Source organism: Paraburkholderia bannensis, from assembly GCF_014200455.1.
Classification (GTDB): Bacteria; Pseudomonadota; Gammaproteobacteria; order Burkholderiales; family Burkholderiaceae; genus Paraburkholderia; species Paraburkholderia bannensis_A.
The window spans coordinates 508,530-566,200 of record NZ_JACHBW010000001.1 but is presented as its reverse complement, the minus strand read 5'-3'; the positions used below and the strand labels follow the sequence as shown (position 1 = coordinate 566,200).

At 65.1% G+C, this 57,671-nt stretch carries 48 protein-coding genes and 1 tRNA gene; 29 read left to right on the top strand and 20 right to left on the bottom strand.

What is annotated here, in order from left to right:
* Positions 1-566 precede the first annotated feature (566 nt).
* On the top strand, positions 567-1,493 hold the full coding sequence (locus F4827_RS02635; protein ID WP_183719981.1) for a CopD family protein: 927 nt from the start codon (positions 567-569) through the stop codon (positions 1,491-1,493).
* Between the two features lie 42 nt (positions 1,494-1,535).
* Here F4827_RS02635 and F4827_RS02630 read toward each other — a convergent pair whose 3' ends face one another.
* Both F4827_RS02630 and dgoD read right to left on the bottom strand, forming a co-directional pair.
* Positions 1,536-1,835 (bottom strand): hypothetical protein, encoded by a 300-nt coding sequence (locus F4827_RS02630; protein WP_183719984.1) that lies wholly within the window; start codon positions 1,833-1,835, stop codon positions 1,536-1,538.
* A 299-nt stretch (positions 1,836-2,134) separates the two neighbouring features.
* Positions 2,135-3,283: a galactonate dehydratase gene (gene dgoD, locus F4827_RS02625; RefSeq protein WP_183719987.1), complete on the bottom strand. Its 1,149-nt coding sequence runs from the start codon at positions 3,281-3,283 to the stop codon at positions 2,135-2,137.
* A gap of 121 nt (positions 3,284-3,404) precedes the next feature.
* Here dgoD and F4827_RS02620 point away from each other — a divergent pair, with 121 nt between their 5' ends.
* Positions 3,405-4,100, top strand: a complete 696-nt coding sequence (locus F4827_RS02620) for an FCD domain-containing protein (protein ID WP_311672138.1) — start codon at positions 3,405-3,407, stop codon at positions 4,098-4,100.
* A 144-nt stretch (positions 4,101-4,244) separates the two neighbouring features.
* The gene (locus F4827_RS02615; protein WP_183719993.1) at positions 4,245-5,258 is read left to right on the top strand and encodes a sensor domain-containing diguanylate cyclase; all 1,014 of its coding nucleotides are present in this window, start codon (positions 4,245-4,247) and stop codon (positions 5,256-5,258) included.
* Between the two features lie 102 nt (positions 5,259-5,360).
* On the opposite strand, the gene F4827_RS02610 is transcribed toward F4827_RS02615, so the two are convergent.
* The 4 genes from F4827_RS02610 to F4827_RS02595 form a co-directional block, all read right to left on the bottom strand.
* Positions 5,361-5,437 (bottom strand) — tRNA-Met (locus tag F4827_RS02610).
* Between the two features lie 104 nt (positions 5,438-5,541).
* Entirely contained in the window at positions 5,542-7,200 is a 1,659-nt protein-coding gene (locus tag F4827_RS02605; protein ID WP_183719996.1) for an MFS transporter, read from the bottom strand.
* A gap of 284 nt (positions 7,201-7,484) precedes the next feature.
* Positions 7,485-9,029 (bottom strand): sensor histidine kinase, encoded by a 1,545-nt coding sequence (locus F4827_RS02600; RefSeq protein WP_183719999.1) that lies wholly within the window; start codon positions 9,027-9,029, stop codon positions 7,485-7,487.
* Positions 9,030-9,041: 12 nt separating this feature from the next.
* Positions 9,042-9,818, bottom strand: a complete 777-nt coding sequence (locus F4827_RS02595; protein WP_183720002.1) for a response regulator transcription factor — start codon at positions 9,816-9,818, stop codon at positions 9,042-9,044.
* Between the two features lie 283 nt (positions 9,819-10,101).
* On the opposite strand from F4827_RS02595, the gene recA reads away from it, so the two are divergent.
* From recA to F4827_RS02555, 8 genes are all read left to right on the top strand, one after another.
* Complete coding sequence (recA, locus tag F4827_RS02590; protein WP_183720005.1) at positions 10,102-11,178, top strand: recombinase RecA; 1,077 nt, start codon at positions 10,102-10,104, stop codon at positions 11,176-11,178.
* A gap of 39 nt (positions 11,179-11,217) precedes the next feature.
* A complete protein-coding gene (recX, locus tag F4827_RS02585) occupies positions 11,218-12,051 on the top strand; it encodes a recombination regulator RecX (protein WP_183720008.1) in 834 nt (277 codons plus the stop codon).
* A gap of 126 nt (positions 12,052-12,177) precedes the next feature.
* Positions 12,178-12,870, top strand: a complete 693-nt coding sequence (locus tag F4827_RS02580) for a DUF2889 domain-containing protein (RefSeq protein ID WP_183720011.1) — start codon at positions 12,178-12,180, stop codon at positions 12,868-12,870.
* A gap of 51 nt (positions 12,871-12,921) precedes the next feature.
* Positions 12,922-14,088, top strand: coding sequence for an ADP-forming succinate--CoA ligase subunit beta (gene sucC, locus F4827_RS02575; protein ID WP_183720013.1), 1,167 nt, complete (start codon positions 12,922-12,924; stop codon positions 14,086-14,088).
* A gap of 93 nt (positions 14,089-14,181) precedes the next feature.
* On the top strand, positions 14,182-15,063 hold the full coding sequence (sucD, locus tag F4827_RS02570) for a succinate--CoA ligase subunit alpha (RefSeq protein ID WP_027817870.1): 882 nt from the start codon (positions 14,182-14,184) through the stop codon (positions 15,061-15,063).
* Positions 15,064-15,244: 181 nt separating this feature from the next.
* The gene (locus F4827_RS02565; RefSeq protein WP_183720016.1) at positions 15,245-15,955 is read left to right on the top strand and encodes a TerC family protein; all 711 of its coding nucleotides are present in this window, start codon (positions 15,245-15,247) and stop codon (positions 15,953-15,955) included.
* Between the two features lie 270 nt (positions 15,956-16,225).
* Complete coding sequence (locus F4827_RS02560; protein WP_183721302.1) at positions 16,226-16,771, top strand: pilin; 546 nt, start codon at positions 16,226-16,228, stop codon at positions 16,769-16,771.
* Positions 16,772-16,923: 152 nt separating this feature from the next.
* The gene (locus F4827_RS02555; RefSeq protein ID WP_183720019.1) at positions 16,924-18,738 is read left to right on the top strand and encodes a PglL family O-oligosaccharyltransferase; all 1,815 of its coding nucleotides are present in this window, start codon (positions 16,924-16,926) and stop codon (positions 18,736-18,738) included.
* Between the two features lie 74 nt (positions 18,739-18,812).
* On the opposite strand, the gene moaC is transcribed toward F4827_RS02555, so the two are convergent.
* The gene (gene moaC, locus F4827_RS02550; RefSeq protein WP_183720022.1) at positions 18,813-19,289 is read right to left on the bottom strand and encodes a cyclic pyranopterin monophosphate synthase MoaC; all 477 of its coding nucleotides are present in this window, start codon (positions 19,287-19,289) and stop codon (positions 18,813-18,815) included.
* A gap of 166 nt (positions 19,290-19,455) precedes the next feature.
* Here moaC and F4827_RS02545 point away from each other — a divergent pair, with 166 nt between their 5' ends.
* Entirely contained in the window at positions 19,456-21,309 is a 1,854-nt protein-coding gene (locus F4827_RS02545; protein ID WP_183720025.1) for a M48 family metalloprotease, read from the top strand.
* On the opposite strand, the gene F4827_RS02540 is transcribed toward F4827_RS02545, so the two are convergent.
* The 6 genes from F4827_RS02540 to F4827_RS02515 form a co-directional block, all read right to left on the bottom strand.
* Positions 21,310-21,918, bottom strand: coding sequence for a DUF2946 family protein (locus F4827_RS02540; protein WP_183720028.1), 609 nt, complete (start codon positions 21,916-21,918; stop codon positions 21,310-21,312).
* Complete coding sequence (locus F4827_RS02535) at positions 21,911-22,972, bottom strand: hydrolase (protein WP_183720031.1); 1,062 nt, start codon at positions 22,970-22,972, stop codon at positions 21,911-21,913. The genes F4827_RS02540 and F4827_RS02535 overlap by 8 nt, the downstream gene beginning before the upstream one ends.
* Positions 22,973-23,071: 99 nt before the next feature.
* Positions 23,072-23,518, bottom strand: a complete 447-nt coding sequence (locus F4827_RS02530; RefSeq protein WP_167065107.1) for a nuclear transport factor 2 family protein — start codon at positions 23,516-23,518, stop codon at positions 23,072-23,074.
* A 245-nt stretch (positions 23,519-23,763) separates the two neighbouring features.
* The gene (waaF, locus tag F4827_RS02525; protein ID WP_183720035.1) at positions 23,764-24,789 is read right to left on the bottom strand and encodes a lipopolysaccharide heptosyltransferase II; all 1,026 of its coding nucleotides are present in this window, start codon (positions 24,787-24,789) and stop codon (positions 23,764-23,766) included.
* Positions 24,790-25,081: 292 nt separating this feature from the next.
* Complete coding sequence (locus tag F4827_RS02520) at positions 25,082-25,276, bottom strand: zinc-finger domain-containing protein (RefSeq protein ID WP_027817860.1); 195 nt, start codon at positions 25,274-25,276, stop codon at positions 25,082-25,084.
* Positions 25,277-25,330: 54 nt separating this feature from the next.
* Entirely contained in the window at positions 25,331-26,251 is a 921-nt protein-coding gene (locus F4827_RS02515) for a branched-chain amino acid transaminase (protein ID WP_183720039.1), read from the bottom strand.
* Positions 26,252-26,918: 667 nt separating this feature from the next.
* Between F4827_RS02515 and F4827_RS02510 the strand changes: the two genes are divergently transcribed.
* From F4827_RS02510 to F4827_RS02480, 7 genes are all read left to right on the top strand, one after another.
* Positions 26,919-28,118: a phosphoglycerate kinase gene (locus F4827_RS02510; protein WP_183720042.1), complete on the top strand. Its 1,200-nt coding sequence runs from the start codon at positions 26,919-26,921 to the stop codon at positions 28,116-28,118.
* 561 nt (positions 28,119-28,679) lie between these two features.
* Positions 28,680-30,116 (top strand): pyruvate kinase, encoded by a 1,437-nt coding sequence (gene pyk, locus F4827_RS02505; RefSeq protein ID WP_183720045.1) that lies wholly within the window; start codon positions 28,680-28,682, stop codon positions 30,114-30,116.
* A gap of 375 nt (positions 30,117-30,491) precedes the next feature.
* Entirely contained in the window at positions 30,492-31,556 is a 1,065-nt protein-coding gene (gene fba / locus F4827_RS02500) for a class II fructose-bisphosphate aldolase (RefSeq protein ID WP_103706355.1), read from the top strand.
* A gap of 222 nt (positions 31,557-31,778) precedes the next feature.
* The gene (locus tag F4827_RS02495; protein ID WP_183720048.1) at positions 31,779-32,669 is read left to right on the top strand and encodes a phosphoribosylaminoimidazolesuccinocarboxamide synthase; all 891 of its coding nucleotides are present in this window, start codon (positions 31,779-31,781) and stop codon (positions 32,667-32,669) included.
* Between the two features lie 41 nt (positions 32,670-32,710).
* On the top strand, positions 32,711-33,229 hold the full coding sequence (gene purE, locus F4827_RS02490) for a 5-(carboxyamino)imidazole ribonucleotide mutase (protein WP_167065128.1): 519 nt from the start codon (positions 32,711-32,713) through the stop codon (positions 33,227-33,229).
* 114 nt (positions 33,230-33,343) lie between these two features.
* Complete coding sequence (locus F4827_RS02485; RefSeq protein WP_183720051.1) at positions 33,344-34,561, top strand: 5-(carboxyamino)imidazole ribonucleotide synthase; 1,218 nt, start codon at positions 33,344-33,346, stop codon at positions 34,559-34,561.
* Between the two features lie 13 nt (positions 34,562-34,574).
* Entirely contained in the window at positions 34,575-35,621 is a 1,047-nt protein-coding gene (locus F4827_RS02480) for an L-threonylcarbamoyladenylate synthase (protein ID WP_183720054.1), read from the top strand.
* Positions 35,622-35,724: 103 nt separating this feature from the next.
* Here the strand turns inward: F4827_RS02480 and F4827_RS02475 are convergent, their stop codons facing one another.
* From F4827_RS02475 to dacB, 3 genes are all read right to left on the bottom strand, one after another.
* Positions 35,725-37,071: an SGNH/GDSL hydrolase family protein gene (locus F4827_RS02475; protein WP_311671900.1), complete on the bottom strand. Its 1,347-nt coding sequence runs from the start codon at positions 37,069-37,071 to the stop codon at positions 35,725-35,727.
* 296 nt (positions 37,072-37,367) lie between these two features.
* Positions 37,368-38,354: a sterol desaturase family protein gene (locus F4827_RS02470; RefSeq protein ID WP_183720060.1), complete on the bottom strand. Its 987-nt coding sequence runs from the start codon at positions 38,352-38,354 to the stop codon at positions 37,368-37,370.
* Positions 38,355-38,687: 333 nt separating this feature from the next.
* Positions 38,688-40,391 carry a D-alanyl-D-alanine carboxypeptidase/D-alanyl-D-alanine-endopeptidase gene (gene dacB / locus F4827_RS02465; RefSeq protein WP_183720063.1) on the bottom strand — a complete coding sequence of 568 codons (1,704 nt, stop codon included), beginning with the start codon at positions 40,389-40,391 and terminating at the stop codon, positions 38,688-38,690.
* Between dacB and F4827_RS02460 the strand changes: the two genes are divergently transcribed.
* The 7 genes from F4827_RS02460 to F4827_RS02430 all read left to right on the top strand — a co-directional run bounded on the left by F4827_RS02460 (position 40,390) and on the right by F4827_RS02430 (position 46,980).
* Entirely contained in the window at positions 40,390-40,782 is a 393-nt protein-coding gene (locus F4827_RS02460) for a hypothetical protein (RefSeq protein WP_183720066.1), read from the top strand. The two genes, dacB and F4827_RS02460, sit on opposite strands and share 2 nt — an antisense overlap.
* 60 nt (positions 40,783-40,842) lie before the next feature.
* The gene (locus F4827_RS02455) at positions 40,843-41,505 is read left to right on the top strand and encodes a response regulator (RefSeq protein WP_183720069.1); all 663 of its coding nucleotides are present in this window, start codon (positions 40,843-40,845) and stop codon (positions 41,503-41,505) included.
* Positions 41,506-41,541: 36 nt separating this feature from the next.
* On the top strand, positions 41,542-42,843 hold the full coding sequence (locus F4827_RS02450; RefSeq protein ID WP_183720072.1) for an ATP-binding protein: 1,302 nt from the start codon (positions 41,542-41,544) through the stop codon (positions 42,841-42,843).
* Between the two features lie 212 nt (positions 42,844-43,055).
* On the top strand, positions 43,056-44,579 hold the full coding sequence (locus tag F4827_RS02445) for a DegQ family serine endoprotease (RefSeq protein ID WP_183720075.1): 1,524 nt from the start codon (positions 43,056-43,058) through the stop codon (positions 44,577-44,579).
* Positions 44,580-44,808: 229 nt separating this feature from the next.
* Positions 44,809-45,369, top strand: a complete 561-nt coding sequence (locus tag F4827_RS02440; protein ID WP_183720078.1) for a carboxypeptidase-like regulatory domain-containing protein — start codon at positions 44,809-44,811, stop codon at positions 45,367-45,369.
* Positions 45,370-45,728: 359 nt separating this feature from the next.
* Positions 45,729-46,094 carry a DUF427 domain-containing protein gene (locus F4827_RS02435; RefSeq protein ID WP_183720081.1) on the top strand — a complete coding sequence of 122 codons (366 nt, stop codon included), beginning with the start codon at positions 45,729-45,731 and terminating at the stop codon, positions 46,092-46,094.
* A gap of 106 nt (positions 46,095-46,200) precedes the next feature.
* Positions 46,201-46,980 carry a CoxG family protein gene (locus tag F4827_RS02430; RefSeq protein ID WP_183720084.1) on the top strand — a complete coding sequence of 260 codons (780 nt, stop codon included), beginning with the start codon at positions 46,201-46,203 and terminating at the stop codon, positions 46,978-46,980.
* Positions 46,981-47,001: 21 nt separating this feature from the next.
* On the opposite strand, the gene F4827_RS02425 is transcribed toward F4827_RS02430, so the two are convergent.
* The gene (locus F4827_RS02425) at positions 47,002-47,640 is read right to left on the bottom strand and encodes a TetR family transcriptional regulator (protein ID WP_183720087.1); all 639 of its coding nucleotides are present in this window, start codon (positions 47,638-47,640) and stop codon (positions 47,002-47,004) included.
* A 428-nt stretch (positions 47,641-48,068) separates the two neighbouring features.
* On the opposite strand from F4827_RS02425, the gene F4827_RS02420 reads away from it, so the two are divergent.
* Genes F4827_RS02420 through F4827_RS02410 form a run of 3 tightly spaced genes read left to right on the top strand, consistent with a single transcriptional unit; the run spans position 48,069 to position 54,120 of the window.
* Positions 48,069-49,352 (top strand): efflux RND transporter periplasmic adaptor subunit, encoded by a 1,284-nt coding sequence (locus tag F4827_RS02420; protein WP_183720091.1) that lies wholly within the window; start codon positions 48,069-48,071, stop codon positions 49,350-49,352.
* A gap of 15 nt (positions 49,353-49,367) precedes the next feature.
* A complete protein-coding gene (locus tag F4827_RS02415) occupies positions 49,368-52,598 on the top strand; it encodes an efflux RND transporter permease subunit (protein WP_183720094.1) in 3,231 nt (1,076 codons plus the stop codon).
* A 1-nt stretch (position 52,599) separates the two neighbouring features.
* Complete coding sequence (locus F4827_RS02410; protein WP_183720097.1) at positions 52,600-54,120, top strand: efflux transporter outer membrane subunit; 1,521 nt, start codon at positions 52,600-52,602, stop codon at positions 54,118-54,120.
* Between the two features lie 114 nt (positions 54,121-54,234).
* Here F4827_RS02410 and F4827_RS02405 read toward each other — a convergent pair whose 3' ends face one another.
* The 3 genes from F4827_RS02405 to F4827_RS02395 all read right to left on the bottom strand — a co-directional run bounded on the left by F4827_RS02405 (position 54,235) and on the right by F4827_RS02395 (position 57,359).
* Positions 54,235-55,056, bottom strand: a complete 822-nt coding sequence (locus F4827_RS02405) for a prohibitin family protein (protein WP_183720100.1) — start codon at positions 55,054-55,056, stop codon at positions 54,235-54,237.
* Positions 55,057-55,091: 35 nt separating this feature from the next.
* The gene (gene yiaA, locus F4827_RS02400) at positions 55,092-55,559 is read right to left on the bottom strand and encodes an inner membrane protein YiaA (protein WP_183720103.1); all 468 of its coding nucleotides are present in this window, start codon (positions 55,557-55,559) and stop codon (positions 55,092-55,094) included.
* A 342-nt stretch (positions 55,560-55,901) separates the two neighbouring features.
* Positions 55,902-57,359 (bottom strand): nucleobase:cation symporter-2 family protein, encoded by a 1,458-nt coding sequence (locus F4827_RS02395; RefSeq protein WP_183720106.1) that lies wholly within the window; start codon positions 57,357-57,359, stop codon positions 55,902-55,904.
* Positions 57,360-57,671: the final 312 nt, after the last annotated feature.

Below are 57,671 nucleotides of genomic sequence, written 5' to 3'. Positions count from 1 at the left end.
AGCGAAGGGACCGTGCGCGCTGCGGCGACGCAGCCAACTTGATCATCGCGACCCGATAGAGACTTTTTGCCACAACTGCCGAGGGGCCGCCAAGGCGGGCTTGCCCGAACTCGAACGCGGCGGATGGTCGCAACGACGCCGGTTATGATTCTGCACCTGTTAGCCGATCCGTGACACGGGATTGTCCCTGCCTTTGGCGATGATTTTTGCGGTGATCGCCGGTGCTGCTTTCGATGCAGCGATCACTTGCCGTTGAACCGAACCGCGCTTCGGCTATCGAAGCAGGCGCGTCCCGGAATGGCGCGCCGCTTGCCCTGAACCGTGCCCGTGACTGCCCCGGCCTGCCGGGTTGCCGGGTTGGGGCCCGGTTTGCGGCCCGGTTGCCGCTTGCTGGCTGATTCCTTGCTCTTTCCTTGTTGATTCCTTGTTGTTTCCTTGCCACTCGTCTCGATGACTCCAACTGCACTTTTTGCACTTCCCACGCTTCCCGTTTCGATGTCGCAAGCGCGCCTCGATGAGCGCGCCCGATCGCGTCCATGCCTCCAGCCTCAGGAGGGCGCCGCGCGATGAAAGCTGACTGGCTCTGGATCGGGCAGGTCGCCATGGCCGCCCTCGTGAATCTCGCCTATGCGTTCGCGCTGGGCTCCGCGCTATACGGCGCCTGGCTGGAGAAGGATGCCCGCAGCGCCATCGCTCCCGCACGGCTGGCGTGGCTGCGCGCACAACGCTCGCTGCGCGCGGCGTCGCTCGTGCTGGTCGTCGCGCTGGCCTTGTGGCTGCTGTACGAAAGCGCCTCGATCAGCGGTGAGTCGCTGCCGGGCGCATTTGGCGAGATCTCGACCGTGCTCGCGCAGACGCACGTGGGGCATGCGTGGAGCGTCGCGTTTGCCGGTGCGCTCGTGCTGCTGGCGACGGCGCTTTCATCAAACGGTCCGCTGCGTGACGGCGTGATGTGGCTGGCGATCATCGTCGTGGCGGCGGGACGCGCGGGCCTCGGCCATGCGGCCGACGCCGGCTTCGCTTCGGCGGCGCTGGGCCTGCACACGCTGCATGTGCTGGGCGCGAGCGCGTGGAGCGGCATCGTGATGGCGGGCGGGCTGGCGGTGTTGCCCGCACTGGGCGCATCGACGGCGCGCGGCGTGCTGATCCGCACGGCCGGGCAGGTGTCGAATGTGGCGCTGTTCGCCGTCGGCCTCGTGCTGGCGACGGGCGTGTTCAACGGCATGCGCGGCACCGGCGGCTCGATCGAGGCGCTGGAGGCGAGCACGTGGGGTCACGTGCTGCTCGCCAAGCTCGCGCTCGTCGCGCTGGTGCTGCTGCTAGGCGGTTTCAACCGCGTGGTGGCGATGCCCGAGCTGCGCCGTGCCGCCTCCACGGGCGCTGCCCGGCGCTTCGTCAACGTGCTCCATCTGGAAGCGCTCGTGATGATGGCCGTGCTGGTGATTGCTGCGGTGCTTGCGCACAGCGTGCCAGGCTACGTGTTGCAAGGCTGAAACGTCGCCTGGCACGCGTGGCGCTGAGGTGACGTTGCGCGCTCACTCATAGCCCAGCCGATGGCTGAGGATCGGCGAGAAGAACAGGGCGATCGCGCAGCCGATGGCCTTGCCTTCGAGTTCCGCGAGCGCCGCCACCGACGAAGGATGCGCGATCAGATCGATGAGTTGCGGCGCGCACCAGAGGACCGCCACGCCGATAAAGCTCTGTTCGAGTACGGAGATACGCCAGCCGCGCGTGCAGGCGACTGCGGCGGCAATGATGCGCGTCAGGCCGAAAACGACGAGTGCGAGCACGGCGGCCTGTTCGCGGATCAGGTAGTCCGGGAGCATGGTGTCCATGTTGTGATCCCCTGCAGCTTTTTGTGTTGGTCTCACAGGGGATTCAGCAAGGAGCAGGCCAGCGGCGTGCTTGCCGCGCCAGATAAGGCGCACAGCGCTTTCGACGGTGCCTGAAAGCCTTGTGCGACGCGGCTTCGCGCGAGAAGTCGCTATGTGCGAAAACGACGAAGGCCGCGAGCGCCCAGGAGCACTACGCGGCCTGCAAGCCGAAAAACGGCCTTAAACGTTACGGCGCTGCAACGTGGCCCGCGAGGGCCGTCACGTAACGCCGTCACATCGGACGCCGTTTTCCACGACGATCACCACTCGGCGACGCTGCCGTCCTCGTGACGCCACACCGGGTTGCGCCAGCGGTGGCCGGTCTTCGCCATCTCGCGCACCTTCTCCTCGTTCACCTCGATGCCCAGACCCGGGCCCTGCGGAATCGACACGAAGCCGTCTTCATACTTGAACACTTCCGGATTCCTGATGTAGTCGAGCAGATCGTTGCCCTTGTTGTAATGGATGCCCAGGCTCTGCTCCTGGATGAACGCGTTGTAGCTCACCGCGTCGATCTGCAGACAGGTGGCGAGCGCAATCGGCCCGAGCGGGCAATGCAGCGCCACGGCCACGTCATAGGCCTCGGCCATCGCGGCGATCTTGCGGCATTCGGTGATGCCGCCCGCGTGCGAAGCGTCCGGCTGGATGATGTCGACGAAACCGTTGGCCAGAATGTGCTTGAAATCCCAGCGCGAGTAGAGACGCTCGCCCAGCGCGATCGGCGTGCTGGTCTGGTTGACGATGTCGCGCAGCGCCTCGACGTTCTCCGAGAGCACCGGCTCCTCGATGAACATCAGCTTGTACGGGTCGAGCTCCCTGGCCAGCACCTTGGCCATCGGCTTGTGCACGCGGCCATGGAAGTCCACGCCGATACCCACATTCGGCCCGACCGCCTCGCGCACTGCCGCGACGTTGTCGATCACGCCCTGCACCTTGTCCCAGGTGTCGATGATCTGCAGTTCTTCCGAACCGTTCATCTTGACGGCCTTGAAGCCGCGATCGACCACGGCGCGCGCGTTGTTCGCGACATCGCTCGGACGGTCGCCGCCGATCCACGAATAGACCTTGATCTTGTCGCGCACCTGGCCGCCGAGCAGCGCGTGAACCGGCACGCCGTGATGCTTGCCCTTGATGTCCCACAAAGCCTGATCGACGCCCGCAATCGCGCTCATCGTAATCGGGCCGCCGCGATAGAAGCCCGCGCGATACATCACCTGCCAATGGTCTTCGATCAGCAGCGGATCCTTGCCGATGAGGTAATCGGCCAGTTCCTGCACGGCGGCTTCGACCGTGTGCGCGCGGCCTTCGACGATCGGCTCGCCCCAACCGACGATGCCTTCGTCCGTTTCGATCTTGAGAAACAGCCAGCGCGGCGGCACGACGAAGGTTTCGAGCTTGGTGATTTTCATGCGGTGTCTCCAGTTGCTTGGGCGGTTGGCGCGGGCGGATGCCCGGCACTTCTTGGCGCCTATGCTACTGCAAAATTCGCTATAAAGTGCTATTAATAGTATTATTTAGCATCGATTCCCAATATCCAGGAGAGCAGCCATTCAGCGCGATCTGCACGGCACGGTGGCCTTCGAACTCGGCAGCGCAATCCTGCGCGGCGATCACGCGCCCGGCGAAATCCTGCCGCGCGAAGCCGAACTCATGGAGCGCTTCGACGTGAGCCGCACGGTGCTGCGCGAGGCGCTGCGCACGCTCAACTCCAAAGGCCTCTTGGAGTCGCGGCCCAAAGTGGGCACGCGCGTGCGCGAGCGCGCCGCCTGGAACCTCCTCGACGCCGATCTGCTCGACTGGTACGCGCGCGTCGCGCCGCCGCTCGCGTTCGCGCTCAAGCTCCAGGAAATGCGCGAGATGGTCGAGCCTTTTGCGGCGGCGCTTGCCGCGAGCGCGCACGACGCCGGATCGCTTGCGCACATCGACGAGGCGCACAACGCCATGGCTGCCGCGCGCAACGTCGACGAATGGGTGCGCGCCGATCTGCGCTTTCACCTGGCCGTGCTGGCGGCCTGCCGCAATGAATTGCTGGTGCCGTTGGGGGTGCTGATCGGGCGCACGCTCGAAGGCCAGTTGCGTGTGAACGCCAAACGCGCCGAGGTCTTCAACGCCGCGCTGCCCGACCACACCCTGGTTGCCGATGCGATTGCCCGCCGCGACGCCAGCGCCGCGCGCGACGCGATGGCCGCACTGCTGCGCGTGACGCGCAAGCGCATCGAAGGCTGACGGGGTGTGCTGGGGGGGCTTTCTGTCACGGCCCGCGAGTTTGTTATGCTTCTGCGCGCATGCAGCATGCCACGCCTTACAACGCTGCAAGCATTGAATCCGGCATTTTTCGCCACTTAACTCCTTCCGCAAACGTTTGACACGATGATGAACGCACCTGGCGGCCCGCAGCTCGACAACGCAACGCTCCTTGAAATCATCCGCGCACAATCGGACATCGCGCGCCTCGGCCTGGACCTGGGCGGCGTCATGTCTTTCGTGGCGGAGCGCGCCGAAATGCTCACGGGTGCGCAGGGCGCCGTGGTCGAACTCGCCGAAGGCGACGATATGGTCTATCGCGCCGCCTCGGGTAGCGTCGCGAACATGCTGGGCCTGCGCCTCGCGCGCGATTCGAGCCTCTCGGGCCTGTGTGTGAGCACGGGCGAGATCCTGCGCTGCGACGATTCGGAAGACGATCCGCGCGTGGATCGCGAAGCCTGCCGCCGCGCCGGGCTGCGTTCGATGATCGTGACGCCGCTCAAGCATCTGGATACGACGGTGGGCGTGCTGAAAGTGGTGGCGCCCGAAGTGAGCGCCTTCAGCGACGGCGATATCGCCGCACTCTCGCTCATTTCCGGTCTGATCGCGGCGGCGATGTTCCACGCCGCACGCCATGAAACCAGCGAGCTTTATCTGCGCGCCACGCACGATGCGTTGACGGGCTTGCCGAATCGCGCGCTGTTCTATGACCGTTTGCGCCAGTCGGTGGATCTGGCGGTGCGTTCGGCGGGCGGGTTGGGCGTGCTCAACCTCGACATGGACGGCCTGAAGCCGATCAACGACCGCTACGGCCATCGCGCCGGCGATGCGGCGATCAAGGAAACGGCGCTGCGCATCGCGGCCAATAGCCGGCGCGTGGATACGGCGGCGCGGGTGGGTGGCGATGAGTTCGCGATGATCTTGCCGGGCATCGAAGGCCGGCACGACGCACAGGCGTATTCGCAAAGAATCACGGAGAAGGTGAGCGAGCCATTCGAGTTTGAAGGCCAGCCAATCGAGCTGGGCGTGAGCGTCGGGGTGGCCGTGCTGCCGGAGGATGGCGTGGACATGACCGGCTTGATCGACCTCGCCGATAAGGCCATGTATGTGGCGAAGCGGGGGAGGAAGGTGGTGGGGTGAGGGTAGCGCGGTGCGGCGCGAGGATTCGCGCCGCTTGCTTGCCGCAAGCGCGCGAGCAATAGAAAAAGCCGCTGTTTCTTTCGAAACAGCGGCTTTTGCATTTGGTGGCGAATCAGGGATTCGAACCCCGGACCTGCGGATTATGATTCCGTCGCTCTAACCGGCTGAGCTAATTCGCCTTGAGAAGCAAGATTATGGATGGCTCCCGATACCCTGTCAAGCGCTTTGGCAAAACTTTTTCAGGAAACCGGAGCTGCCGCCCCATCAAGCCCCATCAACCCGCTCAATCCTGCGAATAGATATCCGAATCCTTCGTCTCCTTCACGAACAGCATGCCGATCACGAAGGTCGCCAGCGCGATGATGATCGGATACCAGAGCCCCGAGTAGATATCGCCGCGCGCCGCCACGATCGCGAACGCCGTCGCGGGCAGGAAGCCGCCGAACCAGCCATTGCCGATGTGATAGGGCAGCGACATCGACGTATAGCGGATGCGCGTCGGGAACATCTCCACCAGCATCGCCGCGATCGGCCCGTACACCATCGTCACGAAGATCACGAGGATGGTAAGGATCACCACCGTCATCGGCCAGTTCAGCTGCGCGGGATCGGCCTTGAGCGGATAACCCGCACTCTTCAATGCGCCCGAGAGCGTCTTGTCGAACGCCGCGCCTGCCTCCTTCGCGCCTGGCGCCTTGCCGTTATAGGTGTCGATGGTCGTGTCGCCCACCTTGATCTGCGCGAGCGTGCCCGCGGGCGCGGCCACGTTCGAATAGTTCAGGCCGGCCTTCGACAGCGCGCTCTTGGCGATATCGCACGACGAGGTGAACTTCGAGGTGCCGACCGGGTTGAACTGGAACGAGCATTCGTCGGGGTTGGCGATCACGACGATCGGCGCACGCGCGGTCGCGGCTTCGAGCGCCGGGTTCGCATAGTGCGTGAGCGCCTTGAAGAGCGGGAAGTAGGCGAGCGCCGCGATCAGGCAGCCGGCCATGATGATGGGCTTGCGGCCGATCTTGTCCGACAGCGAACCGAAGAACAGGAAGAACGGCGTGCCGATCAACAGCGCCAGCGCGATCAGGATGTTGGCGCTCGCGCCATCCACCTTGAGCGTCTGCGTGAGGAAGAACAGCGCGTAGAACTGGCCCGTGTACCAGACCACGGCCTGGCCCGCCGTCACGCCGATCAGCGCGAGGATCACGACCTTCAGGTTCTTCCACTGGCCGAATGCTTCGGAGAGCGGCGCCTTCGACACCTTGCCTTCGGCCTTGATGCGCTCGAAAGCCGGCGACTCATGGAGTTGCAGGCGAATCCACACCGACACCGCAAGCAGCAGGATCGAAGCGACGAAGGGCACGCGCCAGGCCCAGGCGCCGAACGCTTCTTCGCCCACTGTCGTGCGCACGCCAAGAATCACGAGCAGCGACAAAAACAGGCCGAGCGTGGCGGTCGTCTGGATCCACGCGGTGTAGAAGCCGCGGCGTCCGGGCGGTGCATGTTCCGCGACGTAGGTGGCCGCGCCGCCGTACTCGCCGCCGAGCGCGAGGCCCTGCAGCAGTCGCATCAGGATGAAGATCACCGGCGCGGCGATGCCGATCGACGCGTAGCCAGGCAAAAAGCCGACCACGAAAGTCGACAGACCCATGATGACGATGGTGACGAGGAACGTGTGCTTGCGGCCCACCAGGTCGCCCAGACGCCCGAACACGATCGCGCCGAATGGACGCACCGCGAAGCCTGCCGCGAAGCCGAGCAGCGTGAAGATGAAGCCCGCGGTGGGATTGACGCCGGAGAAGAAGCTCTTGCTGATGAAGGCCGCGAGCGAGCCGGCCAGATAGAAGTCGTACCACTCGAACACCGTACCGAGCGACGACGCGAAGATCACGCGTTTTTCGTCGCGGGTCATCGGCGCGTGCGAGACTTGTCCGCCAACGGTTGCCATATGTGTCTCCAATTTTGATGTGCGTGTGGGCCCGCATTCGATGCGGTCCTGCGCAGCATTATTGGAATGGAAACTTACGGGGTTCTGACGTCGGAGGGCGCGTTAGGCAAACTGCGCTCAAGGCCCGTGATGCTTGCAAGTTCGCTCAATGACTTAATAACGTCGCTCAAGTTTCTATTAATTGTCTTGATTGTGTTGAGGTGGCGCAGGTGCGATGCGCGCCGCTAAGGGAAAGTCCCATGTCAGTTTCTGACGACTTTCGCGTCAGTTCTGGCTCATGGGTGTCAGTTTGATGGACGCAGGCGCAACGTCACGCGCACCAGCGTTCCCGCCAGGCGGGGCGCTTCCTGATAAACGTGATCGTCGATGACGAGCGTGCCGCCGTGCATGGTCGCGATCTCGCGCACGATCGCCAGACCGAGGCCGCTGCCTTCGCCGTCGCGGCCCAGGATGCGATAAAAGCGCTCCTGCACGCGCTCGCGCTCTGCCACAGGAATGCCGATGCCCGTGTCTTCCACTTCCAGATGGACCAGGCGCGCAACGGTTTCAGGCCGCACGCGCACGGTGATGCGGCCGCCCGGCGGCGTGTAGCGGATCGCGTTGTCGATCAGGTTCGACAGCATCTCGCGCAGCATCACCGGATTGCCCTCGACGATCACCGCCGCTGACGGGACGTCGGCGTCTTGCGTGTCTTGCGGACTGGTTTCGTCGGGGCCTTCGTAGCCCAGGTCCATCTGTCGCGCGAGCGCGGGCTGCACCCAGTCGCGCACCGCATGACGTGCGACTTCGGTGACATCGACGGGCGTGAAAACCTGCCCCGACATGCGGTTTTCGGCGCGTGCCAGCGCCAGCAGTTGCGTGACGAGCCGCGCCGCGTGTTCGGAGCTCATCGCGATCTGTTCGAGCGAACGATGCACCTCGGGCGGCGCATCCTGACGCAGCGCGAGTTCGGCCTGGGTGCGCAGGCCCGCGAGCGGCGTCTTCATCTGATGTGCGGCATCGGCGATAAAGCGCTTTTGCAGCTCCATGTTCTGTTCGAGCCGCGTGAGCAGGTCGTTGAACGAGGTCACGAGCGGCTCGATTTCGGGCGGCGCGCGGCGCGCCTCCAGCGGCGAAAGATCGTCGGGGCGGCGCATGCGGATATTCGACTGCAGCGCGTGCAGCGGCGCGAGCCCGCGCGACAGGCCGAACCACACCAGCAGGATCGCGAGCGGCAGGATCACGAACTGCGGCAGGATCACGCCTTTGATGATGTCGTTGGCGAGCGCGCGGCGCTTGTCGAGCGTCTCCGCCACCTGTACGAGCACGGCCTGCGAACCCGCGAGATGCGGCGGCTCGACCGTCGTATAGGCCACGCGGATGTCGATGCCGTGCAGCGTATCGTCGCGGAATTCGACGAGGCCGGGCGAGGGGCGATCGTCGTCGCGCGGCAGCGGCATGTCGCGGTCGCCGCCTACCAGTTCGCCGCGGCTGCCGAGCACCTGGTAATAGACATTGTCGACGTTATCGGCGCGCAGGAAGTCGCGCGTGGAGTCGGGCAGGGTCAGTTCGGCCACGCCGTTGACCGGGTGGATCTGCCGCGCGAGCACGTAGGCATCGGTTTCCAGCGCGCGGTCGAACGGCCCGTTGGCGATCGATTTGGCGACCAGATAGGTGACCGCGATGCTCATCGGCCAGAGCAGCAGCAGCGGGGCGAGCATCCAGTCGAGGATTTCGCCGAAGAGCGAACGCGGGCGCGCTTCGGCGGCGGCTTCGGCTTCGTCGGGCGGGGCGAAGGGATTGGCGTAGCGGGCGTCCCGCGCTTCGTCGTCGAGAGCCGGATCGGCCATTGTTGCGCCCGGCTATTTGAAGTAGTGGCTGGACGGCATGACGGGCGCCGTGGTTTGGGGTTCCGCATGGGCCGCATTCGCGGGCGCGGCGGGTGCAGCGGGTGCGGCAGGTGAGACGGCTTCCTTCTCTTTCTCCAGGCAGTAGCCGAGGCCGCGCACGGTCACGATCTGCACGCCGCCCATCTCCAGCTTCTTGCGCAGGCGGTGCACATAGACCTCGATCGCGTTATTGCTGACTTCCTCGCCCCATTCGCAGAGGTGATCGACCAGTTGCTCCTTCGACACCAGCCGCCCGAGCCGCTGCAGCAGCACTTCGAGCACGCCCAGTTCGCGCGCCGACAGATCGAGCACCTGGTCATGGATGCGTGCGACGCGCCCGACCTGATCGAACGAGAGCGCGCCGTGGCGCACGACCGTCGGACCACCGCCCGCGCCGCGGCGCGTGAGGGCGCGCACGCGCGCTTCGAGTTCGTTGAGCGCGAAGGGCTTGGCCATGTAGTCGTCGGCGCCCAGATCGAGCCCTTTGACGCGCTCGTCCACGCTGTCGGCGGCGGTGAGGATCAGAACGGGGAGGTTGGAGTTGCGTGCGCGCAAACGTCTGAGCACTTCCAGGCCGGGCATTTTGGGCAGGCCCAGATCGAGGATCAGCAGATCGAAAGTCTGCATCGACAAGGCGGTATCGGCATCCACGCCGGTACGCACGTGATCAACGGCATAGCCCGATTGGCGGAGTGATCGGACCAGACCGTCCGCGAGTATGCTGTCGTCTTCGGCAATGAGGATTCGCATGGTGCGCAAGCGTTGCCTTTCGAAGCGTCCCGGGCCTTGGCTGGGCGCGCTTCGCAGCACCGGCGCCGCGTTCGCAGGCTTGGGGCCTGACAGGGCGGCGTACGGCGGTCTCCGAAATTCGCGGTTTCGGCGCGCGCGTTAGTTGAAAACGTGCTTGCCAAAACTACTGTTTTTTTATACAGTGTCTGAGTTCGTTAGCACCGCTCGCCATCCGCCACTCAAGTGCCGCAGGCGGCCGCGTGCATCGTCATCAGACGCCGTTCATCATAGCAAAGGACGATTCATGGAAGATAGCAAGAAAGGCTCGGCTGGGCTGACTGCTGAGAAGAGCAAGGCGCTGGCCGCCGCGCTCGCGCAGATCGAAAAGCAGTTCGGCAAAGGGTCGATCATGCGACTCGGCGACGGCGAAGTGGTCGAGGACATCCAGGTGGTCTCCACCGGCTCGCTCGGCCTCGACATCGCCCTCGGCGTTGGCGGCCTGCCGCGCGGCCGGGTGGTCGAGATCTACGGTCCGGAATCGTCGGGCAAGACCACGCTCACGCTCCAGGTGATCGCCGAACTGCAAAAGATCGGCGGCACGGCGGCGTTCATCGACGCGGAACACGCGCTCGACGTGCAATACGCTTCCAAGCTTGGCGTGAACGTGCCGGAACTGCTCATTTCGCAGCCGGACACGGGCGAGCAGGCGCTCGAAATCGTCGATGCGCTGGTGCGCTCGGGCTCGATCGACATGATCGTGATCGACTCGGTTGCGGCACTGGTGCCGAAGGCCGAAATCGAAGGCGAAATGGGCGACTCGCTGCCGGGTCTGCAGGCGCGTCTGATGTCGCAGGCGCTGCGCAAGCTCACCGGCTCGATCAAGAAGACGAACTGCATGGTGATCTTCATCAACCAGATTCGTATGAAGATCGGCGTGATGTTCGGCAACCCGGAAACCACCACGGGTGGTAACGCGCTCAAGTTCTACGCCTCGGTGCGTCTGGACATCCGCCGTATCGGCTCGATCAAGAAGAACGACGAAGTCATCGGCAGCGAAACGCGCGTGAAGGTCGTCAAGAACAAGGTCTCGCCGCCGTTCCGCGAAGCCGTGTTCGATATTCTTTACGGCGAAGGCATCTCGCGTCAGGGCGAAGTCATCGACCTGGGCGTGCAGGCCAAGATCGTCGACAAGGCCGGTGCGTGGTACAGCTATAACGGCGAGCGCATTGGTCAGGGCAAGGACAACGCACGCGAATTCCTGCGTGAAAACGCCGATATCGCCCGCGAGATCGAAAACCGCATTCGCGAATCGCTTGGCGTGAGCGCCATGCCCGCTGGCGTCACCGCCACTGGCGAAATCGAAGTCGCTGACGAAGAATAAAGTCTGCGAGCGTGCCGGTCAGTCCGGCCTCACGATGCCATGATGCATAAACGCGGTTCCGCCCCGGTGCCGCCGCAAGCGGCCCTATCCTCGTCTACGGGCGAGGAGGAGCGTTCGTTTGCATCAAGGGTTGAATCATCGCCTGCATCGTCTGAACACCGTACCCCAAGCCGCGACGCCGCTACAGGCGCTCGCGGCTTTTTGCATTCTGCGGCCCGAAACATGCATCACCACGATTTCGACGATGACGAATCGTTCGACGCGCACGATCTCGCCCGAACTGCCGCGCAAGGCGCCAAAGATGGCAGCAAAGACGCTGGCGAAGCCGAATCCGTCACCGATTGCTACGAGCGCACGTCTGCTACGCGTGCCGCGCGCGCCGCGAGCAAGGCCGCCGCGTCCTCCGGCCGGCAGCGCCCCGAACGCTCGCTCAAGGGCCGCGCGCTCGGCTATCTGTCGCGCCGCGAATACAGTCGCGCGGAACTCTCGCGCAAGCTGATGACCTACACCGAAGACGCCGACGAACTCGAAGCGCTGCTCGACGCGTTAGAGCGCGACGGCTGGCTTTCCGATGCGCGTTTTGCCGAAAGCGTCGTGTATCGCCGCGCTTCGCGCCTGGGCGCCGGGCGTATCGTCGGCGAACTCAAGCGCCATGCGGTGGGCGAAGCGCTCATTGAAGAGTTGAATACGCAACTGCGCGAGACGGAACTCACGCGCGCCCGCGCAGTGTGGCAGAAGAAGTACGGGCAGTTGCCCGGGACGCCCGCCGAGCGTGCGCGTCAGGCCCGATTTCTCGCCGCACGCGGTTTTTCGATGTCGATCATCGGCAAGATCCTCAAAGGCATCGAAGACAGTTTTGAGGGCGATTTTTAGCAATTTTGATCCTCGTGGATCAAAAAATGTCTGGAAACAAGCCTCTACAGGGGTTGCGGAATCGTGGCTGTCTCAAATAACCGGTATGCTAAAATCGAGAAGTTTTCCAAACCGGTCTGACCTAGCATGCCGCTCTCTCCGCCTGCGCCTCGCCAGTTGCGTCATCAGCGCGCTATCCGGGCGGTCGCCTATGAGCGTGAAGACGGCCTGTGGGACATCGACGCGTGCCTGACGGATCACAAGCCACGTGATGTGCCGCTTGCCGCTGGTGTCCGGCCCAATGGTTTGCCGATCCATGAACTCTGGCTTCGTATCACGATCGATCGCAAGCTCAACGTCGTCGACGCCGAAGCGTCGTCCGACTGGGTGCCTTACGACGGTCAGTGCCAGAACGCCAATCCCGCCTATCGGGCCCTTATCGGGCTCAATCTCCTTCGGAACTTCCGCCGCGAAGCGGGCCGGCTGCTCGCCGGCACGCAGGGTTGCACGCATCTCACAGAAATGTTGGGCGTGTTGCCGACGGTCGCCATCCAGGCGTTCGTGGGAGCCGTGTGGGTGTCATCGAATAGCAACCCGGGCGACGCGTCCGGACCGGATCTCGGCAAGACCGCTGGCGACGAAGCCGCCGGTGACAGTCCGCCTTTCCAGCTCGGCCGCTGCCACGCGCTGCGGTTCGACGGAGAAGCGGTCAAGCAGTTTTATCCGCGCTGGTATGCCCATGCGCCGCACTCGAAAGCGCGCGGCCAGGAGCCTGCCAGCGTGCGCGAGGACACTGGACCACGCCAGGATGGCAAGGCCGACGCCGTCGCGCATGAATAACAACAGCGGAAACGAAGTTCACTCCAACTCTCAGACTGAAGGGAATCACGCATGAAGATTCACGAGTACCAGGGTAAGGAAATCCTGCGGAAATTCGGCGTCGCGGTACCGCGCGGCCTGCCGGTGTTTTCGGTGGATGACGCGGTCAAGGCCGCTGAAGAGCTGGGCGGTCCGGTGTGGGTCGTCAAGGCCCAGATTCACGCGGGTGGCCGCGGCAAGGGCGGCGGCGTGAAAGTGGCGAAGACGCTGGAACAGGTCCGCGAATACGCGAGCCAGATTCTCGGCATGCAGCTCGTCACGCACCAGACCGGTCCGGAAGGCCAGAAGGTCAACCGCCTGCTGATCGAAGAAGGCGCCGACATCAAGCAGGAACTGTATGTCAGCCTGGTCGTCGATCGCGTCACCCAGAAGATCGTGCTGATGGGTTCGAGCGAAGGCGGCATGGACATCGAAGAAGTCGCCGAAAAGCATCCGGAACTGATCCACCACATCGTCGTCGATCCGAACACCGGTCTGCTCGACTCGCAAGCTGACGACCTCGCCACGAAGATCGGCGTGCCGGCTGCTTCGATTCCGCAAGCGCGCGCGATCCTGCAAGGTCTGTACAAGGCCTTCTGGGAAACCGACGCATCGCTGGCCGAAATCAACCCGCTGAACGTTTCGGGCGACGGCAAGGTCATCGCACTCGACGCCAAGTTCAACTTCGACGCCAACGCACTGTTCCGTCATCCGGAAATCGTCGCGTACCGCGATCTGGACGAAGAAGATCCGGCTGAAATCGAAGCCTCGAAGTTCGACCTCGCCTATATCTCGCTCGACGGCAACATCGGCTGTCTGGTGAACGGTGCAGGCCTGGCGATGGCGACGATGGACACCATCAAGCTGTTCGGCGGCGAACCTGCGAACTTCCTGGACGTTGGCGGCGGGGCCACGACCGAGAAGGTCACCGAAGCGTTCAAGCTGATGCTGACGAATCCCGAGCTGAAGGCAATTCTCGTCAACATCTTCGGCGGCATCATGCGCTGCGACGTGATCGCGGAAGGCGTGATCGCGGCTTCGAAGGCCGTTGACCTGAAGGTGCCGCTCGTCGTGCGCATGAAGGGCACGAACGAGGACCTCGGCAAGAAGATGCTGGCCGACTCGGGCCTGCCGATCATCTCGGCGGACAGCATGGAAGAGGCTGCGCAGAAGGTTGTCGCGGCTGCCGAAGGCAAGTAATTTTCAGCGGATACGAATGACGGCGTACCGGCGCGAATTCCGCATGCGAGCGGGGGACGCGACGTATGTCGTCAAGCGAACAGAGGTCAATACATGTCGATTCTGATCAACAAAGACACCAAGGTCATCACGCAGGGCATTACCGGCAAGACCGGTCAGTTCCACACCCGTGCATGCCGTGAGTACGCCAACGGCCGCGAAGCGTTCGTCGCGGGCGTGAACCCGAAGAAGGCCGGCGAAGACTTCGAAGGCATCCCCATTTACGCCAACGTGCGTGAAGCCAAGGACGCCACCGGCGCGACCGTTTCGGTCATCTACGTGCCGCCGGCAGGCGCTGCCGCCGCAATCTGGGAAGCCGTCGAGGCCGACCTCGATCTGGCGATCTGCATCACGGAAGGCATTCCCGTGCGCGACATGATCGAAGTCAAGGACCGTATGCGCCGCGAAGGCCGCAAGACGCTGCTCCTCGGCCCGAACTGCCCCGGCACGATCACGCCGGACGAGCTGAAGATCGGCATCATGCCGGGTCACATCCACCGCAAGGGCCGCATCGGCGTCGTGTCGCGTTCGGGCACGCTGACGTATGAAGCGGTTGCCCAACTGACGGCGCTGGGCCTTGGCCAGTCGTCGGCAGTCGGTATCGGCGGCGACCCGATCAACGGTCTGAAGCACATCGACGTCATGAAGATGTTCAACGACGATCCGGATACGGACGCCGTGATCATGATCGGCGAAATCGGCGGCCCGGACGAAGCGACGGCTGCCGAGTGGATCAAGGGCAACATGAAGAAGCCGGTGGTCGGCTTCATCGCGGGCGTCACGGCGCCTCCGGGCAAGCGCATGGGCCACGCCGGCGCGCTGATCTCGGGCGGTGCGGATACGGCCGAAGCGAAGCTGGAAATCATGGACGCGTGCGGCATCAAGGTCACGCGCAACCCGTCGGAAATGGGCCGTCTGCTCAAGTCGGTGCTGTAAATTCGAAATACGCTACCGCTCGCCGCATCACGGATGCGCGGGCGGCCGGCGTTTTTTGATATGCTTGCGGAATCCTTTCACGAGGTTTCCGAACAAAAGCGAGGGAGCCAGTCATGGCTGCCTCGCTTTTTTATTTGGCGCGCTCTTTTACAGGATGCGCGCAGCTCAATTTCCCGTCTTCATGCTCGAGTTCTTCACGACGCTCCACTGGGGCGCAGTCATCCAGATCATTGTCATCGACATCCTGCTCGGCGGCGATAACGCCGTGGTGATCGCGCTCGCCTGCCGCGACCTGCCCGCGCAGCAACGCCTGCGCGGCATCCTCTGGGGCACGGTGGGCGCGATCGTGTTGCGCGTCGTGCTGATCGCCTTCGCCGTGGTGCTGCTCAATGTGCCGCTGCTCAAGTTCGCGGGCGGCCTGTTGCTGCTGTGGATCGGCGTGAGGCTGCTCGCGCCCGCGCATGCCGGGCACGCCGACGTGAAGCCTTCCGACAAGCTGATGGGCGCGATCAAGACGATCATCGTCGCCGATGCGGTGATGAGCCTCGATAACGTCATCGCCATCGCAGGCGCCGCCGAAGCCGCCGATCCGCAGCACCGCCTCGCGCTCGTGATCTTCGGGCTGATGGTGAGCATTCCGCTGATCGTGTGGGGCAGCCAGCTCGTGCTGCGGCTACTCGACCGCTATCCGGTGATCGTCACGCTGGGGGCGGCGCTGCTTGGCTGGATCGCGGGCGGCCTGATCGTCAACGATCCGGCCGGCGATCGCTGGCCGCTGCTCGACACGCCGATCGCCGAATACGGCATGTGCGTGGCGGGCGCGCTCTTCGTGGTGCTGGTCGGGCATCTGCTCAAGCGTCGCCAAGCGGCGCGCGCGCAGGCTTCGCATTGACTGGGCGTTGACTAGGCGCATTGACTGCGCGCATTGACTGCGCGTTGACCTCCGCGCTCTGACAGCGCCACGCCTAAGCCATCTGGCCGACTGCCCCGCAAAGCGGGCCGCCGATACGATCGAAACGCCTGTTCACCTTCCGGTGGGCAGGCGTTTTTCGTTTCAGGAGCCCAGATGAAGACCGTATCCCTCGCCATTTCAAGCCCAGCTTCGCAACACCCCGAAAGCCCGCGCCCCTTACGCTCGTTTTCCACTCGCGCCGCGTCGATCATGCGCTCTTGCCGCGCGATACTACGCTGGGCCTCGCCCGGCTTCACGCTCATCGAGCTGATGATCGTGCTGGCCATCGTCGGCGTGATTGCCGCTTACGCCATTCCCGCCTATCAGGACTATCTGGCGCGCAGCCGGGTAGGCGAGGGGCTGGCGCTGGCATCGGCGGCGCGGCTGTCTGTTGCCGAAAACGCCGCGAGCGGCAATGCCTTCGGTGCGGGCTACACCGCGCCACCCGGCACGCGCAACGTGTCCTCGTTGCAGATCGACGACGCCACCGGGCAGATCACCGTGACTTTCACCCCGCGCATCGCGCCGCAGGGCAGCAATACGCTGGTGCTCGTGCCCTCGGTGCCCGATAACGCCGATGCGCCCACCGCACGCGTCGCGCTCGCGCAGGGTTCGGTGCAGGGCGGCACGCTCACCTGGGAGTGCTTCGCGGGCGGCAAGACGGCTTCGTCGCTGGGTGCGCCAGGCGCGGGCCCGTCACCGGTCGACGCGGCGACGCTGCCGTCCAATCTCGCTCCGCCGGAGTGCCGCGCCTGAGCGTGAACTGACGGATCGCGGTGAAGGCATGGCGTGGTTTGGTCTGTGCGCGCGGATTTCCTCGTGAATTAGTCGGGATTTAGTCTCCAGGCCGCCGCACAGGGAGGGAAAAGTTTTGTATAGTGCGCCGGTTGCCGACGCCCCCACTTCCCATGCCTTCTCCTTTTGCGCGTTACCTTACGTTCGTTCTGCTGGCCCTTGCGCTGATCCTGCCGTATGCGGTCGTCAACCACACGTATCCGATTCCGACGTTCTATGCCGAATTCACGGCGCTCGCGCTCTACCTGATGGTGGGCGCGGGCGTCTGGCTGCTGGTGCGCTCCGCGCGCCCGAAGGTGGAGTTTGCCTCGCCCGTAGTCGCGCTCGTGCCGCTCGCTTTCGGGCTGCTGCTCGTCGTGCAGACGATTGCGCTGCCGGTTGCCCAGCCTTCAATGAACTGGCTTGGCGCGGGCTATCTGCTGGCGGCCTTCATGGCCGTGCATGCGGGTTATGGCATCGCGCGCGCGCAGCTTGTGCGCACGGCGATGGTTTGGGGCGCCTGGGCGCTGGTGATCGGCGGGTTGTTTGCGGTGTTCAGCCAGGTGATCCAGCTGCTGCACCTCGAAGTGAAGGTCACGCCGCTCGTGGTGGCCTATAACGTGCAATTCGACCGCCGGCCGTTCGGGAATATGGCGCAGGCCAATCACCTGGCCACCTACATCGCCTTCGCGACCGCCGCCGCGCTCTATCTCGTGCAGACGCGTCGCCTGAACCTTCTGCTGTGGGTCGTGCTGTCGGCGGTTTATTCAGGCGGTCTGGCGCTGACCGTGTCGCGCGGTCCGTGGCTGCAGATCGCCGTGATCGTGGCGGCGGGCCTGTGGATGGCGCTGTCGGCAACGCGCGGCGTACGCGGCGAAGCGGAAAGCGGCGACAGCGGTCTGGCGGTGAACGCCGGTCTGCGCGACTGGCTGGTGCCGCTGGTGCTGTTCGCGATCTTCGTGGCCGTGAACGCCTTCGTGCGCTGGGCCAATGTGCATTACCAGTTGCAGCTCGACCAGTCGGCGGCCGACCGTTTCAAGGATGCCGGCCAGATCGCGCCGCGTATCGCGCTGTGGCGTTACGGCTGGACGATGTTCAAGGAGCATCCGCTGCTGGGCGTAGGCTGGGGCGACTTCCCGATCCACCAGTTCGAACTCGCGCGCACGCTGGGTGGCGTCGAGATCGCCAACAACTCGCACGACATCTTCCTCGACCTGCTCGCCAAGACCGGCGTGGTGGGCTGCGGCATCGTCCTGATCGGGCTGCTCGCGTGGTTCGTGCGGCAGCTGCGTGCGCGCCAAACGGCTGAGCGCATCTTCGGTTTCGCGCTGATCGGCGCGCTGGTGATGCACGCGCTCGTCGAGTATCCGCAGCAGTACATGTTCTTCCTGCTGCCCGCGATGTTCGTGTTCGGCCTGCTGGAAACGAAGCCGCTGGGTTTCGTGCCATCGCGTGCGGCGTTCGCGGCTTATACGCTGATCGTGTTCGGCGGCATCGTGTCGCTTTGGCCGGTGCTGCGCGACTACAACCGTTCCGAAGTGCTGTACTACGGTTCGCACCCGGCGCAGCAATACGCCGAAGCGCCGTCGTTCCTGTTCCGTGCCTGGGGCGACTACGGCATGGCGACGCTCATGCCGATGGACGCCGCAAGCCTTGCGACCAAGCTGGCGGCGCACGAGCGCGCAATCGCGCTGCTGCCGGGCGAGACGGTGCTGCGTCGATACGCGGTGCTGCAGGCGCTGGCGGGGAATACGGACGGCGCGGCCGATACGGTGGCGCGCCTGAAGATTTTCGCGCAAGAGCTGCACGACTGGCCGACGCAACTGGCGGCGCTTTACGGCCTGCTCGACAACGAGCCGACGCTCGCGGGCTTCAAGGCCGGGCTGGTGAAGCAGTACGGCAATCCGCCGGCTTCGGCCAGCGACGATGATGACGATTCGGATGATTGAGCTTCAAGCGCAACCGCAATCGTGCACCATCAGGGGCGGCGTAGCGCGCGAGCGCACGCCGCCTTTTTTCAGGCTCAGGCCGCCACCCAATCCCCCGACTTCCCGCCGTGCTTCTCCAGCACGCGCACATCGGTGATGGTCATGCCGCGGTCCACCGCCTTGCACATGTCGTAGACCGTCAGCAGGCCAACCTGCACGGCGGTCAGCGCTTCCATCTCCACGCCGGTGCGGCCCAGCGTTTCCACCTGCGCCGAGCAATGCACGCCCGGCAGCGCCTCGTCGAGCACGAAATCCACCTTCACGCGCGTGATCGCGAGCGGATGGCACAGCGGAATCAGGTCCGAGGTGCGCTTGGCGCCCTGGATCGCCGCGATGCGCGCGACGCCGATCACGTCGCCTTTTTTTGCGTTGCCGTCGCGGATCAGCGCGAAGGTCCCGGGTAGCATGCGGATCGTGCCGCTTGCCACGGCGATGCGTTTGGTCTCGGCCTTGTCGCCGACGTCGACCATGTGCGCGTCGCCTGCGGCGTCGAAATGTGTGAGTTCGGGCATGGGGATTCTCCGCAGCTTCATGGGGGCGCTTATCTTAACAGCGCTTCGCAGGGCGCAAGCGCAGGCTGAAAACGCAGGTGCAGGCACGGGGCGAGATCGAAGCCCAGCCTCTACAATCGGCCCGTTCAGCGTCTAATCTTACTTTCGCTTTCCAGAACCGACCTCGATGCTTCCGAAACGGCTGCTTGCTGCCTGGTTGTGCGTCGCGCTGGCCGTCGAGCCGCAAGTCTGGGCGCAGGCGTCGAGCGGCGGGGCGGCGACGACGCCTGCGAGGACGCCAGCGACGCTCGCACTCGGCGCGGCCCAGAAAGCACAAACCGCACGGCCGACATCGGTGATCGAATCGACATCGAATCCACCTTCCTCACCTTCCACGGCGCTCAATTCCAGCGCGCCTGCGCTCGTCAGCGGCGCGCTCGACGACGCCGCCGAACCGGTGATTCCCGCCTCAATCGCGCAGGGCGTGTTCGGCACCTACGGCGGCGCGCAGAGCCGCTTCGCGCAGTCATGGACCAGCGAGTCCGTCAGCGGCGCGGCTTACGGAAACGCCGCAGCGCGCCCGCCTGCCTGGGTGCCGCAACTGCCCGATCTGGGCGATGGCTCGGGCGGCGCGCTCACGCCGCAGGCCGAACGGCGCATCGGCGAGCGCGTGATGCGCGAGATCCGGCGCGATCCCGACTACATCGGCGACTGGCTCGTACTCGACTATCTCAATGCGGTGGCCGCACGGCTGTCGGCGTCTGCGGCCACGCAGTTCATCGGCGGCTATCGGCCCGACTTCGACCTCTTCGCGATGCGCGATGGCCAGATCAATGCGTTTTCGCTGCCAGGCGGTTTCATCGGCGTGAACACGGGGCTGATCGTGACGACGCAGACCGAATCGGAGCTGGCCTCCGTGCTGGGTCACGAGATGGGGCATGTGCTGCAACGGCATATCGCGCGCATGCTTTCGCAGAGCGAGCGCACCGGTTACACGGCGCTCGCCGGCATCCTGTTCGGCATTCTTGCGGGCGTGCTGGCGCGCAGCGGCGATCTGGGCAGCGCGATCGCGATGGGCAGCCAGGCGTATGCCGTCGATACCCAGTTGCGCTTTTCGCGCGCCGCCGAGCATGAGGCGGACCGTGTGGGGTTCCAGCTGCTTGCAGGCGCGGGCTACGATCCGTGGGGCATGGTGGCGTTCTTCGAGCGGCTCGAACGCGCGTCGACGGGCGATGCCGGCGCGCCGGCCTATGCGCGCACGCACCCGCTCACCGGCGAGCGTATCGCCGACATGCAGGACCGCGCGCGCCGCGCGCCTTACCGGCAGCCGCGCCAGGCGGCGGAATACGGCTTCGTGCGCGCGCGTGTGCGGGTGCTGCAAGACCGCACGCGCGGCGAATATATCGATGAAATCGCGCGGCTGCGCGCCGAAATCGACGATCGCATCGCGCTCAATGTGGCGGCGAACTGGTACGGCATCGCCTTTGCCCAGTTGCAGCTCGAACGCTACGACGATGCGCAGGCTGCGCTCGCCACAGCGCGGGCAGCGTTCGCGCAGTTCGAGGCCGGGGATGGCAGCAAACAGCGCAGTTCGCCGAGTCTCGACGTGCTCGCTGTCGACATCGCCCGCAGCGCCGGACGCAGCGATGACGCTGTGCGCCTCGCGCAAGCCGCGCATGTGGCCTGGCCGGACTCGCACGCGGCCACCGACAGCCTGCTGCAGGCTTTGATCGCTGCGCGCCGGTTCAAGGAAGCGCAGACGCTCGCACGCCGCGAAACCGGATCCGAGCCGCAGCAGGGCGCGTGGTGGCAGTATCTCGCGCAGTCCAGCGCGGGGCTGGGCGATCAGCTCACGCAGCGCCGCGCGCTGGCGGAGAAGTTCGCGATCGACGGCGCGTGGCCGTCGGCGATCCGGCAGTTGAAGGAGGCGCGCGATATGAAATCGGTGGGCTTCTACGATCTATCGACGATCGACGCGCGCCTGCACGAGTTCGAGGCGCGCTACCAGCAGGAGCGCGCGGACGAGAAAGATCGCGGTTGATCAGCCCTGGGCCTTTTCTGCTTTTTCTTTTTGTTCGGGGCTCTGAACGAAGCCGAAGCGAGCAGGCACGTCCGCGCGCGCGATGGCTTGCAGCGGCAGATCGGCGTCGGCGCGCCAGTGGAAGGTGCCGCTTTCGCCGTCGTCGTCGAGCGTGGCGTGTTGTGAGAACGCGTCGAGATCGTGGTCGTGCAGCAGCGCCACCCGGCTGTGCGCCGGATTCGACGATGGCGCCGATGCCGCGAACAGCACACTGCCTTGCTCATCGATATAGACGGCGGCGGGTTCGAACGCATTGCCCGTATGGTCGGTGAGCTCGAGCGCGCCATCCTGCGCTTTCGCGAGCCGCACGACCCAGGGGGTGTACTCCAGTTCGACGTACACCCGCTGCGGCCCGTTCTGGAAATACCACTGGCCATCCGCGCCGCGCTCGTAGTTGCGGCTGATAAAGGCGTTCAGCGCTTCGTGGCGCACCGGCGTGCCGGGCGCACCTTGTAGCTGATCGGCTTCGTCGCGCAGACGCCAGTGGCCGCGCGCATCGAGACGCAGCCAGCCGCTGCAATGGGGAACGTTAGGCCAGCGCGCGAGCGCCTGCTTGACGATGTCATCCATGAGTGGGCAAGTGGGGCGAGAGATAGTCGGTCACGCGCTGCGCGAGCCACTTGCTGCGGCCCGGAAACGGCCCTGTCATGAAGCCGACGTGGCCGCCGTCCTCGGGCTGATCCAGCTCGACGGCGGCGCTCACTTCGTGGCGCGCGGGCAGCACCTCGCTGGGCAGGAACGGGTCGTTGCGGGCGTTGAGCAGCAGCGTCGGCACGGCGATCTCGCCCAGCTTCGGGCGCACCGTCGCGCGGGTCCAGTAATCGTGCGCGCTCTGGAAACCGTGCAGCGGCGCGGTCACGACGTCGTCGAATTCGTACATATTGCGCGTGGCCAGCACGGCATCGGCGTCGAACAGGCCTGGGAACTGGTCGAGCTTTTGCAGCGCCTTGACCTTGAGCGTTTTGAGGAAGCTGCGCGTATAGATCATGCCGAAGCCGCTCGCGAGCATTTTGCCGCCCGCATGCACGTCGAGCGGTGCGGAAATCGCAGCGGCCGCACTGACGATGCGCGCGTCCTCGCGCTGCTGCGCGAGCCAGTGCAGCAGCACGTTGCCCCCAAGCGACACGCCGGCGGCGATAAGCGGCCCGGCATGCTGCGCGGCGAGGCGGCGCAGCACCCAGTCGACTTCGGCGGCATCGGCGAGATGGTAGAAGCGCGGCAGCAGGTTCATCGGCCCGCTGCAGCTGCGAAAGTGCGGGATCACGGCATGCCAGCCGCGAGCGGTCGCGGCGGCGGCGAGTGCGCGCGCGTAGTGCGAGCCCGAACTGCCTTCGAGGCCGTGGAACAGCACGAAGAGGGGCGCGTTGGCGGCGCTCCGGGCGGGCGCGTCGACCCAGTCGAGTTCGATGAAATCGCCGTCGGGTGTGTCCCAGCGCTCGCGCCGGTAGACCGGCATCGGCAGGCGCGAAAACAGCGAGGGGACGATGGTCTGGATATGTGCACCGGGCAGCCAGAACGGCGCCCGGTAGGTGGTGTCGGGCAGCGTGGGGAAGGGCGCGGCGGCATCGTGTGCGACCTGTCGTGCCGCGTCGAATCTGCTTGCTTCGTCGCCTGTCATGCTCATGGCCGTCCCCTTCTTGCAGCTGCGTGACTTCTTGTTCCTGCTATTCGATTCAATTCAACTGCACGCCGAGCCGCATGCGGGCGGCCCGCGCGTCTTACCTCAGTGCAGCGCGCCCTGGCCGTGGCGCAGCTTGGCCGAGAACTGGCTCGCTGCATCGTCGGGCATCCTGCTCGCGTGAATGTGCGCGATGCGCCATTCGCCGCGTTCGTGAACCATCACGTAGGTCGTGAAGACCATCGCCGGGATCGCGTTGGGATCGACCGGGCGGTGTGCTTCGACGATCGCGTAGACCACGGTGCCCAGGCTGTCGTACACGCGGATGTCGAGCGGCTCGATCGACACCGGCGCCGCTTCCAGCTGCGAGGCCAGACCCGCGCGGATCTCGGCCAGGCCGTGCAGGTGCGGGCCTTCTGCGGTGATGCAGCTAACGAACTCCTCGTCGATCCACAGGCCCATCAATGCGTCGACGTTGACCTCCGCGACGGCCTGGTAGTACGCGTTGAGAGTGTCCGCGGCGGCTTCGAAGATGTGGGCAAAACGTGGCATGGCTCGTTGATCTGATGCGCTTCGCGCGCGGGTTGGCGTTGGCTTCGGTTTGCGATGCCGCGGCTGGCTTGCGTCCTGCGCGCTCCCTACGTCTTGCCTGGCGAGTTCGCTCGCACTTTCCCTCGCACTTTCGATCATTGGGCGCGCAAGCGGGGTGCGGCGTCGGTGGCGTGCCGCACATCCACGTTGCTGGACACGTCAAAGCGTGGCTTGTGCGCAACGTGGAGGCAGCGGGCAGACGTAATTCAGCGCTGGGCGACCAGCATGCCGCGCAAATCGTCGAAGACCTGTTCTGCGCTGAGATCGCGCAGGCACTTCTGATGCCCGAGCGGACACTCGCGCGCAAAGCAAGGGCTGCAATCGAGATGCAGCCATTGTACCTTTGCAAGCTCGGACAAGGGCGGCGTGTGGCGCGGATCCGTCGATCCATAAAGCGCCACCAGCGGGCGGCGCAGCGCGGCCGCCACGTGCATCAGACCCGAATCGTTGGTGACCACGGCGCTCGCGCGCGAGATCAGCGCGCAGGCCTCGCCGAGCGCGGTCTGGCCACACAGATTACGCACGTTGGGCGCCTGGTCGGCGATCGCCTGGGCGAGCGGTGCGTCCTTGGGCGAGCCCAGCGCGACGATCTGCGTGTAGGGGAACGACTGGCCGACCATACGCGCGAGCGCCGCGAAATGCTCGGGCGGCCAGCGCTTGGCCGGGCCGTACTCCGCGCCGGGGCAGAACACCAGCAGCGGCACGCGCGTGTCCAGATTGAAGCGCGCGGATACCCGCGAGGCCTCATTCGGGTCCGATTCGAGACGCGGCAGCGGCAGATCGTCGGGCACCTTGGCGCCGGGCGCCCAGGCGAGCGCGGCGTAGTGCTTGACCATCGGCGGACGCTCGTCCTTGGGCGGATTGGCGTGGCGCACGTTGAGCAGGCCATAGCGGCTCTCGCCGGTATAGCCGATCCGCAACGGAATGTTCGCGAGCCACGGAATCAGCGCGGATTTGAGCGAATTCGGCAGCACATAGGCCGCATCGTAGTGCTCGGCGCGCAGATCGCTCGCCAGTTGCCAGCGGCGCAGCAACTGCAGCTTGCCGTGGGCGAGGTCGGTGGCGTAGACGTCGCGTATCTCGGGCATGCGCTCAAGCACGGGCGCGACCCAGGTGGGCGCAATCGCGTCGATTTCGATACGCGGATGCAGTTTTACGAGCCGCGAAAGAAGCGGCTGCGCCATCAGTGCGTCACCGATCCAGTTCGGTGCAATTACCAGCGCGCGGCGCATCGGGATTCAAAGTCCGGAAAAAGGCATAGGTTTCGGGCACGGGCGGCCCCAAGCTGAAGGGCCAGCGACGGCGCGCGCGAAACGCGGTTAGGAAAAGACGCGCCGGAGCGCGTCGGGAGCTGTGCAAAGCACGCGGCATGCCGCGCAATGACCACGTTGACGATACGCGGTAATGTCGGGATGCCAGGAGTCAAAGCGCCAGATTTTAAAGCGCGGAAAGTGCCGCAAAGCGGTGAAGCGGGCCCTCGTCTTCCAGCATGCAAAGGACACGCTCTCCGCTTCGAGCCGGCCATCAGTGGCCGTGTACGACCTCGCCTTCCTTGAGCTTGTAGCGCGTGCTGCAGTACGGGCACTTGGCTTCCCCATGCGTCACGTCGATAAAGACACGCGGATGGTTGCTCCAGCGCGGCATCGACGGGTTGGGGCAATACGCCGGCAGGTCTTTGGCCTTCAGTTCGACCAGCGGCATTTCCTTGATTTCGCTCATGGGGATGATTCTCTGTATAGCAGTGGGGCGCAAAATTGCTTGGCGCGCGGGTTCTCAGACCTTGGCGAGCCAGTGCGCGTATTTCTCGTTTTTGCCGGACACGACGTCGAAGAACGCCGATTGCAGCTTCTCCGTGATCGGCCCGCGCGAGCCGGAGCCGATAGTGCGGTTGTCCAGTTCGCGGATTGGCGTGACTTCGGCGGCGGTGCCGGTGAAGAACGCTTCGTCGCAGGTGTAGACCTCGTCGCGCGTGATGCGCTTCTCGATCACGGGGATGTTCATGTCGCGCGCGAGCGTGATGACCGTGTCGCGCGTGATGCCGTCGAGGCAGGACGCGAGATCCGGCGTGTAGAGCTTGCCGTTGTTGACGAGGAAGAAGTTCTCGCCCGAGCCTTCCGAGACGTAGCCGTCGACGTCCAGCAGGAGCGCCTCGTCGTAGCCGTCGGCGGTGGCTTCCTGGTTGGCGAGAATCGAATTCACGTACCAGCCCGACGCCTTGGCGCGCACCATCGACACATTCACATGATGGCGCGTGAACGACGAGGTCTTCACGCGGATGCCCTTGGCGAGGCCGTCTTCGCCCAGATAGGCGCCCCACGGCCAGGCGGCGATCGCCACGTGAATGGTGTTGCCCCTCGCCGACACGCCGAGCTTTTCCGAGCCGACCCAGATGATCGGGCGGATGTAGCACGATTCCAGCTTGTTCTCGCGCACGACTACGAGCTGGGCGTCAGCCAGCGTTTTCGCGTCGAACGGCACGTCCATCTGGAAGATCTTGGCCGAATTGAGCAGACGTTTCGTATGCTCGGCGAGGCGGAAGATGGCGGTCCCGTTGGGGGTCTTGTAGGCGCGTACGCCTTCAAAGACGCCCATGCCGTAATGCAGCGTGTGGGTCAGCACATGGATGTTGGCGTCGCGCCAGTCCACCAGCTTGCCGTCCATCCAGATCTTGCCGTCGCGGTCGGCCATTGACATACGATTCTCCAGGCGAGTGCAGTGAAAACGGTGAATAACGGTGATTCAGCGAGCAAAAACCGGGCAAAAAGCGGCGCAAAGCGTAAGTCTATATAACGCGCATATCGGGCGAAAATCGCACCAAACCGCGACTCATCGTGCATTGCGCGCCTGTCCAGGCGCACGTCGCGCCTGAGTTCGGCAAAGAAGATCATTCTAACGTCATTTATGCGGCGCGAGCGCGCTCGCGGGCGCGCGCGGCGGGCGTCCGGGGCGCTTTACCGCGGGATCAGCGCTGGACCCGGGACGAATTGGCGGATATCTCCCGTCGATTGTATCGGCGGCTGCCGCGGGCCTGATCGTTAATCCGTTAAAGGGCATGCTGCGTTGCACAATCGTAAGCTTCGCACTCAGCGTTCTCCCAAATACGGGACATTCGCCGAAGCACGCCTCAGATCATCCTGGCTATCGGCTAAAATACCGATCTCGCAATTCGATGCCGGCTCGTGCCGAGCGCCGAGCAAGCGACCCGCGCCGGCGCCTGGAGACGGCAGCCGCGCGGATCCCGCGCCGCGCCCGTCGCGCATTTCGCCGCCCTGGCTGCCTGAGGAAACGCCTACGCGTCCCTCGGGGCCCGCGGACCTGCATCGCCTTGTCACCGCCTTCCCACCATCAAGATGACATGTCCATGAACAAGGTTCTGCGTCTTTCCGATCTGATCTCCGAAGGCAAGCTCAAAGGCAAGCGGGTGTTCATCCGCGCCGACCTGAACGTGCCGCAGGACGACCACGGCAACATCACCGAAGACACCCGCGTGCGCGCTTCCGTGCCGGCCATCAAGGCCGCGCTGGATGCGGGCGGGGCTGTCATGGTCACGTCCCACCTGGGCCGCCCGACCGAAGGTGAATTCAAACCCGAAGACTCGCTCGCACCGGTTGCGAAGCGTCTGGCCGAACTGCTCGGCCGCGACGTGCCGCTGGTCGCCAACTGGGTCGAAAACGGCGTGAACGTGGAGCCGGGCAACGTCGTGCTGCTCGAAAACTGCCGCGTCAACAAGGGCGAGAAGAAGAATTCCGACGAACTCGCGCAGAAGATGGCCCGGTTGTGCGACATCTACGTGAATGACGCTTTCGGCACCGCGCACCGCGCCGAAGCCACCACCTACGGCATCGCCAAATACGCGGGCATCGCCTGCGCAGGCCCGCTGCTGGCGGCCGAACTGGACGCGCTGGGCAAGGCGCTGGGCGCGCCCAAGCGTCCGCTGGTGGCAATCGTCGCAGGCTCCAAGGTCTCGACCAAGCTCACCATCCTCAAGTCGCTGGCCGAAAAGGTCGATCAGCTGATCGTCGGCGGCGGCATCGCCAACACGTTCATGCTGGCCGCAGGCCTGAAGATCGGCAAGTCGCTGGCTGAAGTCGATCTGATCGACGACGCCCGCGCGATCATCGACGCCGCGCGCGCTCGTGGCGCTTCGGTGCCGATCCCGACGGACGTGGTCACGGCCAAGGAATTCTCGCCGACGGCCAAGGCCGAAACCAAGGACGTCGCCGATGTTGCCGACGACGATATGATCCTCGACATCGGCCCGGTGACGGCCAATGCGCTCGCCGCGCAGCTCGCGCAGGCCGGCACGATCGTGTGGAACGGCCCGGTTGGCGTGTTCGAGTTCGACCAGTTCGGCAACGGCACCAAGACGCTCGCGGATGCCATCGCGAATTCGGGCGCGTTCTCGATCGCAGGCGGCGGCGACACGCTCGCGGCCATCGCGAAATACAACATCGCGGACAAGGTCAGCTACATCTCGACCGGCGGCGGCGCGTTCCTGGAGTTCCTGGAAGGCAAGAAGCTGCCGGCAGTCGAAGTGCTCGAAACCCGGGCGGCTTCCTAAGTGGCGCCGCGCGCCCCGGCCGGGAAGGCCACAAACAAGCTTCCTCGTGCGAACGCGCAACAGCGCGCCGCAGCCGGGGCCGCCCAGCAGAAGGGGCGCGCAGCGCCCCAGGCCGCCGCACAGCAGGGGCGTGCGCCCCTGCAAGCCGCGTCAGAAGAGGCACGGGCGGACGCGACCGCCGTTGCTGTTCTCGACGCGGTGACTGAAACTGAATTGACGCCTGAACCGGCAACTGGGTTGGCAACTGAATCGACTCCGTCTGGCGCAGCGACCGCTGAATCGCTCGCGACAACGGTGACGCCGCAAGCCGCTGAAGGACGCACGGACACGTCCATCGGCGAGGCTTCGCAGGCCGCTTCAAAGCCATCCGCACAGGCAATTACGCATGAAAGTAACGCCGCACCGGCCGCGCCAGTAGCGCCGGCCGTCGCGGCGCCGTCAAAGAAAGCGACGCCGGGCATCACCGGTGCGCGTTACGGCCGCACTGCACCCGCAGCGCCGCCGGCCAGCACTTCTCGCAGTAACGGTTTTCCCAGCGATCCTATCCAGACGAGGAGACTCATGCATCGCGCCACCAAGATTGTCGCCACCATCGGTCCGGCTTCCAGCACGCCGGACGTCCTGCTGAAAATGATCCACGCAGGGTTGGACGTGGTGCGCCTCAACTTCTCGCACGGCACCGCCGACGATCACCGTCAGCGTGCCGAGAACGTGCGGGCGTGCGCCCGTCAGGCCGGCCGTGAAGTCGCGATCATGGCCGATCTGCAAGGCCCGAAGATCCGCGTCGGCAAGTTCGAGAACGGCAAGACGCTGCTCGAACCGGGCCAGCCCTTCATCCTCGACGCCGAATGCGAACTCGGCAACGACGAGCGCGTCGGTCTCGACTACAAGGACCTGCCGCGCGACCTGAAGCCGGGCGACGTGCTGTTGCTCAATGACGGCCTGATCGTGCTCGACGTGTCGCGCGTGATCGGCAGCGAAATTCACACGACCGTGAAGATCGGCGGCGAGCTGTCCAATAACAAGGGCATCAACCGTCAGGGCGGCGGCCTCACGGCGCCGGCCCTGACCGCGAAGGATATGGAGGATATCCGCACGGCGATGTCGATCGGTGTGGACTTCGTGGCCGTGTCCTTCCCCAAGAACGCCACCGACATGGAAATGGCGCGCCAGCTCGCCAACATCGCGGGCGCACCGTTCGGCATCAAGCCGAAGATGATCGCGAAGATCGAGCGCGCCGAAGCGATTCCGGCGCTGCAGGAAATTCTCGATTCGTCGGACGGCATCATGGTCGCGCGCGGCGACCTGGCCGTGGAAGTGGGCAACGCGGCGGTTCCCGCGCTGCAAAAGCGCATGATCCGCATGGCGCGCGAGTCGAACAAGCTCGTGATCACCGCCACGCAGATGATGGAGTCGATGATCTACGCGCCGGTGCCCACGCGCGCCGAAGTCTCGGACGTCGCCAACGCGGTGCTCGACGGCACGGACGCCGTGATGCTCTCGGCGGAATCGGCGGCGGGCAAGTATCCGGTGCAGACCATCGAAGCGATGGCCGCGATCTGCCTCGAAGCCGAAAAGTCCGAACAATCCGAGCTGGACAAGGATTTCCTCGACCGCACCTTCACGCGCATCGATCAGTCGATCGCCATGGGGGCGCTGTTCACGGCCTATCACCTGGGCGCGAAGGCAATTGTCGCGCTGACGGAATCGGGTTCGACCGCGCTGTGGATGTCGCGCCACTGGACCCATGTGCCGATCTTCGCGCTCACGCCGCGCGAGGGCAGCGAACGCGCGATGTCGCTCTATCGCAATGTCACGCCGCTGCATCTGGACACCAGCAGCGACCGTGACACGGCGCTTCAGCAAGCCATCGAAGTGGTGGTGAGCAAGGGCTACGCGTCGCGCGGCGACATGGTCGTGCTGACCGTGGGCGAGCCGATGGGCCAGCCGGGCGGCACCAATACGCTGAAGATCGTGCGTGTCGGCGACGTTTTGTAACCCGGTGCGGTGACGCGGTTCTGAGTTAACACCATTAGCGCCGACTGGTATCAAATTGGTATCGGATCGGCGCTAAATGTCTGCAAGATCGCAGTGAAATCGCCGTAAATCCCCGCTTTTCCGGCTTGCGCACAGGTGAGGCACCGCGCGGGCTGTCAATCCTTTTTGCATCTTCTCGCGGATTTGACGTTTCGATACGCCAATTTCATGCCAGTTGCGCGTTTCGGCGCGGGAATTGCAGTCGCTTCGCGATAAAATCACGCTATTGAGCCCGCGACGAGCACGCGGGAGGCGGCCGCCAGGCCGCCCTCGACCGGCTGCGCAAGACGGCCGGCGGCACGAAGCAATTCGTTTCAAATCAAAGGAGTAGCAACAATGCCTCTCGTTTCAATGCGTCAATTGCTCGACCACGCGGCCGAAAACGGCTACGGTCTGCCCGCGTTCAACGTGAACAACCTCGAACAGGTTCAGGCGATCATGGAAGCGGCCAGCCAGGTCGGTTCGCCCGTGATCATGCAGGCCTCGGCCGGCGCGCGTAAGTACGCGGGCGAGCCGTTCCTGCGCCACCTGATCGAAGCAGCGGTCGAGTCGTATCCGCATATCCCGGTCGTGATGCACCAGGATCACGGTCAATCGCCGGCCGTCTGCATGGCCGCGATCCGCAGTGGTTTCACCAGCGTGATGATGGACGGCTCGCTCGAAGCCGACGGCAAGACGGTTGCTTCGTACGAGTACAACGTCGATGTGTCGCGCAAGGTCGTGGAAATGGCGCACTCGATCGGCGTCACGGTCGAAGCGGAACTGGGCGTGCTCGGTTCGCTGGAAACCATGAAGGGAGACAAGGAAGACGGTCACGGCGCGGAAGGCACCATGACGCGCGAGCAGCTCCTGACCGATCCGGAGCAGGCCGCCGATTTCGTCAAGCTGACCCAGTGCGACGCGCTGGCCATCGCCATCGGCACCTCGCACGGCGCCTACAAGTTCTCCAAGAAGCCCACGGGCGACATCCTGTCGATCCAGCGCATCAAGGAAATCCACGCCCGCATCCCGAACACGCACCTGGTCATGCACGGTTCGTCGTCGGTGCCGCAGGAACTGCTGGCTGAAATCCGCGAATTCGGCGGCGATATGAAGGAAACGTACGGCGTGCCGGTGGAGGAGATCCAGGAAGGCATTCGTCACGGCGTGCGCAAGATCAATATCGACACCGACCTGCGTCTGGCCATCACGGGCGCGATCCGTCGCTATATGTACGAGAACCCGTCGAAGTTCGACCCGCGCGACTACCTCAAGCCGGCTCGCGAAGCCGCGAAGAAGGTCTGTGTGGACCGCTTCCTCGCGTTCGGTTGCGAAGGTCAGGCTGGCAAGATCAAGCCGGTCTCGCTCGACAAGATCGCCGAGAAGTACAAGTCGGGCGAACTCGCGCAGATTGTGCGCTAAGTCCGGCTGATCTGACTTCATCTGCGGGCGGTTGCCCGTTGAGCGCGAGACCCGTAGCGAGATGAAAACGTCGCCGTTTCCGCCAGTTTCGGGGGGACGGCGATGAGCTTTTTAGCGGTTTTTGGTTTACCCTCGCGGTTTACCTTGGCAGTACTTTCTGGATTCCGGCCTTCCGCGCCGGTCCCGCTTCCGTTTCGATTGTTCTTTTAGCGAATCACGACGATGTCTACCCTCTACGAATCCACGCTCCGCTCGCTGCCGCTTCTCGGTCGCGGCAAGGTCCGCGACAACTATGCCGTGGGCACCGACAAGCTGCTGATCGTCACGACCGACCGCCTCTCGGCATTCGACGTGATTATGGGCGAGCCGATTCCGCGCAAGGGCGAGGTGCTCAACCAGATGGCTGACTTCTGGTTCGAAAAGCTCAAGCACGTCGTGCCGAACCACCTCACGGGCGTGGCGCCCGAAACCGTCGTGTCCGCCGACGAAGTCGAACAGGTCAAGGGCCGCGCCGTGGTGGTGAAGCGCCTTGAGCCGATCCTCGTCGAAGCCGTGGTGCGCGGCTATCTGGCCGGTAGCGGCTGGAAGGACTATCAGGCAACCGGCGCGGTGTGCGGCGTCGATTTGCCCGCAGGCCTGCAAAACGCCCAAAAGCTGCCCGAGCCGATCTTCACGCCGGCCGCCAAGGCCGAAATGGGCCATCACGACGAGAACATCACGTACGAGGAAATGGAGCGCCGCATCGGCACCGAACTCTCGCGCACGATCAAGGAAATCTCGATCAAGCTGTACAAGGAAGCCGCCGATTACGCCGCCACGCGCGGCATCATCATCGCCGACACCAAGTTCGAATTCGGTCTGGACAACCATGGCCAGTTGTTCCTGATGGACGAGGCGCTCACTGCCGACTCGTCGCGTTTCTGGCCCGCCGACCAGTATCAGGTGGGCTCGAACCCGCCGTCGTTCGACAAGCAGTTCGTGCGCGACTGGCTCGAAACCCAGGACTGGGCGAAAGAGCCGCCGGCGCCGAAGCTGCCGGACGAAGTGATCGAAAAGACCTCGGCCAAGTATCAGGAGGCGCTCGAGCGCCTCACGGGTCAAAAGCTCGCCTAAGCGGGCACGCGTCAAGTATTTAGAGGGAAGAAGGAAGCACAATGAGCGAAGTTCAGACGGCCCACCAGCACGCAGCGCCTCTCGTGGGCGTGTTGATGGGTTCCAGCTCCGACTGGGATGTGATGAAACACGCAGTCGCGATCCTGCAGGAGTTCGGCGTGGCGTACGAAGCGAAGGTTGTTTCGGCGCACCGCATGCCCGACGAGATGTTCGAGTACGCAGAGAAAGCGCGCGAGCGCGGTCTGCGGGCGATCATCGCGGGCGCGGGCGGCGCTGCGCACCTGCCGGGCATGCTGGCGGCCAAGACCACCGTGCCGGTGCTCGGCGTGCCGGCGGTCAGCAAGTACCTCAAGGGTGTGGATTCGCTCCACTCGATCGTGCAGATGCCCAAGGGCGTGCCGGTCGCGACCTTCGCCATCGGCGAGGCGGGCGCGGCCAACGCGGCGCTCTTCGCTGTCTCGATGCTCAGCGGTACCGATCCCGAATACGCGAACAAGCTTGCGGCTTTCCGTGTGCGCCAGAACGAAGCGGCGCATGCGATGGTGTTGCCGGCGCTGTAAGCGCCCCCGTCGGCGCGGGCGCTCGCGATGTGCGCGTCCCGCCGACGTTAAACCCCGGTCTGGTCCGTGCGACGCACTCCCACGCGCCGCGGCCAGCCGCGACCGACCACGAAGATGACTCCTGACAACTCTCCGGTTTCACCGATCCTGCCCGGCGCCTGGCTGGGCATGGTGGGTGGCGGCCAGCTCGGCCGCATGTTCTGTTTTGCTGCCCAGGCGATGGGCTATCGCGTCGCCGTGCTCGATCCCGACGCGAGCAGCCCCGCGGGCGCCGTGGCCGACCGCCACATCTGCGCCGCCTACGACGACGAGGCCGGCCTGACCGAACTCGCGCGCCTGTGCGCAGCCGTCTCGACCGAATTTGAGAACGTGCCCGCCGCGAGCCTCGACGCGCTCGCCAGATCCACCTTCGTCAGTCCCGCTGGCCGCTGCGTGGCGATCGCGCAGGACCGCATCGCCGAAAAGCGCTTTATCGCGTCGTCGGGCGTGCCGGTCGCGCCGCACGTGGTGATCGAATCGTCGCAGGCGCTCGCCGCCATCGACGACAAGACGCTCGCCGATGTCCTGCCCGGGATTCTCAAGACCGCGCGCATGGGCTACGACGGCAAAGGCCAGATCCGCGTCACCAACGCCGAGGAAGTGCGCGAAGCGCATGCGTCGCTCGGCGGCGTGCCCTGCGTGCTGGAAAAGCGCCTGCCGCTCAAGTTCGAAGTGAGCGCGCTGATCGCGCGCGGCGCGAACGGCGCGGCCGTGGTCTATCCGCTCGCGCAGAACACCCATCGCAACGGTGTGCTCTCGCATACCATCGTGCCCGCGCCGGACGCGAGCGACGCGCTCGTGCAGCAGGCCCAGCAGTCTGCGCTGCAGATCGCCGCGAAGCTGGGCTACGTGGGTGTGCTGTGCGTAGAGTTCTTCATCCTCGAAGACGGTTCGATGGTCGCTAACGAAATGGCGCCGCGTCCGCACAACTCAGGCCACTACACGACCGACGCGTGCGCGACCAGCCAGTTCGAGCAGCAGGTGCGCGCGATGACCGGCCTGCCGCTGGGCGATACGCGCCAGCACTCGCCGGCCGTGATGCTGAACATCCTCGGCGATGTGTGGTTCCCGGCAGGCGCCGGTGAAGCGAAGGCCCAGAAGGGCGCAGCGCCCGTCACGCCGCCGTGGGATCAGGTTGTGGCGATGCCGGCTGCGCGGCTGCATCTGTACGGCAAGGAAGAGGCGCGCGAAGGCCGCAAGATGGGCCACGTGAACTTCACCGCGCCGACGCTCGACGAAGCGCGCGCGGCCGCCCGCGACTGCGCGCGCCTGCTGCACATCGTCACGAGCTGAGTTGGACCACACTATGTCTTCCGATCAGCAGAACGGCGCCGCCGCGCCGCCCGTCAGCGATGCCGACATCGACCGGGCCGCCGCGTTGCTCGACGCGGGCGAGCTGGTCGCGTTTCCCACTGAGACCGTCTACGGTCTGGGCGGCGACGCGGCCTCGCCCGACGCGGTCGCGCGCATCTACGCGGCCAAGGGCCGGCCCGCCAACCATCCGGTGATCGTGCATCTGCCGCCGGGCGGCGACCCCACGTACTGGGCCGCCGAATGGCCGCAGGCGGCGCAGAAACTCGTCGATGCCTTCTGGCCCGGCCCGCTCACGCTGATCGTCAAGCGCCACGCGCGCATTCCCGATGCGGTGAGCGGCGGCCAGGATTCGGTGGGCTTGCGCTGCCCGTCGCATCCGGTCGCGCAGCGGCTGCTGGCGGCGTTCTCGCAGCGTCGCGGCGGCCATGGCGGCGTGGCGGCGCCGTCGGCGAACCGCTTTGGTCACGTTAGTCCGACCACCGCGCAGCACGTGCGCGACGAGTTCGGCGCGGCGGTCCATGTGCTCGATGGCGGCGCGTGCGACGTCGGCATCGAATCGACCATTCTCGATCTCTCGCGCGGCTTCCCGGCGCTGCTGCGACCCGGCCATGTGAGCCCGCAGGACATCGCGCGGGTGCTGGGCGAAGCGCCGCGTCTGCCCGATGGCTCGGACGCCACCGCGCCGCGCGCCTCGGGCACGCTCAAGGCGCATTACGCGCCGCGCACGCCGCTGGCGCTGCTGCCGTTCGACGCGCTGGAGCCGATGCTGGCTGCCGCGCGCGATGCGGGCGAGACGGTCGCGCTGGTGGCGCGCGTTTCGCGTGCGCAGGCGTGGGCGAGTGCGGCGAACGTGCATTTCGTGGCCGCGCCGGAAGAGCCGCAGGTCTACGCGCGCGAGCTGTACAGTCTGCTGCGCGCGCTCGATCGTGCGAACGTCGCGCGCATTCTCATCGAAAAGCTGCCGGAAACGATCGAATGGATCGCCGTGAACGACCGGCTGGGCCGCGCGGCGGCGGCGTTCGAGCAGCAACAGGACTGAGGCGCTCGCGCCCGCTCGCAGCTTGGGCGCCGCGCATGAAAAAACACCCCACGGCCGCAAGTCGCGTGGGGTGTTTGCTTTTAGTGCGGCAGAAGCAGGCTGATTACGGCGCCTTGCCGATGCCGGCCGCAGCCAGTTGCGTCTCGACGTAGGCGGCGAACTGCGCGTGCAGCGCCGTGGTCGGGTGCACCAGATCCGCGAACATATAGGTCGTGGGCGCGTCGGCGCTCGTGAGCGTCTGCGGCGAGCAGAACAGCGACGACGCGAATTGCGCGCCATACACGGCCGCAGCGGCGTTGATGACGGTCTGCGACGTGCCCGACGGCAGACCGAGCACCGACGGATGCGCCAGCGCGTAGTTGGTGGCGTTCTGCTGCATCAGCGTCAGGTTGCACGCCGTGCCCGTGTTGGTCGTGCTGAAGCCCAGGCTTGCCGCATTGGCGATCGACGAATCGAGCCACGAGAACGTATCCACCAGCACGACCTTCTTCGCCGCGATCGAGGTCGACAGACCCTGGATCAGCGTCAGGTTGTACGCGGCCGTGATGAGCGAGAGCGCCTGGTCGGGCGCGCCCGTCGAGCCGGGCGTGACCTTCGCGGCGGCGTCGACGGCGAGTGCGGCCGGCGTCTTGCCGATGTCCGGCACCGTCACGACGGCCACCTTGGGGGTGCCGGCGATCTGCGTGTTGACGAGGTTGGACAGTTCCGTGGCGGCTTCGAGGATCGGCATGATCGAGGCGAAGTCGGTCGCGGCGTTCGTATCGGCCTTGACGACCTGCAGCAGCACGGCGGCGGGCACGAGCGCCGTTGCCTGTGCGGTGCTGAAGCCTTGCTGGACGAGCGAGGCGACCACCTGCTGCTGGACCGTGGTGTTGCTCACCAGCGTCGCATAGGAGCTGGCCGCGAGCGCCTTGCCGAACGCCGTCAGACCTGCCGCGCTGTTGTCGACCAGACCGAGGATTTCGTTCGCGCCGCCTTCGACCAGCACGAGCTGGTTCGCATTGAAGCTGCCGTGTTGCGCGAGGTATTGCTGAAGCTGCCACGTGATCGGCTGCTCGCTGGCGGCCGGAATCGCGGCGCTGGTGTTGCTCACGCCGCCGGTGAAGACGAGCGCGCCGCCCTGGGCGTAGTCGAGACCGCCCGTGGCCGTCAGCGGCAGGCCGAAGCCGCCTTCGAAGGCCGGGCTCAGCGTATTGCCGAAGTATTCGGAGACCTTCTGCGCCCAGACTTCGCCCGGGTTGGTCGTGAAGCGGCCGCCGCCGAAGCCCGGCGTGATCTGCTCGGAATAGGTGCCGGCGTCGGTCAGGCTGGTGCCGAAGGCCACGACCTGCAGCTTGGTGCCCGAAGGCGGCGTGGCGCTCGAATTGTTGTCGCCGCTGCTGCCGCCGCCACAGGCGGCGAGGAGCGCGAAAGCCGCGCTCGCGAGGGCGATCTGGGTGGTGCGCAGCATCGTACGGTGTCTCGGTGCTTGTTGCTTCATATTCACTTCATCTCCTCTGTGTGTGGCGGGTGTTGCCACTGTTGCCACTGCCTTGTTGCCGCTTCGTTCCAGTACGGATAGATCCGTGTTCTGAGGCGCGCGGCGGTCGGGTCGTCGGGGCGGCCAGCAATTTCAACCCCGACCCGGACCGCCGTTGCCATGTTGCGATACTTCGTCCACGCCGACTGCTCCGCACTGCCGGCCGCGCAGCGCTTTTTGTGTTTTGCGTCGATCCCCGGGCTGTGGCCATCAGCCTACGCAATCTCTCAGGTCTTGCGCGACCCGAGGTCACCCTCGGTGTTGTTTTCCGTCACCGTGAATGGGGTTCCTTGCTGCATGCGCTGCTCTCCCGGCTTTGCGTCCTTCCATGCGTCTTTCCTTGCGTCCGGCATTGCATCCCGCATTGCATCCCGTCGTGCGCACCAATCCGGCGGCGCGAACAGTGCAGCAAAGCGCGTGCGCCAGTCGGGCATGCGCGCACAGTCGCGGCCAATGTCGATCCACTCGTGAAAACTCGCCTTGAGCGGGTTATGGCTGTCGAGCGGCTTGACGATGCCGTACACCGGCGGCTCGTGCGCGTCTTCCTCGACATAGCTGCCGAACAGGCGATCCCAGATCGCCAGCACGCCGGCATAGTTGCGGTCGATATAGCGGTCGTTGCGCGCGTGGTGGACCCGATGCATCGACGGCGTGTTGATCACGGATTCGAGCCAGCCCAGCTTGCCGATGGCTTGCGTGTGCACGAAGAACTGAAAGCCGAGATTGACGAGCACGATGCCGACGATCTGCATCGGCGGGAAGCCGAGCACGGCCAGCGGAATCCAGAAAAGCCACATGCCCGCGACGGGATACATGAGGCTCTGGCGAAACGCGGTCGAAAGATTCAGGCGTGCCGATGAATGATGGACGACGTGTGCGGCCCACAGCCAGCGCACGCGATGGCTCGCGCGGTGGAACACGTAATAGAGCAGATCCTGCGCGACGAATAACGCGAGCCATGCGAGCCATCCCGGCTGCCAGTTCACGATGCGCCAATGGTGATAAACCCACGCATAGACCGGAATGGCGACGAGCCAGGCGAGCTTGTCGGCGCCTTGATGCATGAGCGCGAGCGCGGCGTTGCAAAGCGTATCGGGCCAGCTGTAGAGGGCGGCGCCGGGGCGCGTGCGGGCGAGATGCCAGGCCTCCCAGCCGATGCAGGCGAGGAACACGGGCGCGAGCGCGAGCAGCAGCCATTCAGCGTCGAACTGCACGAACGTCGTCCTCCTTGTCCCGTGGGCGGCGCTGGTCTGCCAGCGCGGCGGTGTTGTCTCTGTTGTGTTGTGTCTTATTGTCCGTCTGATGCGGACGCCGGCGCGCCTGGGTGTTGTATGTCGCGCTGCTCGGACTGTGCCCGTCAGAGTACACGCGACACGCACGCGACGCTTGAGGCTTTGCTAGAGGAAAACTTCGAAGGCAGACGCCGCGATTCGATCCATCGCGGCGGTTTTGCACGCCCTTCGAGCGGCCCGGATGGGCATTCCGGGCGTCGAGGGCGGCAGTTGGAAAGGCGCGGCGGGCACGCGCCCGCCGGGCGTTCTGGAGGACTAATGCGCGGCGTGCTGCTTCTTTTTGGGCGTAGCCTTCGCGCTCGCCTTTTCAGCCGGCTTTGCCTTGTAGTCGACGCGCTCCACATGCCCAACCGGCTTCGAAGCGTGACCGGCGCGCGACGCTTTGGTCGAGCGCTTCGGATGCGGATCGACATAGACCGGCGCTTCTTCGGGCATGCCCTTGTAGACCCATTCGAGCAGCGAGTCGTGCGCAGCGCGTGCGGCTTCGGCGCGCGGGTCGTTGATGAGGCTCACGACGATCCACGTGCTGCCGTTTTCGGCGGCCACATAGCCGGCGATGGCGCGCACGTCGCGCAGCGTGCCGGTCTTGATGTGCGCGTTGCCGCCCACGCCCGCGTTAGTGAGACGGTTGCGCATGGTGCCGTCCACGCCGACGATTGGCAGCGAGTCGATGAACACCTGCGCCACCGGGCTTGCATTCGCCGTCTGCAGCAGATTCGCCAGCGACAGCGCGCTGATGTGCTCTTCGCGCGACAGGCCGCAGCCATTGTCGAGCACGAGTTCGGGCATGTTCAGGCCGCTGCGGCGCAGGAACGTGGTGACGGCCGCGGCGGCCTTCTGGGTGGTGGCGGGCGGCTTGTTCTCGACCGCGCCGAGCGTGAGGAAGAGGTTGCGCGCCATCACGTTATTGCTGAACTTGTTGATGTCGTGCACGACGTCGCCGAGCGGCGGGCTCTGGTGCACGCCAAGCACGCGCGCGCGCGGCGGCACGACGCCCTCGCGCGTGGTCCCGGCGAAGCTGCCGCCGGCCTGTTGCCAGAGCGCGAGGAAACCGTCCGCGAAGAAGGTCGAATGATCGACCGGGGCGGCCATGTTGAGCGTGCGCTCGCCGCAGCGCATCGCGTAATTGCCCGCGAAGCTGGCGGTGACGAGGCCGTTCGCGCCCGGCGTGACCTGGGGGCTGGGCAGCAGGCCGCCGCACGCGCCGCCGCGCTCGCGAATCTGGTTGTCGATCTGCCATTGCGCGACGGGCGGCACGATGTCGATCGACACGCCTTCGCGCGACGGCGAGAACGTGAACGACAGCGCCTTGAAGGCGTACATCAGCGGATCGGGGCCGACGTTGTAGGGCGCGCTTTCGTCGCCGTCGAACGAGGGCAGGTCGCGCGTGGAAGGATCGAATTCGCTCTTGTCGAGCACGAGCGAGCCTTCGATGCGCATGACGCCGGCCTGGCGGATCTTCTGCACCAGATCGACCAGTTCTTCGGGCACCAGCTTGGGGTCGCCCGTGCCCTTGATGTAGAGGTTGCCGTGCAGCGTGCCGTTCGCGTCGACTTCGCCATCGGTGTAGGCGGTGGTCTTCCAGCGATAGTCGGCGCCGAGCATCGCCAGACCGCTCCAGGTGGTGACGAGCTTCATCGTCGAGGCGGGCATCATCGGCTGGCCCGCGTTGACGGCGAGGCTCGGCTGACGGTCGCCGACCTTCTCGATCACCACGCTCACCGACGACAGCGGCACGTGCGCTTTCGCGAGGCCCGCCATGACGCTCGGCGGCAGATCGGTGCTCACATTGACGGCCGGCAGGCGCGGCGCGCCTTCGGGCTGCGCCTGGGCGGCCGGCGCGCCGGCGAAGGCGGTTGCGAACGCCGCGCACGTGAGGGCGAGCGCGAGCGCGCGCGGGCGGGGGGCGCGCGTCGGACGGAGGACAGTGCGTAGTCGGGACAGCAAAACGGGCGGCATGAAAAACGTGGGCAACGTTGGGATTGGGCGGGCAGTGCAGGGACCGCGCGCGGTGCGCACGGACGCGGAAAACATCGGCAAGAACAGGAACAAAAACAGCGGCAAAAACAGCAAAAAATCGCGCTCGCTCTACGCCGGCGATGCATGCGCCGCCACCAGAAAATCGGGCGACATGAAAGGGCGCAATCAGCATCGCGGCGTGGTGCGCCGCAAAAGCGCTCATTGTAAAGACCTCGCGCGGCGTGCGTGCGTCGCGTACATGAAATCCGCACAAGTTCGGCCCGAGTTCCCCAAAAAGGCCGACAAACGTTACGCGAGCGCAGGGTTGCCGCCAGCTTTGCGCGCCCGGACCGACTGCGCGTTGAAAGGGAAGGCCGTGGCGAGGCGCTAGAATGCAGCATCGCTACCAACGAAGCGCGGCCTTCAAGCGCCGCGCTGTCCATTCATCAAGATGCGCATACTGCTAGTCGAAGATGACCGCATGATCGCCGAAGGCGTGCGCAAGGCGCTGCGCGGCGACGGCTTTGCGGTCGATTGGGTCGAGGACGGCGAAGCCGCGCTGTCGGCCGCAAGTGGCGAAAGCTACGATCTGATGCTGCTCGATCTCGGGCTGCCCAAGCGCGACGGCCTCGATGTGCTGCGCACCTTGCGCGCGCGCGGCAACGCGCTGCCGGTGCTGATCCTCACTGCACGCGACGCCATTGCCGATCGCGTGAAGGGGCTCGACGCGGGCGCCGACGATTACCTCATCAAGCCCTTCGATCTCGACGAACTGGGCGCGCGCATGCGTGCGTTGATCCGCCGTCAGTCGGGCCGCAGCGATTCCACCATCCGTCATGGTTCGATCACGCTCGATCCGGCCTCGCACCAGGTGACCCAGGACGGTACGCCCGTCGCGCTGTCGGCGCGCGAATTCGCGCTGCTCGAAGCGCTGCTCGCGCGTCCCGGCGCGGTGCTCTCCAAGACCCAGCTCGAAGAAAAAATGTACGGCTGGGGCGAGGAGATCGGCAGCAATACCGTCGAGGTCTATATCCACGCGCTGCGCAAGAAGCTGGGGGCCGATCTGATCCGCAACGTGCGCGGCCTCGGTTACATGATCGCGAAGGAAGCGTGAGGACGCATAAGCACGCATAAGGACGCCGCGCAACGCATGAGTTCAATACGAAGACAATTGCTGTTCTGGCTGCTCGCGATCGTGGTCGCGGGCGTGTGCCTCGCGGGCTGGCTGATTTACCGCCAGGCGCTCGCGGAAGCCAACGAACTGTTCGACTACCAGTTGCAGGAAATCGCCGAGGCATTGCCCTCCGAGCCGTTCAACGAGATCCTCAGTTCGCGCGACACCGGCGACGAGGGCATCGTGTTGCAGATCTGGAATCGCAACGGTGTCCTGATGTATTACTCGCATCCGCGTGCGCCGCTCGCGCCGCGCGCGGAGCTTGGCTTTTCCACCGAGAAAACCGATCGCGGCGACTGGCGCGTCTATGGCGCGATCGTCGGCGACAACGTCGTGCAGTTGGCGCAGCCGGTATCGGTGCGCAACCGGCTCGCCGCGAATGTCGCGCTGCGCACGCTCTGGCCGCTGATCGTGCTGCTGCCGTTTCTCGGCCTCGCGGTGTGGATGGTGGTGGGGCGCGGGCTCAAGCCGCTGTCGCGCGTGGCGCGCGCGCTCGACACGCGTCATCCCGAGGCGCTCGATCCGCTGCCCGAAGAGCGTTTGCCGCGCGAAGTGATGCCGCTCGTACATGCGCTGAACGCGCTGCTCGAACGCCTCGCGCAGGCGCTCGACACGCAAAAGGCCTTTGTTGCCGATGCCGCGCACGAACTGCGCACGCCGCTCGCGGCTGTGCAGATCCAGGCGCAATTGGTTGCGCGCGCAAGGGATGACGAGACGCGCCGCGAAGCGCTGGGCGATCTGCAGGCGGGTGTCACGCGCGCGACGCGGCTGGCCGAACAGTTGCTCGCGCTCGCGCGTTCCGAACCCGATGGCCACGCCCGCGCCCAAAGCGTCGATCTGCACGCGCTACTTGATGATTGCGTGCTCAACTATGCGCCGCTCGCGCAGCAGCGCGGCGTGGATCTTGGCATCGAGGAAAGCGTCGCGGCGCAAGTGGACGGCGACGCGCATGCCTTGCGCGTGATGTTCAACAATCTGCTCGACAACGCCACCAAATACACGCCTGCGGGCGGGCGCGTGGACGTGAGCCTGCTGATGCAGGACGGACATCCGCTCGTGCGGATCGCCGATAGCGGCCCCGGCATTCCGGTGGAAGAGCGCGCGCGCGTGTTCGATCGTTTCTATCGCGTGGGGGCGGGCGCCAATCGCGCGCGTACCGATGTGGCGGGCACCGGTCTGGGTCTGGCGATCGTGCGCCGTATCGCCGATCAGCACGGGGCCGTCATCACGCTGGACGATTCCCCCGCGGGTGGCTTGCAGGTGGAGGTTCGGTTCTGAGTCTTTCGTTATGCTTTCGCTTTTGTCCGGCAGTCTGGCAAGGCCGATTGACGCGATATCGATGCGCGCGCATCGATCCCCGATTCACTCTGCATCGCCGCGAAGGCCCGCCACACGGGCCTTCGCGGATTAGTTCCTGAATTAAGACTCCTTTAAGTGACGCGGCTTAACCTTCGTTACGTCGTGATCGCATCCCGCGCAAGGAGTCCAACATGAATACCAAAGTCATTACCCGTAGTGCTGTGGCCATCGCCGTTGCCGTCGCCTTGTCGGCGGGATACGTGGCCGGGCGCCGCGATGTTCCGCCGCCGCAGGTCATCACGCCGGCTCAGGCCGCGATGATGCCCGCCGAAGCCGCGGCCAGGACCGGCATTCCTGACTTCTCGGGCCTCGTGGAAACCTACGGCCCGGCGGTCGTCAACATCAGTGCCAAGCACGTGGTGAAACAGACGGCGCTGCGCGGCGGTAACGGTGGCGGCGCTGGCGGTTCGCAGCAACTGCCGATCGACCCGAGCGATCCGTTCTATCAATTCTTCAAGCACTTCTACGGCGGTATGCCGGGCATGGGCGGCGACGGCAGCGGCGGCGGCGGCGCCCAGCCGGATACGCCGAGCGCGAGCCTGGGGTCGGGCTTCATCATCAGCCCGGACGGCTACATTCTCACTAACGCGCACGTCGTGGACGGTGCGAACGTCGTGACGGTCAAGCTCACCGACAAGCGCGAATTCAAGGCCAAGGTGGTCGGCGCGGACAAGCAGTCGGACGTCGCCGTGCTCAAGATCGACGCCAAGGATCTGCCGACCGTGAAGATCGGCGACCCGCGCCAGAGCAAGGTCGGCCAGTGGGTGGTGGCGATCGGCTCGCCGTATGGCTTCGACAACACCGTGACCTCGGGCATCATCAGCGCGAAATCGCGCTCGCTGCCGGATGAGAACTACACGCCGTTCATCCAGACCGATGTGCCGGTGAACCCCGGCAATTCGGGCGGTCCGCTCTTCAACCTGCAGGGCGAAGTGATCGGCATCAACTCGATGATCTATTCGCAGACGGGCGGCTTCCAGGGCCTGTCGTTCGCGATCCCGATCACCGAAGCCATGAAGGTCAAGGACGATCTCGTCAAGACCGGCCACGTGAGCCGCGGACGCCTGGGCGTGGCGGTGCAGTCGATGAACCAGACGCTGGCGAATTCGTTCGGCATGGACAAGCCGCACGGCGCGCTGATCAGCTCGGTGGACGCCAGCGGCCCGGCGGCCAAGGCGGGCCTGAAGCCCGGCGACGTGATCGTGGCCGTGAACGGCGAACAGGTGGGCGATTCGTCCGATCTGCCCGCGCTGATCGCGGGCATGAAGCCGGGCACCAAGGCCGACATCCAGATCTGGCGCGACAAGGGCACGAAGGATCTGACGGCCACCATCGGTTCGCTGTCGGACAGCAAGGTCGCGTCGAACGATACGCAGCAGTCGCAGATGCAAGGCCGTCTGGGTGTGGCGGTGCGCCCGCTCACGCCGGAAGAGAAGAGCAATAGCTCGCTCGATCACGGTCTGCTGGTCGAGCAGGCGGGCGGCGCGGCGCAAAGCGCCGGCATCCAGCAGGGCGATGTGATTCTCGCGGTGAACGGCCGCCCGGTGATCAGCGCCGATCAGCTCAAGCAGATGATCGCGCAGGCTGGCAACAGTATCGCGCTCCTGATCCAGCGCGACGACGCGCAGATCTTCGTGCCGGTCGATCTGGGCTGATTTTGATCCGCTACGCTATCGGTTCCATCGGTTCCATCGGTTCCATCGGTTCGCTCCAGCGGTCTGCCGCGCTTCATTGACCGATTTCTGCCAGACCGCTTTTCACTGCCGTCCGGGCTTCGCGCCCAGACGGCAGTTTTCTTTTGGGCGTCTCGCAAGGCGGCATACGATATGGGCATGGGGTTTGCTGCCTGCATCGAATCGGCAACCTGTACGAGGAGCAGCCACGATGAAGATGTTTGATAACACACGTCCCGTCCTTTCGGCCGCCGCGCTGGCGGCCACCCTGGCGATCGGTGCAGTCGGCTTCGCGGGCGGTGCCAGCCTTGCATTCGCGCAGCAGGCCATGCCGCCTGGCGGCAATGCCGGCATCGACAACATGAGCGGCACCACGGGCAACGCCACTGTCGGTGGTTCGAGTAGCGACGATTCCAGTGCCGGCAACATCAACGGCGGCGGCATGCCGCAAGTGCAGCAACAGGGCGATGTCTCGTACGTCTCGGGCGGCGTCGGTCAGGACGAGTCGAAGGCGCTGCAGGCCGCACAACATTCGTGGCCGCTCGCGCTGCGCTTCACGGGCCGCAAGGCCGAATTCCTCGCCGATGTCCACGTGCAGATCACCGACGCACACGGCGCGAGCGTTCTCGACGCCACTTCGCGCGGACCTTACATGCTCGTGCGCGTGCGCCCGGGCCGCTACACCGTGCACGTGAGCCATGCGGGCGTCGATAAAACCAGTGCCGTGACGGTGGGCTCGAACGGCAGCGCCCGCGCGTCATTCGTCTGGTAATCCCGGGCAACCGGCGGGGGAGAACAGGGCGGCAGGCCAAGCGCCGCCGCCCTTGACTGTCTGCTGGCCCACATAAAGCCGCATCCGGCGCGGCGCCTGTGGCCGCGCTGCATCGAAGTCGCGCAAGCCGGCAAAGTTTGGCCGATAATGAAGCCACGGGTCCGCCGTGGCTTTTTTGTCGTAGGTTTGAACGGTATGTGCGCCGGTTTTACGTCGGTGTCACGCGTACCGATGACAATGCCCGGTTGCGCGCCCGTCAGGGAGCAGCAAAGAACAGCCAGGACCGGCCGTGCCGGCATCCGGGCACACCAGCGGCAATGCGCCAGCCAGCGGCGGCGCACATCGATCAGGAGCGGACCATGACGGTCGAACCGGATGCCGGCCATCGCATCGACATCATCGTGAACCGTCATCGCGTGCGCGTGATCCACGGCGGCATCACGATTGCCGACACGCTCGCGGCGCTCACCGTCAGCGAAACCGGCTATCCCGACGTCTTCTATTTCCCGCGCGCCGATGTGAACATGGCGCGTCTCGAACGTTCGGAGCGCACCGCCGCGTGTCCGCACAAAGGCCACGCGGTGTATTTCCATTTGCGCACCGAAGACGGCCGTATCGAAGACGCCGCCTGGAGCTACGAGTCGCCACACGACAGCGTGCGCGACATCGGCGGCTATCTGGCCTTCGACGCCGAACGCGTTGACCGTATCGACCAGACGTCCTGAATGTCCTGAGTGTCCTGAGTGTCCTGAGTGTCCTGAGTGTCCTGAATCACGCCTGGCATCCATAAACATCTATTCGAACTTCTCGCACCGCGACCGGGGAGCCGCCATGGAACTGAACGACGCGTTGAGGATTGCGCTCGAACCGTCTGCTGTCTGGCAGGCGCTGCAGGACGCCGCGCTCGTGCGAGCGAGCCTGGAGCACTGCGAGTCGTTCCGCAGGCTGGGCCCCGGCGAATATGCGATCACGCTGACCGTGCCGCTCGGGCCGCTGCGTGCGCGTTATGAAGTGCGTGCTCACATTGCCAACGATGTCGCCGAGGTGCCGCTCAAGCCGCGCCGAGTGTTGAGCTTTCGCGCGCGCGCCGACGGCATCGGCTCGCTGCGCGGGCAGATCGATGTGGCGTTGCGGGAGGAGGAGCGGGCGTTGTCATCGGTGTTGCCCGTGGCACCGGTTTCGGCCGAACGGGAGCGCGGTTTGAGCACGCGCATCGATTATTCGGTGTGGGCCACGCTGACCGGCCCGCTGGGCGAATTGCCGCCGCGCCAGATCGAAAACGCGCTGCACGAACTGGCCGATGAGTTCTTCACGGAATTCTGCGCCGTGGTGGCCGCCAAGCATGGCCGTGCGCCCAATCGCGTGCGCGGCAAGGAGCCGCGCCGTCAGCATGTGTTCCTGCGGCCGATCAATCTGGCGGCGGTCGCGCGCCGCGCGCATCTGCTGCCGCAGCACGGGCAACACGAGCAGGGCGGCACCTTGTCGGGCCGCGCCGCGAGCACGCTGCGCCACGAACCCACGCCGCATGCGATGCCCGGCTGGGCCTGGGCCGCGATGATTTTCTTTGTCGCGATCCTGTTCTACGTGGCGCGCCATTTCGCCGCAAGCTGACGGCGCGCTGCAACGTTCAGATCAGCTGTCCACACGCAGCGCCGGGCTATGGCGCAGTGCGTCTAGCATGGCTTCGACGTGCCGCTGCGCATACTTCGCCACATCGAACATATCCGGCAGGATCGCCATGTCGTGCAGCGCGCCGGTGATGAAGGAGTGCAGCACGCGCGCCGCGCGCGCGGCGTCGAGATCGGTGGGCAACTGGCCTTTCGACATCGCGTTGCGCAGGCCTTCCTCGATGCGCATCAACCCCTCGCGCATATTGTCCTGATGGCGCGCCATCACGGGTCCCATCTCTTCGACGAATTCGCACTTCAGGAACAGGATTTCGAACACCCGGCGGCGGCCCGCGTCGGTGGCGGTGTCCTGCAGACAGAGCGTGCAGAGGTCCTTGATGCGCCCGAGCGGATCGGGTTCGTTGGGATCGACCGAGGCCGCCTTGAGTTCGTCGAGCGGCAGGATCACGCGGTCGAACATCGCCGTGAACAGATCCCCCTTGTTCTCGAAATGCCAGTAGATTGCGCCGCGCGTGACGCCCGCCGCCTGGGCGATATCGGCGAGCGAACTGCGCGAGACGCCCTTCTCGAAAAAGACCTGTTCGGCGGCGTCGAGAATGCGGTTGCGCGTCTCCAGCGCTTCCTCTTTCGTACGTCGGACCATGATGGATTAGCGCCCTGAGGGCGAATTAATGGGGTGGCCAGGCATCTGGGGGTACGACCAGCAAGTATTGATTTGTAATATGGATGTCATGCGCGAAATCTTCTTCTAGCCCGCATCAAGGGGTTGAAGCGTTCTTAAACATTCATTCGCGAATGTATCTATAATACCACCCCACCACCTGGATACCCTGAGAAGTGATGTCCGGTTAATATCCGTCACTGGCCAAGCGGTCGTAGAAACCCCAATGCGCGACGCCCCCCGCGGTGGCGCGCGATTAAAGCCCGGATGGATGTTGCTGACCGGTATCGCGCCTTTACTGAAGTACCGGGTTATCCGTCAGGTATTGCCAGATGCTGGCGTGCGTCGTCGTCCTCCTCCATGAGGACCCCGCACGCTTTTAATTGTCAGTTATAGACAGAGGTCGCTCCATGCGCGTCGAACGGGTTCCATTCCGCCTAATCAGCTTCGCGACGGCTGCAGTAGTGCTCGCAGCGTGCGGGCAAAAGCAGTCGGCACCGCCGCCGCAAACCCCCGAAGTGGGTGTTGTCACCGTCCAGACCAGCTCCGTGCCGGTCGTCACCGAACTGCCCGGCCGCACCAGTGCCTTCCTCGTCGCGCAGGTTCGCGCCCGGGTCGACGGCATTGTGCTGCGCCGCGAATTCACCGAAGGCTCGGTCGTGAAGGCCGGCCAGCGCCTGTACAAGATCGATCCCGCGCCGTACATCGCCACGCTCAATAACGCCAAGGCCACGCTCGCCAAGGCGAAGGCGAATCTCGTCACGCAGAACGCGCTCGTCGCGCGCTACAAGGTGCTGGTGGCGGCCAACGCAGTTAGCAAGCAGGACTACGACAACGCCGTGGCCGCGCAAGGCCAGGCGCAGGCCGATGTCGATGCCGGCAAGGCCGCGGTCGACACCGCCCAGATCAACCTGGGCTACACCGACGTGCTCTCGCCGATCACCGGCAAGGTCGGCATTTCGCAGGTCACGCCGGGCGCCTACGTGCAGGCGAGCGCCGCCACGCTGCTCTCGACCGTGCAGCAGATGACGCCGATGTACGTCGACCTCACGCAGTCGAGCCTCGACGGCCTGCGCCTGCGCCGCGAAGTCGAAGAAGGGCGCCTGAAGACCAACGGCCCCGACGCCGCCAAGGTCACGCTGGTGCTCGAAGACGGCCGCACGTACTCGCAGCAGGGCAAGCTCCAGTTCACCGACGTCACGGTCGACCAGACCACCGGCTCGGTGACGATCCGCGCGCTGTTCCCGAATCCGGACAACGTGCTGCTGCCGGGCATGTTCGTGCGCGCGCGCATCGACGAAGGCACCAACGACCACGCGATCCTCGTGCCGCAAGTGGGCGTCCTGCACGACCAGAAGGGCCAGGCGACCGTCATGGTCGTCAACGCCCAGAACAAGGTCGAGCTGCATCCGGTCGTCACGTCGGCGTCCGTCGGTCAGGACTGGGTGGTGGACAGCGGCCTGAATCCGGGCGACCGCGTGATCGTGCAAGGCACGGAAAAGGTCAAGCCGGGCGCCGAGGTCAAGGCCGTGGACGCCCATCTGCCGCCGCCGCCCCCGCCGGGCGCGCCGTCGGCGGATCAGGCGACGGCTTCGGGCTACGGGAGCGCGAGCGCGGCATCGGGCGCTTCGGGCGCCGCCGCTGCTTCTGGCGCTGCCGCTGCATCCGCACCCGCCGCTTCCGCTGCGCAATAACAGGGAGCCTGCTTCATGGCAAAGTTCTTTATCGATCGCCCGATTTTTGCGTGGGTGATCGCCATCATTCTGATGCTGGCAGGTGTGGCGTCGGTGTTCACGCTGCCGGTCGCGCAGTATCCGACCATCGCGCCGCCGTCGATCCAGATCAGCGCGACCTACCCGGGCGCGTCGGCGAAGACGGTGGAAGACACGGTCACCCAGGTGATCGAGCAGCAGATGAGCGGTCTCGACCACCTGCTGTATCTGTCGTCCACGTCCGATGACTCGGGCACGGCCACCATCACGCTGACGTTCGCGGCGGGCACCAACCCGGACATCGCGCAGGTGCAGGTGCAGAACAAGCTGCAGCTTGCCACGCCGATTCTGCCGCAGGTGGTGCAGCAGCTCGGCATCAAGGTGACGAAGTCGAGCAGCAGCTTCCTGCTGGTGATGGCGTTCGTCTCCGAAGACGGCAGCATGACCAAGTACGACCTCGCGAACTACGTGGCGTCGAACATCGAAGACCCGGTCAGCCGTATCGACGGCGTGGGTACGGTCACGCTGTTCGGCTCGCAGTACGCGATGCGCGTCTGGCTCGATCCGAACAAGCTGAACAACTTCAGCCTCACGCCAAGCGATGTGACGGCTGCGATCACCGCACAGAACGTGCAGATCGCGGGCGGCCAGCTGGGCGGCACGCCGTCGGTGGCGGGTCAGTCGTTCCAGGCGACCATCACCGAATCGACGCTGCTGCACACGCCTGAAGAGTTCGGCAACATTCTGCTGAAGGTGAACCAGGACGGCTCGCAGGTGCGTCTGAAGGACGTGGCGCGTATCGGTCTGGGCGGCGAAAACTACAACTTCGACACCAAGTACAACGGTGCGCCGACCGCCGGTCTCGGCATTCAGCTGGCGACGGGCGCGAACGCGCTGCAGACCGCCAAGCTGGTGCGCCAGAAGATCGACGATCTGTCGAAGTACTTCCCGCACGGTCTGGTCGTGAAGTACCCGTATGACACGACGCCGTTCGTGCGCCTGTCGATCGAGGAAGTGATCAAGACGCTGCTGGAAGGCATCGTGCTGGTGTTCCTCGTGATGTACCTGTTCCTGCAGAACCTGCGCGCCACGCTGATCCCCACGATCGCGGTGCCGGTGGTGCTGCTGGGCACGTTCGCGATCATGGCGGCGGTGGGCTTCTCCATCAATACGCTGTCGATGTTCGGCCTCGTGCTGGCCATCGGCCTGCTGGTGGACGATGCGATCGTGGTGGTGGAAAACGTCGAGCGGGTGATGGTGGAGGAGGGCCTGGGGCCCAAGGAAGCGACCCGCAAGGCCATGGGCCAGATCACCGGCGCACTGGTGGGCGTGGCGCTGGTGCTGTCGGCGGTGTTCGTGCCGGTGGCGTTTTCGGGCGGCTCGGTCGGCGCCATCTATCGTCAGTTCTCGCTGACGATCGTGGCGGCGATGGTGCTGTCCGTGCTCGTCGCGCTGATTCTGACGCCGGCGCTGTGCGCGACCATCCTCAAGCCGATCCCGCAGGGCCACCACGAAGAGAAGAAGGGCTTCTTCGGCTGGTTCAACCGTACGTTCGACAAGAGCCGCGACAAGTATCACAGCGGCGTGCACCACGTCATCAAGCGTTCGGGCCGCTGGCTCATCATCTATCTGGCCGTGATCGTCGCGGTGGGCTTCCTGTTCGTGCGCCTGCCGAAATCGTTCCTGCCCGATGAAGACCAGGGCACGATGTTCGTGATCGTGCAGACGCCTTCGGGCTCGACCCAGGAAACCACGGCGCGCACGCTGGCCAATATCCAGAACTATCTGCTCAACGACGAAAAATCGATCGTCGAGTCGACGTTCACGGTGAACGGCTTCAGCTTCGCGGGTCGTGGCCAGAACTCGGGTCTCGTGTTCGTGCGCATGCGCGACTACAAGGAACGTCAGCACGCGGACCAGAAGGTCCAGGCGCTGGTGGGCCGCTTGTTCGGGCACTTCGCGAACTACAAGGACGCGATGGTGATTCCGGTGAATCCGCCTTCGATTCCTGAACTCGGCACCGCCTCGGGCTTCGACTTCGAACTCCAGGATCGCGGCGGCGTTGGCCACGAGAAGTTGATGGAAGCGCGCAACATGCTGCTTGGCATGGCTGCGAAGGATCCGTCGCTGGCGCTGGTGCGTCCGAACGGCCTGAACGACACGCCGCAGTACAAGATCAACATCGACCGCCAGAAGGCTGAAGCGCTCGGTGTGACGGCGGCCTCGGTCGATCAGACGTTCTCGATCGGCTGGGCTTCGTCGTACGTGAACAACTTCCTCGACGTCGACGGCCGGATCAAGAAGGTCTACGTGATGTCCGATGCGCCGTTCCGCATGACGCCGAACGACCTGAACACCTGGTACGTGCGCAACACGTCGGGCGGGATGGTGCCGTTCAGCTCGTTCGCCAGCGGCCAGTGGACCTACGGTTCGCCGAAGCTTGAGCGTTACAACGGTATTTCGGCGGTGGAAATCCAGGGTCAGGCGGGCAGCGGCAAGTCCACGGGCCAGGCCATGACGGCCATGGAGCAGATCGCGGCGAAGCTTCCCGCCGGCATCGGCTACGAGTGGACCGGCCTGTCGTTCCAGGAACGCCAGTCGGGTTCGCAGGCGCCGATTCTCTACGGCATCTCGATCCTCGTCGTGTTCCTGTGTCTCGCGGCACTGTATGAAAGCTGGTCGATTCCGTTCGCGGTCATCATGGTGGTGCCGCTCGGCGTGCTCGGCGCGCTGCTGGCGGTGACGCTGCGCGGGCTGGAAAACGACGTGTTCTTCCAGGTGGGTCTGTTGACCACCGTGGGTCTGTCGGCGAAAAACGCGATTCTGATCGTGGAATTCGCCCGCGACCTGCAGGCGGAAGGCACCATGGGCCCGGTCGAAGCGGCGCTCGAAGCCGCCCGACTGCGTCTGCGCCCGATTCTGATGACCTCGCTCGCGTTCATTCTGGGCGTGCTGCCGCTGGCCATCAGTAACGGCGCGGGTTCGGCTTCGCAGCACGCGATCGGTACCGGCGTGATCGGCGGGATGCTGACCGCGACGTTCCTCGCGATCTTCATGATCCCGATGTTCTTCGTGGTGATCCGCGCGAAGTTCGCCGGCGAGAAGGAAGACCCGGATGCGGCGCTCCAGCACTACCAGGAGCACCACGCGCACGACCATGACGCCGACAACAACGGCGCTCAGGGTGGTCAAGGCGGCAGCGACGGCCCGGGCAAGGAAGGACATTGAGATGCAAAAACTATCCGTAATTGCAGCGGCCGCTGCGCTCCTCGCGGGCTGCACGATGGCGCCGTGGTATCACCGTCCGGACGCGCCGGTTTCGCAAAGCTTCCCGCAAGGCGGCGTCTACGCGACGCAACCGGGCGCGGAGAACGGCCAGAGCGCCAATGGCGCGAACGCGACCGAGATCGGCTGGCGCGACTTCTTCGTCGATCAGCGTCTGCAGGAACTGGTCACGATCGCGCTGAAGAACAACCGCGATCTGCGGGTCTCGGTGCTCAACGTCGAAGCGGCGCGCGCGCAGTATCAGATCACGCGCGCCGATCTGTTCCCCGCCATCAATGGCGTGGGTACGGACACGCGCACGCGCGCGCCGCGGGAACTGGCGTCGAGCTATCCGACCAATCCGTACAGCATCTACAACGTGGGCCTGCAGGCGTCCTGGGAAATCGACTTCTGGGGGCGTATCCGCAGCCTGAAGGACCAGGCGCTGGCTCAGTACCTGTCCACGGCGCAGGCGCGCAAGGCGGCGGAAATCTCGCTCGTCTCGCAGGTCGCGGACCAGTACCTGACGATGCTCTCCGACGACGACCTGCTGAAGGTCACGCAGGCAACGCTGAAGACGGCGCAGGATTCGTACAACATCACCAAGGCGCAGTTCGATACCGGCACGGGCACCGAACTCGATCTGCGTCAGGCGCAGACGGTGGTCGAGAACGCCCAGGCCAACCTGCAGGCGCAACTGCGCGCCCGCGCGCAGGCCGAAAACGCGCTCGTGCTGCTGATCGGCGAGCCGCTGCCGGCGGATCTGCCGCAAGGCCTGCCGCTCGACGGCCAGAACCTGCTCGCCGATATCCCGGCCGGCCTGCCGTCCGACCTGCTCACGCGGCGTCCGGACATCATGGAAGCCGAGGAAACGCTGCTGGCCGCGAATGCCAACATCGGCGCGGCGCGTGCGGCGTTCTTCCCGAAGATCTCGCTGACGGCGGCGTTCGGCACCGAAAGCCTGTCGCTCGGGGGTCTTTTCAAGGCGGGTACGGCGGCGTGGAGCTTCGTGCCGCAGGTGACGCTGCCGATCTTCGAAGGCGGCAAGAACATCGCCAACCTCGACCTGGCGAACGTCCAGAAGCGCATCGAAATCGCCAACTACGAGAAGGCGATTCAGTCGGCGTTCCGCGAAGTGGCCGATGGCCTCGCCGCGCGCGGTACCTACGATCAGCAGATCGACGCACTGGCGCGCAGTACCTTCGCGAACCAGCGCAGCCTGGATCTGTCGGAGCTGCGCTACAAGAACGGCGTGGACAGTTATTTGCCGGTCCTCACCGCGCAGACGAGCCTGTACACCTCGCAGCAGTCGCTTATCACGGCACGCCTGGCGCGCCTGACCAACCTCGTCGATCTGTATCGCGCACTCGGCGGCGGCTGGATCGAGCACGCTGGCGAGACGCCGCGTCCGGCCGATGCGCCGGTCGACTACGGTGCAGCCAGCGCACCGGCGGCGGCGTCGGCGCCGGTTGCGAAGGCGGGCTGAGCGGTTCGGCAACCGGGTGCGGCAACCGGTTCGCCGGTTCCGCTGAAAACAAAAACGCCACGGAGTTGCATCCGTGGCGTTTTTTTATCCGCGTGCGCTATCCACGCGTGTCAGTCAGTGCGAGGTCGGCTGCGGGGAAGCGAAATTCACAAACGGAATCGCCGCGCCCGACCACTGCTGCGGCAAATGCCCGTCCCACTTCTTCACGGCCTCCAGCGCCACGTATTCCGAGCCGCCCTGCTGCTGGATCGCCTGTGCCTGGATGGCGATGGCCTTCGCCTGACCTTCGGCCTCAACGATCTTCTGCTGCGCGGTGACCTTCGCGGTTTCGAGCTGCTGCTCGGCGGTCAGGCGGTTCTGTCCCGCGACCACTTTCTGGCGCACCGCACCGGCGAACTGCTCGTCGAAGTGGAAGTTCTGCACGTTGATATCGCTCACGATGATGCGGTATTTGGCGAGCTTCGCCTGCAGCACCTTAACGATGTCCTGTGAGACCTCGGCGCGCCGCGTGACCAGCTGCTCGGCGGTGTACTGCGAGGTCACGGCCTTGAACGATTCGTACAGCGCCGGCACGATGAATTTCGCTTCGATATCCGAATCGTTGCCGAAGTTGTTGTAGACGTAAGGCGCATGCTCCGGGTCGTATTCGTAGTTGAGCGTGATGTCTTCGAACACTTCCTGGAGATCGGCGGTGCCGCCTTCGGCCTTGGTCGCGGTGGCGCTCTGGAAGCGCACGTTGAAATCCACCACCTGCGCGAGCGGGTTGAGGATATGCAGGCCTTCGGCGAGCGGTTTGTCCTTCACGTCGCCGAACACCTTGACGACGCCGCGATGCCCGGCCGGCACCACATGCATGCTCATGAACAGCACGATGACGACGGCCGCGACCGCGCCGCCGATCGCCACGGTCTTCGGGTTCGATGGGAGTTTGAACATGGATGACAGGCCGGGTTTCGTGTTGCGACCGTCGTTCAATTCGAACCCTCGGCATCGCGCGACGGGAAGGCGGGGGCGTCAGGGTTCGGCGCGCTATTGAGCGGGCGCAAAGCCTGAATATCGCGCGCGTTCTTCTGCACCGTGACCGAGCCGAACAGGGCGAGCACGAAGGACATCGCGTAGAAGCCTTTTTCGCTGAGCGCGAGCGTGGCGTTGAACAGCCCGACGGCGAGCAGCAGGATGGACAGCACGAGCGCGACCCAACTGAGGAAATAGTAGATGCCGGTGACGGGCAGCCCTTCGGCGCGATCGCGCACGCTCTTTTGCAGCGAGATGGCCGCATAAAGGCCGAATACCAGCACGGTGAAGTAGTAGCCCTTCTCGTTGAGCTGCATGCCCGCGTTGAACAGGCCCACCAGATAAGCGCAGAAGCCCGCGAGCAGGGCGGCCCAGGAAGCGGCGATAAAGGCGAACGAAGGTTGCTGGACGGTGCTGTCGGTCATCGGAATCCCCCTGTATTTTGAGTGGCCTTTGCAGTCAAGTAGTCGTAAGCCACGGAGAGGCCGAATATAGCGCAGGGCGCGAATTCGCAGCACGCCGATGTCTGCAAACCGGCATCGTTGGGGTAATTTTGCGCAACTTTATGCGCGATGACTCGACGGTTGCGCGCACAAGCATCGAATCCGCCGTGAACACGCGTCGAATCCGTATCGGCAAACAAAAAAGGCGTCACGGTTTCCCGTGACGCCAAACCAGCAAAAGGCCCCGGCTCGCGCCCTATGCGCGGTCGGGGCGCCTCTCGCGTCGACTCAGTACGTGATTGCGCGCAGGGTTCGGTCCATGACTCAGTGAGCGGCCGTGCGCTGCATTTCGTGTCCTGCTTCCGGGGCGCCCTGTGCATGGCTGCCGTCGAGATCGTGACCGGCGCGGCGGATGTCGCGCTCGGCGGCGCGTTCGCTTTTCACGCCGTTGAAGATGATATTGAGGAAGACTGCCGAAACCGAAGCCAGCAGGATGCCGCTATGCAGGATCGGCGAGAGGGCAGGCGGCAGTTGCGCGAAGAAGTGCGGCGAGACCACCGGCACGAGGCCGAAGCCCACGCTCACCGCGACGATGAACAGGTTGTGCTGGTTCTTCACGAAGTCGACCTTCGAGAGCACCTTGATGCCGTTCGCCGCCACCATGCCGAACATCACCAGTCCCGCGCCGCCCAGCACGAACGGCGGCACCGACGCGACCATCTGCGCCATCTTCGGGAACAGGCCGAGCAGCACGAGGATCACGCCGCCCATCGCGCAGACATAACGGCTCTTCACACCCGTCACGCCGATCAGGCCGACGTTCTGCGAAAACGAGGTATGCGGGAACGAGTTGAAGATGCCGCCGATCATCGTGCCCAGACCGTCGACGCGCAGGCCGCGCACGAGCGTGGCCTGATCGACGGGACGATCCACCATGTCGCCGACGGCGAGGAACATGCCCGTCGATTCGATGAAGGTCACGAACATCACGATCACCATGGTCGCGATCGGCAGGATGTGGAACTTCGGCACACCGAAGTGGAACGGCATGACGAAGCCGACCCACGGTGCGTGCGTGACGCCGTCAAGGCTCACGCGGCCCAGCGCCAGCGCGATCGCGAAGCCCGCGACGATGCCCAGCAGCACCGAAATATTGGCGACAAAGCCGCGCCCGAACTTGTTGATGAGCAGGATCAGCATCAGCACCAGCAGCGAGAGACCGAGATAGGTCGGGTCGCCGTAATGCGGATTGCCCACGCCGCCCGCGGCCCAGTTGATGCCCACTTCCATCAGCGAGAGACCGATCACGGCGATCACCGTGCCCACCACGACGGGCGGGAAGAAGCGCAGCAGCTTGCCGATCAGCGGTGCGATCACGATGCCGATCGCGCCCGCCGCAATCGTCGAGCCGAAGATGTCGAGAATGCCCAGCGACGGATTGGTGCCGATGGCGATCATCGGGCCGACCGAGGCGAAAGTGCAGCCCATGATGACGGGCAGGCGGATGCCGAAGATCCACAGGCCGAGCGTCTGGATCAGCGTGGCGATGCCGCAGGCGAACAGGTCGGCGCTGATGAGGAAGGCCACCTGGTCTTTCGGCAGGCCGATGGCGCCGCCGACGATGAGCGGCACCGCAACCGCGCCCGCATACATCACGAGCACGTGCTGGATGCCGAGCGTGAGAAGCTGGCCGAACGGCAGGCGCTCGTCGCACGGGTGAACCTGGTCGCGGCCACTCTGTCGGGACTGGGCCTGCTCCCTTTCGATACCCTGGGGATGCATGTCGTCTCTCTCCGTCTTCGTTTGGGAATATGGCCTCCAAGGTATGCGGGACGAAAATAAGCAACAAGACCGCTGGGGACTATTCCGTGCTTTCCGGGGGCGATATGCGCGCGGCTCGCCTGGCGCGCGTTATTGGCGGGAGATTGGGCGTCGATATGGGTGCGCGAGGATATTGCGGCGCGTCGTCTCGCCGTAGGTGGAGTGCCACAAAGTGGCGTTGGGGCCTTTTTTCAGGCGCTGGAAAGGATTCCGACGGATCCGGGCGAGGGCTTGTGCGGTGAGGTGCGCGCAAGGTTTAGCGCGATGTCGCGA

Excerpts from the sequence above, each read along its gene's own strand:
- F4827_RS02635 (WP_183719981.1), top strand. The coding sequence starts at position 567 with ATGAAAGCTGACTGGCTCTGGATCGGGCAGGTCGCCATGGCCGCCCTC.
- F4827_RS02630 (WP_183719984.1), bottom strand. The coding sequence starts at position 1,835 with ATGGACACCATGCTCCCGGACTACCTGATCCGCGAACAGGCCGCCGTG.
- dgoD (WP_183719987.1), bottom strand. The coding sequence starts at position 3,283 with ATGAAAATCACCAAGCTCGAAACCTTCGTCGTGCCGCCGCGCTGGCTG.
- F4827_RS02615 (WP_183719993.1), top strand. The coding sequence starts at position 4,245 with ATGATGAACGCACCTGGCGGCCCGCAGCTCGACAACGCAACGCTCCTT.
- F4827_RS02605 (WP_183719996.1), bottom strand. The coding sequence starts at position 7,200 with ATGGCAACCGTTGGCGGACAAGTCTCGCACGCGCCGATGACCCGCGAC.
- F4827_RS02600 (WP_183719999.1), bottom strand. The coding sequence starts at position 9,029 with ATGGCCGATCCGGCTCTCGACGACGAAGCGCGGGACGCCCGCTACGCC.
- F4827_RS02595 (WP_183720002.1), bottom strand. The coding sequence starts at position 9,818 with ATGCGAATCCTCATTGCCGAAGACGACAGCATACTCGCGGACGGTCTG.
- recA (WP_183720005.1), top strand. The coding sequence starts at position 10,102 with ATGGAAGATAGCAAGAAAGGCTCGGCTGGGCTGACTGCTGAGAAGAGC.
- recX (WP_183720008.1), top strand. The coding sequence starts at position 11,218 with ATGATGCATAAACGCGGTTCCGCCCCGGTGCCGCCGCAAGCGGCCCTA.
- F4827_RS02580 (WP_183720011.1), top strand. The coding sequence starts at position 12,178 with ATGCCGCTCTCTCCGCCTGCGCCTCGCCAGTTGCGTCATCAGCGCGCT.
- sucC (WP_183720013.1), top strand. The coding sequence starts at position 12,922 with ATGAAGATTCACGAGTACCAGGGTAAGGAAATCCTGCGGAAATTCGGC.
- sucD (WP_027817870.1), top strand. The coding sequence starts at position 14,182 with ATGTCGATTCTGATCAACAAAGACACCAAGGTCATCACGCAGGGCATT.
- F4827_RS02565 (WP_183720016.1), top strand. The coding sequence starts at position 15,245 with ATGCTCGAGTTCTTCACGACGCTCCACTGGGGCGCAGTCATCCAGATC.
- F4827_RS02560 (WP_183721302.1), top strand. The coding sequence starts at position 16,226 with ATGCGCTCTTGCCGCGCGATACTACGCTGGGCCTCGCCCGGCTTCACG.
- F4827_RS02555 (WP_183720019.1), top strand. The coding sequence starts at position 16,924 with ATGCCTTCTCCTTTTGCGCGTTACCTTACGTTCGTTCTGCTGGCCCTT.
- moaC (WP_183720022.1), bottom strand. The coding sequence starts at position 19,289 with ATGCCCGAACTCACACATTTCGACGCCGCAGGCGACGCGCACATGGTC.
- F4827_RS02545 (WP_183720025.1), top strand. The coding sequence starts at position 19,456 with ATGCTTCCGAAACGGCTGCTTGCTGCCTGGTTGTGCGTCGCGCTGGCC.
- F4827_RS02540 (WP_183720028.1), bottom strand. The coding sequence starts at position 21,918 with ATGGATGACATCGTCAAGCAGGCGCTCGCGCGCTGGCCTAACGTTCCC.
- F4827_RS02535 (WP_183720031.1), bottom strand. The coding sequence starts at position 22,972 with ATGAGCATGACAGGCGACGAAGCAAGCAGATTCGACGCGGCACGACAG.
- F4827_RS02530 (WP_167065107.1), bottom strand. The coding sequence starts at position 23,518 with ATGCCACGTTTTGCCCACATCTTCGAAGCCGCCGCGGACACTCTCAAC.
- waaF (WP_183720035.1), bottom strand. The coding sequence starts at position 24,789 with ATGCGCCGCGCGCTGGTAATTGCACCGAACTGGATCGGTGACGCACTG.
- F4827_RS02520 (WP_027817860.1), bottom strand. The coding sequence starts at position 25,276 with ATGAGCGAAATCAAGGAAATGCCGCTGGTCGAACTGAAGGCCAAAGAC.
- F4827_RS02515 (WP_183720039.1), bottom strand. The coding sequence starts at position 26,251 with ATGTCAATGGCCGACCGCGACGGCAAGATCTGGATGGACGGCAAGCTG.
- F4827_RS02510 (WP_183720042.1), top strand. The coding sequence starts at position 26,919 with ATGAACAAGGTTCTGCGTCTTTCCGATCTGATCTCCGAAGGCAAGCTC.
- pyk (WP_183720045.1), top strand. The coding sequence starts at position 28,680 with ATGCATCGCGCCACCAAGATTGTCGCCACCATCGGTCCGGCTTCCAGC.
- fba (WP_103706355.1), top strand. The coding sequence starts at position 30,492 with ATGCCTCTCGTTTCAATGCGTCAATTGCTCGACCACGCGGCCGAAAAC.
- F4827_RS02495 (WP_183720048.1), top strand. The coding sequence starts at position 31,779 with ATGTCTACCCTCTACGAATCCACGCTCCGCTCGCTGCCGCTTCTCGGT.
- purE (WP_167065128.1), top strand. The coding sequence starts at position 32,711 with ATGAGCGAAGTTCAGACGGCCCACCAGCACGCAGCGCCTCTCGTGGGC.
- F4827_RS02485 (WP_183720051.1), top strand. The coding sequence starts at position 33,344 with ATGACTCCTGACAACTCTCCGGTTTCACCGATCCTGCCCGGCGCCTGG.
- F4827_RS02480 (WP_183720054.1), top strand. The coding sequence starts at position 34,575 with ATGTCTTCCGATCAGCAGAACGGCGCCGCCGCGCCGCCCGTCAGCGAT.
- F4827_RS02475 (WP_311671900.1), bottom strand. The coding sequence starts at position 37,071 with ATGCTGCGCACCACCCAGATCGCCCTCGCGAGCGCGGCTTTCGCGCTC.
- F4827_RS02460 (WP_183720066.1), top strand. The coding sequence starts at position 40,390 with ATGAAAAACGTGGGCAACGTTGGGATTGGGCGGGCAGTGCAGGGACCG.
- dacB (WP_183720063.1), bottom strand. The coding sequence starts at position 40,391 with ATGCCGCCCGTTTTGCTGTCCCGACTACGCACTGTCCTCCGTCCGACG.
- F4827_RS02455 (WP_183720069.1), top strand. The coding sequence starts at position 40,843 with ATGCGCATACTGCTAGTCGAAGATGACCGCATGATCGCCGAAGGCGTG.
- F4827_RS02450 (WP_183720072.1), top strand. The coding sequence starts at position 41,542 with ATGAGTTCAATACGAAGACAATTGCTGTTCTGGCTGCTCGCGATCGTG.
- F4827_RS02445 (WP_183720075.1), top strand. The coding sequence starts at position 43,056 with ATGAATACCAAAGTCATTACCCGTAGTGCTGTGGCCATCGCCGTTGCC.
- F4827_RS02440 (WP_183720078.1), top strand. The coding sequence starts at position 44,809 with ATGAAGATGTTTGATAACACACGTCCCGTCCTTTCGGCCGCCGCGCTG.
- F4827_RS02435 (WP_183720081.1), top strand. The coding sequence starts at position 45,729 with ATGACGGTCGAACCGGATGCCGGCCATCGCATCGACATCATCGTGAAC.
- F4827_RS02430 (WP_183720084.1), top strand. The coding sequence starts at position 46,201 with ATGGAACTGAACGACGCGTTGAGGATTGCGCTCGAACCGTCTGCTGTC.
- F4827_RS02425 (WP_183720087.1), bottom strand. The coding sequence starts at position 47,640 with ATGGTCCGACGTACGAAAGAGGAAGCGCTGGAGACGCGCAACCGCATT.
- F4827_RS02420 (WP_183720091.1), top strand. The coding sequence starts at position 48,069 with ATGCGCGTCGAACGGGTTCCATTCCGCCTAATCAGCTTCGCGACGGCT.
- F4827_RS02415 (WP_183720094.1), top strand. The coding sequence starts at position 49,368 with ATGGCAAAGTTCTTTATCGATCGCCCGATTTTTGCGTGGGTGATCGCC.
- F4827_RS02410 (WP_183720097.1), top strand. The coding sequence starts at position 52,600 with ATGCAAAAACTATCCGTAATTGCAGCGGCCGCTGCGCTCCTCGCGGGC.
- F4827_RS02405 (WP_183720100.1), bottom strand. The coding sequence starts at position 55,056 with ATGTTCAAACTCCCATCGAACCCGAAGACCGTGGCGATCGGCGGCGCG.
- yiaA (WP_183720103.1), bottom strand. The coding sequence starts at position 55,559 with ATGACCGACAGCACCGTCCAGCAACCTTCGTTCGCCTTTATCGCCGCT.
- F4827_RS02395 (WP_183720106.1), bottom strand. The coding sequence starts at position 57,359 with ATGCATCCCCAGGGTATCGAAAGGGAGCAGGCCCAGTCCCGACAGAGT.